Raw genomic sequence first — 56,092 nt, 5'->3', positions numbered from 1 at the left:
GTTCCTGATGGCCCACCTGCAAGCCGCGACGTGGATCGCATTCGTGGTGTGGCTCGCCATCGGCATGGTGATCTACTTCACCTACGCGCGCCGCAACGCGCTGCTGCATAAGCACGGCGACGTGCCTGCGCACCCGCTGCAATAATCGAACGTCATCGGCAGTATTACGCGGCGCCCCCGGTCATAAGGGGCACCGCTGCCCCCTTCCGTCTACCGACAATTCCGCATCCCGCCCTCGCGCGGGAGCGCGTATAGTCCGGCACAGGCCCCTGCTGCACGCTTGATCGTGCAGCGCGGGCCGGCCGCCTTCATGGCGGTTCTGCAAGTCGCTCGCTCGTGAATTCCGTTGCTTGTCTCGCTCACAAAGCACCCACAAAAGGAACAAGAACATGCGTCGCTACGTCCTGCTTGCTGCCGTACCTGCCGCCTTCGCCGCCGGCTTCCTCTCGTCCCATCTGATGCCCAGCGCTGTGGCGCAGGCCACCGCCCTCACCCCGCAAATCATCGACGTCGGCGCCATGACCGACGAACAGATCGGCAAGCTCGTGCCTAACGTCGGCACGCTGCGCTCGCGCACGCTCGTGGCCACGGCCAACGGCACCGTCGCCGTGCAAAGCGGCAACGTGCCGCGCCACACGCATCAGGACGCCGACGAGATTCAGTACGTGATCGCCGGTAGCGGCACGTTCTGGCTCGGCGACCAGCAGCGCGACGTGCACCCGGGCGATCTCATCATCATTCCGCGCGGCACCGTGCACGCCGGGTCGCAAAACACCAGCGGCGAATTCAAAGTGCTGGCGATCAAGCTGCCGCCGCAGGCACCGAACGACATTCAGTTCGTGAAATAACCATCAGGCCTGCGCCGCCCGACGGCGGCGCAACCCGATGAACGTCAGTTCGGCAAACACCAGCACGGTCACGATCTGCACAGCGATGAACGCTGCGCCCAACGCGTTTGGCGCGATCCAGTCCGACGCCAGCAAGATGGCGCAGTCGAGCGCCCAGATCGCATTGATGGCGATCACCGTCCATGCGGCACCCGCCGGCAACGTCGTGCGGCGCACCAGCCACACCAGCGCCGCCCCATAGACGAGCAGCACCAGCCCGGTCACGCGCAGACCGTCGGCAGGCAGATCCAGCAGTGCGGCCAGCGGTGCCGCCGCCAGCACCTGCAACAGGCCGACCGCGCCGCTCACGAGCGCGTCGGCGAGCAACGCGCGGGCAAGAAATAGCGATTTAGCCGACGCCTCCTGCATTGACGGCTGAACCGACGACTGCGCTGAAGATTGAACCGAAGTTTGACGGGATGACATCATGGCGACCTCCATCGAAGTTGGACCGATCCGCACCGCACGCAGACTTCCATCTTGCTGCGGGTGATCAGGACGACGAGACATCGGGTCTCGCTGACTGACATCTTCGTGAGCCCACGACACGCCGTCGATTACCTGCGAGGTAATGGCGGCGCATTCCCCAGCCGCTATCATCCGTTTCATGACAACACCTGCTATCGGAACCCTGTTGCGCGACTGGCGTCAGCGCCGGCGCATGAGCCAACTCGATCTCGCGCTCGAAGCGGAGATCTCGACGCGCCATCTGAGCTTTGTCGAGACGGGCCGCGCGCAGCCGAGCCGCGAGATGCTGCTGCACCTTGCGCAGGCGCTCGACATTCCGTTGCGCGAGCGCAATGCGATGCTGGTAGCGGCCGGCTTCGCACCGCGCTTCGAAGCCCGCGCGTTCGATGCGCCCGACATGGCCGTGGCCCGCGAAGCCGTGCAGCGCGTGCTCGACGGCCACGAGCCGTACCCGGCACTGGCCGTCGATCGCCACTGGACATTGCTGGCGGCAAATCGCGCCGTCATGCCGCTGCTCGCTGGCGTGGACCCGTCATTGTTGAGCGGCGCGGTCAACGTGCTGCGCCTGTCGCTGCATCCCGACGGGCTGGCACCGCGCATCGCGAATCTGCCCGAATGGCGCGCGCATCTGCTGCATCGTCTGCGTCAGCAGATTCATGCGAGCGGCGATGCGACGCTGGGCGAGCTGTATGAGGAGTTGAAGGCGTATCCCGTGTCGTCACGGGAGCCGCCGCCTGCGGTGCCCGCATCAGCGAGCATCTTCGTGCCGATGCAATTGCGCACCGACGCCGGCCTGTTGTCGTTCTTCAGCACGACGACGGTGTTTGGAACGCCGGTGGATGTCACGCTCGCCGAACTGGCGCTCGAAGCGTTCTATCCGGCCGATGAGGCAACCGGCCGGGCCATGCGCGCCATGGTGTTGTGACGACGGAACGTCGTCAGCCGAAATTGCGGTTGAACCACACCACGCCATAGCCGAGGGCGAACATCGTGAGCAGTAGCGGCACGGAGATGCGAAGCACCTGAATGACGAGCGGGCGCGGCGGCACGTCCTCGTCTTCGGGCATGCGGTCGGCCTCGCGCAACGCGCCAGTACACAGCGCCGCCGCGACGGCGCTCACGAACACCCAGAAGGTCTGGTTGTAGAGGAGTGCGACCAGCAGCAACGCCAGAGCGACGTTGCGGCCGTGATAGATCATGTTGACGGTATTGCGAAAGGCTTGCGGCGACATGTCGGTGTAGCGCAGGTATCGACCGCCAAGCGGCCCCCGCGCAAAAGTTCTTGTTATGTGACTTCAACCCCCGCTTGTGCCACGTATCGAACCCGGGCAAAGCGGACCTATCGAAAGCTCAGTGAAGCATATCCACACTTAACGGCCGCTGCTACCTCAGTCTTTAACATCGACGCAATCGGCCGTCATGCGAATGCGGTATTCTCCCTCGCATGACCGAACCCGCTTCCCCCCCAGCCCTCCCCACGGCGGCCGACAGCACGCCCGGGCGCGCCATCTATGTCATCGTGGCGCATCCGCGTTGGCGCGACTCACGCGTGAACCGCCGCCTGCTCGACGCCGCGCGCAGCATTGCCGGTGTCGACGTCAACGACCTGTATTCGACCTACCCCGACTTCAGCATCGACGTGGCTGCCGAGCAGCAGCGCGTGGCGCGTGCCGATCTGATCGTGCTCGTGCATCCGATCTATTGGTACAGCATGCCGCCGCTGCAAAAACTCTGGTTCGACGAAGTGCTTACATGGGGCTGGGCCTACGGACACGACGGCCACGCGCTTGCCGGAAAAGACCTCTGGCTCGTGCCGAGCACGGGCGGCCCGCAGGCCAGCTACTGCGCCGAAGGCTACAACCAGCACGACTTCGCCGACTTTCTGCCGGCATACGAACAGACGGCACGACTGTGCGGCATGCGCTTCCTGCCGCCGCAAGTGTTCTACGGCGCGCGCCGCAGCGGCGACGCCGCACTCGACGCACATGTAAGCGAATTCGCCGGCCGTCTGGCGACGTATCCGCAATGGCCGGAACTGATCTCGATGGACGCCGCACCCGAGTGCAGCGACATCCCCGACAGCGACCGCCCGCGCTGCCCGCCGGACGTCGCGCCGCCTGCGGTAAGCGCACCGGCCACCACTGACGCCACCACTGACACCGCCACCGGCGCCCGTCCCGGGAGGGCCATCTGATGGAACACGTCCCGTCGTGGCTGCTCGCCAGCCTGATCTATCTCGCGGCAGCGGTCATCGTGGTGCCGCTCTCGCGGGCGTTAGGGCTAGGCGCAATCATCGGCTATCTCGCCGCCGGCATCGCCATCGGTCCGTGGGGCCTCGGACTCGTCTCGCGCGTGGAAGACGTGCTGCACTTCGCCGAGTTCGGCGTGGTGCTCATGTTGTTTCTCGTCGGCCTCGAACTGGAGCCGCGCCGTCTGTGGAATTTACGACGGCCGATCTTCGGCTGGGGCTCCGCACAAGTCATCGGCTGCGCCGTGCTGTTGTTCTGCGCCGGCTTCGCACTCGGTGCACCGTGGCGCATTGCACTCGTCGCGGCGCTCGGACTGGCGCTGTCGTCCACGGCGATTGCCTTGCAGGTGATGGCCGAGCGCAATCTGCTCGGCACGCCCAGCGGACAAGCCGGTTTCTCGATTCTGCTGTTTCAGGACGTTGCCGCCATCCCCATTCTTGCGCTGCTGCCGCTGCTCGCTAATTCGGTCGACAGCCATGCCCTGACCGGTACCCAGCGTGCGCTCGAAGCGCTGAAAATCGTCGGCGTGATCGCGGCGATCATTCTCGGTGGCCGGCTCGCGTTGCGGCCGTTGCTGCGCTGGATTGCCAACAGCAAGACGCCGGAAATCTTCACGGCCGCTGCGTTGCTGCTCGTTGTCGCCATTGCCGCGTTGATGCAGTGGGTCGGTTTGTCGATGGCGTTGGGCGCATTCCTCGCCGGTGTGCTGCTGGCAGAAAGCGAATACCGGCGCGAACTCGAAACCGACATCGAGCCATTCAAGGGGCTGCTGCTCGGGTTGTTCTTTATCGCCGTGGGCATGAGCATCGACTTCGGCGTGTTGTTCGCACAGCCGCTGCGCATGCTGGCGGTGGTTGTCGGATTCATGGCCGTGAAGGGACTCGCGATCTACGGCTTGTCGCGACTGATGAAGCTGCCGTATCAGGAGCGGCCGATCTTCACGCTGCTGCTGGCACAGGGTGGTGAATTCGCCTTCGTGGTGTTTCAGTCGGCGGGCCCGCAAGTCTTGCCACCGGCGGTGTCGTCATTCCTGATCGGTGCCGTCGCGCTATCGATGCTGATCTCGCCACTGCTGCTCGTCGCCATCGACAAGTGGCTGCTGCCGCGCTACAGCCTCAAGGGTTCGCCGCGCATGGAAGAGATTGCCGAGCCGCAGACCGCGAGTGTGGTGATCTGCGGGTTTGGCCGCTACGGCCAGATCGTCGGACGGGCGTTGATACCGCAGGGCGTTTCGGTGACGGTGCTCGATCATGACCCGGACACCATCGAGAGCCTGCGGCAGATTGGTTTTCGCGTGTTCTACGGCGATGCCACGCGGCTCGACCTGCTGCGCATCGCCGGTGTCGCCAATGCGCGTGCGGTGGTGGTCGCCGTCGACGATGTCGATCAGTCGCTGGAGATCGTGGATTTGCTGCGCGAGCATTTTCCAGCGGTACCGATCGTCGCGCGGGCGCGCAACGTGGGGCATCTGTTCCAGTTACGCGACCGGGGCGTGAAGCACATCGAGCGGGAAGTGTTCGAGTCGTCGCTTCGCAGCGCACGTTCGGTGCTGGAAGAACTCGGCTGGCCGGCCGCCGAAGCGCGCGAAGCGACCATGGCGTTCCGGCGCGGCAACATCAAGCTGACCGACGAGATGTACCCCTTCTATCAAGACCGCAACAAGATGATTGCGAAGTCCAAGGAAGGCCGCCGTCAGTTCGAGGAGCAGATGACGCGCGAGCGCGAACAGCGCAAGGCGCAGCGGCAGGTCACGTTCGGCTGGGATGGCGACAAAGCGCCGGACATGACGCCCACACCATCCACACCGCCCGAAGCGCAAGAGAAAAGCGCTGGGCAGTAATCGCCACAGCGCAACACAGCGCGCAGCGTAAGTCTGCGCGCTGTGTTTGCTACCCCACCATTCGTCGCATCAAATCGCTTAATCGAACGGCTTGAAATGCCCGTCTGCCGGCACTTTGGCGTCGGTGCGCAGGCGTTCTTCGGCATCGGTGCCGGCCAACCCGCGATAGTAGAGATGCACGGCAATCGCGGCCGAATAGCGGCGAATTTCCACCAGCGTGAGGAAGGCGTGCGCGACCGACGTGAACATCAGGTACGGCGACTCTTCCTCGATCAGGCCGGCGACCTGATGCAAGCCGTGGCGGTGAAGCACTTCGGCGAGTTCGTCGCGGCTGCGGTGCGTGGTGGCATCCGTGGCCGGGTACATCATGCGCAGCAAGACGAGCGGGTGATCGGCGCACGCCAGCGACAGCGCCTGTACGACGGCGTGACTGTCCAGAGCCGTGGCCACGGCTTCACCTTCGGGACGATGCTGCGGAAAGAGTTGCTCAAGGGTCAACGTCATGATGAGTCCAATGCAAAGAAGCTGAAAAACAGCGACAGCGGGCTCACCAGTCTAGTGAGCCCTTGACTCAGGATAAACGCTGCCGGACGATAACGCGCGTTGCGTCAAACGAAACAATTACAGCATATTTCAAACGCCCTTTCGGCACGTGGGCGTCTCACTTCTGCCGAAATTTCGTCTCGCATTCGCGCGCGGCGAACAGACAATTCTGGGCGGCGCGGCCTGAATGCTTGATGGTATGATTTTTGCGAATGCAGACCTGACCGATACCTCATGCGATATCCCGAACAGATGTCCGACACGCAGGCGGTAGCCGTCGCCGAGGCCGACCACGTCATGCGCCATTGGCAATTCGATGTCGATGGCCCCGTGGCGATTGGTTCGGACTCCCACAAGCAGATGTTCTGCCGCATGCTGCTTGAGTCTCATAACCCCTACAAGCCGGCCGTCATCGACTGGCCCGAGCTTCCGCCCGACGCCCTCAAGCGGCTGACCGCGCTGCCCATCTGGGACATCGCCGTGCAGACCGAAGGCCGCGCCTCCATTCGCGTGGCCACCTACGCCGCCACCATGCAGGACCCGCTGCTCCGCAAGGCCCTCGTCATGGACGGCGAGGAGGAAGCACGGCACAAGGTGGTGTTGTCGAAACTGGTGGAAGCCTACGGCATCGAGCTGGCTCCCGAGCCCGCCTATCCGCCGCCCGGCGATCCCGAATGGGCGTGGATGAAAACCGGCTTCAGCGAGTGTATCGATAGCTTCGTCGCGTTCGGGCTGTTCCGTTCCGCCCAGCGCTCGGGTTACTTCCCCGAGGCCCTTGTCGAAACGTTCGAACCGGTGATTCAGGAAGAGGCGCGCCACATCCTGTTCTTCGCGAACTGGGTGGCGTGGCATCGCCGTAACCTGCCGTTCTGGAAACGCCCGTGGTTTTTCGCGCGCATCGCCGCCGTGTGGGTCACGTTGATCTGGGACCGTATGGCGATTGCACGCGGCATCGACACCGACGGCGTGGCCCGCGATGCCAACTTCCCCGCGACCAGCACGGCCGAGATCGGCGAATCGCTCAAACCGCGCGACCTGATTGCGCTGTGTCTCGAGGAAGACGCGCGCCGCATGGACGGCTACGACAAGCGCCTGCTGCGCCCGACCTTCGTGCCGAAACTGGCGCGTCTGGCGCTGCGCTTCATGAAAGCGTGAAGCCATCGCGGCTGCGTCCGCCCCAATGAAAAAAGCCGTCCCCAATGGGACGGCTTTTCACTTGATGCGGCGGGCGATACTGGCAGATCAGCTGCCTTCGCTCACATTCAGTTCGCCAGCAGCGCGGGCGCGGGCGAGTTCTTGCTTGACGTCAGCACGCGAAACGCTCGGGCCTTGCGACACGACGATCGGGTAATCCACGTCGTTTTCTGCCATCAGGCCTTCGGCACGGGCTTGGGCCAGTTCGTTCTTCACTTCGACGCGGCTCTTGGCCGGGCCCGAAGCGACATACACCGGATAGTCGGCGTCGCCTTGCGGGATCAGACCGTTGGCGCGGGCTTGGGCCAGATCGGCCAGCACGGCAGCGCGGGTGAGCGGTGCACCTTGCGAAGCGACGTCAGGGTAGTTGTTGCCGTTTTCAACAGCGTAGCTGGAGGCGGCACCGAACGAAGCGGCGGCGGCGATAAGGGCGATTGCGATGTTCTTGCGGTTCATGTTTGAAAACTCCTGTCAGTTGCGACGGCTTTGTTTTGTTAAAGCGCCGTCGATGGAAGGAAGTCTAGAACTCGCAAATGCAATGAAAAACGCGATATTTGTCCACGAACTATTGCGTGTTTCGATGAGAATCGCCTGCCCGATATTGGTGCAAACCCTGAGAAACCGCGCCCCGTAACGATCCCGGGGCGCGAACGTCTCAGTTGGCCAGCGATGCGCCGAGGGCGTCGAGCAAGAAATGTGTGCCCCGCTCACGCGAACCGGCGTCGTCGTACCCGTCGAGAAACGCGCCTTGCTCCGTCATGACGAGTTGTGTGCCGCCGTCATGCGCGCGCAGTTCGATGGTCGCAAGCGATGCCGAGATCTTGCGGGTATCGAGGTGCATCTCATAGGCATAGACCAGACGCGTATCGGGCACCACATCGAAGTACTGGGCATCGAACGTCGAGACCATGCCGCCGGCCCAGCGGCCTTTCGAGTGCTCACGGCCCCCGGGGCGCACATCCATCGAGCGCTCGAGCTGGGTGAAGCCTGCGCCGCCGGTGAACCACCGGTCCTTGGCTTCGCGCTCGGTCAATGCCCTGAAGACCCGCGCCGGCGTCGCCGCATATTGCCGTTCGATACGGAATGTCGCGTGCACGACCGAACGATGCGAGGGCACGTCCACATCGGAGCGGGTGACTTCGCGGGCGAGTTTGTCGAGCGTTTGCGCCCAGCCTTGGCTGGCACCGGCAGGCATCCACGCAAACGCCGGATCGACCACCGTATAGCGTTGCTCGACTTCGAGCCGCGTGCCGTCGCAGACATTCGCGAAACCTGCCGTTGTTTGCGCACGGAACAAGACATGCCCGGTGGCGTCCGTCACGTCCATCTCGATCACCAGCCGCACGGGCGCGTCGATTTCGGTGAAACGCCCGCGAATCCAGTGCGACTCGCCTTCGGGCGACTGCATCCGCAATTCGAAAACACCGCCGACACGCGCATCGACCTGCGCCTCGGGAACGGTATACCCCGTCGGACAAAACCAGCGTTTGACGGCTTCCGTGGTCGTCCAAGCCCGGAATACGGCGTCGCTCGCGGCCGCATAGGTGCGGCCGATCGTCATCGGTGGCAGGGGCGCCACGCCTTCACTTGCTGTCCTCATGAATCGCTCCTTCGGGCGGCAGGCTGGCCAGATACTCGCCCAATCGGTCGAGATGGCCCTCCCACTCATGTCGGCGCTGGTTGATCCATCGCTCTGCAAGGCTCAGCGCCTGAGGTTCGATCCGGCACGTACGCACACGGCCGGCCTTTTCCGTTCGCACCAGCCCTGCGCTCTCAAGCACGGCAAGATGCTGCATGACCGCCTGTAGCGACATCGCCAGCGGCTGCGCCAACGCGCTCACCGACGCCGGCCCCTGCGCCAGGCGCACGAGCATAGCGCGGCGGGAGGTGTCGGCCAGCGCCTGAAACGTCAGATCGAGAGTGTTGTCATGGTCAAGCATGTGCTTGAGTATAGTCGCGCAAAATAGTAAAGCAAGCACTTTAGTATCAAAGGCTTGCTAAGGGAGGAAAACGGCTCAGGTGATGATGTGGTGCTCGCCGCGCTCGCGCAGCTTCGCGGTGTGCTGGCGATGCAGGATCTCGCGCAGCGATTGCTCGGTGGAATCGGACATCGCGTCGAGCGCGAGGTCATTGGGTTCCAGCCCGAACGGCTCTTCGATCTCGGCGCTCACGGCTTCAAGCGCGAAGAAGGTGTACGAGATGAATGCCACAATGACCGGCGTCATCGGTCCGATCGAGTCGACCAGACCGAACGGCAGCAGCACGCTGTAGAGATACGTCACACGGTGCAGGATCACGCCGTACGTGAACGGGATCGGCGTCGAGGCGATGCGCTCGCAGCCGCCGATGGCTTCGCCAAGCCGGTCAAGGTGCATCTCCATGACCTGCGCGAGCGGCGCGTCGATCTGCCCCTTCAGCCGGCGCTCACGCAACCATTCGCCGGCCATCAGCAGAATCGTGATCGGCTTGAATTGCTTGCGCATCAGGCACTTCACGTCTTCCGGGCTGAGCAGACGCTCGAAGTCCGCCCGCGGGTCCGTGCCGCGCAACTGATGGCGCATGCCGTGCACGAACGCGATCAGGTAGGCCACGAAACGCGGTGAATCAGAAGTGTCCGAGACCAGCGTCATCGACTGGCGTGCGAGGGCACGCGTCTCGTTGAGCACACTGCCCCACAGCACGCGGGCTTCCCAATAGCGGGCGTAGCTCGTGGTGTTACGAAAACCGAGAAAAATCGCGAGCGTGATACCGATGAGCGAGAACGGCACGAAGGTGAGCGGAATCTTCCACTCGAACACGCGGCCGTGCGCCACCGTGACGACAATCGAAATGATCGTCGTGAAAATGAGCTGCGTGGCGATCTTGGGCACGATCGAACCGCGCACGACGAAAAGCATGCGCAGCCAATGCAGATTGGGACGAACGATCATGGCAACAAATGGCGCTCGCAAGCGCTCAGGACAGGCTGTGGGGGGAGCCAATTCGCGGGCATCATACGCCCCTGCCCCGCGTCCGGCAACGATTTCCAGCAATTTCAACGAATCCGGCGGCGACCGTCCGGCGGGCTCGTCCGCCAACGCCGCCGCGCCAGAACGGTGCATGCCGGCACCTGCGTCACATTGCCGCGGCTGAAATGGTTGCAACCGAATGCAACATCGCTACCCGCCGTGTGTGCGCCTCGCCAGAATGCAACTGCGCCGTCTTGGCGTGTACAAGTGCTCAATAACGATCATGAATCCACATCGCACTCAGGGTAAGTCTCGCGGCCTCGCCGCTCTCGCACTGGTCGCCGGCCTTGCCGGCGTGGTTGGCACGTTGTCTGGCTGCGTCGTCGAGCCGCCTCGTCCTGCTCCTGCCGCGCGTGTCGTGGTCGAGCAAGACCCGCATACCGTGGCCGTGCAACGCCGCGAGCAGATCGACCGGCGCATCGGCAACGAATCGCGCGACATCGACAACCATGTGAACCAAGGCTATTACCCGCCGCCGCGCGGCTACGAGCTGCATCGCCGGCTCGATGCCATCGCGCAGGAAGCGCGCGATATGGCGGCCCAGCACGGCGGTGGCTTGTCGGGTGACGAGCAGCGCGCGCTCAATCAGGAACTCGATCAACTGCATCACATGATTGCCGGCTGATCTGCGGGAAACGCCCCGCTTTACCCGTCGAACGCTCGTATGACAAAACGCCCGGTGGCTGCCAAGCCATCGGGCGTTTTATCTTGATAACGCACGAAAGTCGTTACTTCACATCGAGTGCCTGTGCCAGCGTCACCGGGTCTTGGAAGATGCTGGAGAAGTCGAGCGCACCGTGGCCATTAGCGCGATGCACTTCAAAGATGCGTCGTGCCAGATCGCCGAGTGGCGTCGCGACATCGCTGCTCGCTGCGGCCCCGTGCGCAAGGCGCAGGTCCTTGGCCATCAGGTCCGTCGCAAACCCGCCGGTGTAGCCGCGCGACGACGCCGCGTTCTCCATCACGCCCGGACACGGGTTATAAACCTCCAGCGTCCAGTTACGCCCCGAGCTTTGCTGCATCACCGCCGAGAGCACCTTCGGGTCGAGCCCGTTGGCAATGCCCAGCCGCAGCGCCTCACTCGTGCCCGCCATCAGAATGCCGAGCAGCATGTTGTTGCACAGCTTGAGCGTCTGACCGGCACCGAGCGCACCGCCGTGATGAATCGCGCGGCCCATGTTGGCCAGCAGCGGCCGCATGCGTTCGACGAGTGCAGCCTCGCCCCCGACCATGAACGTCAGCGTGCCCGCCGCCGCGCCCGCCGTGCCACCCGACACCGGCGCATCGAGCAAGGCGGTACCAGCGCGCGCGAGCTTCGCCAACTGACGCGGAATTTCCGGCGGCACGGTACTGCTGTCGATCAGCACCGCATCGGCCGGCGCATTGGCCAGCACACCCTCCGGTCCGTCATACGCGGCGAGCACATGCTCGCCTGCGGGCAGCATCGTGATCACCACCTGCGCGTCGCGCACGGCGTCGGCAATCGACTTGGCTGCCTGACCGCCCCCGGCGGCGAGCCGGTCGACGGCCGCCCCCGACAGGTCGAAGCCGCGCACCGTGTGGCCGGCCTTGACCAGATTCGCCGCCATCGGGCCGCCCATATTGCCCAGCCCGATGAACGCGACGCGCCATGTGGGCTGAGAGGTCGTTTCCGTAGCCATCGTCATGTCTCCCGAAAAATAGCCGTGCGTTTTACTTCAGCGTGATCGTCGTGTTCACACCGGAGGGGCCCGTGCCGCGCGCTTGCCAGCGGGCCGTCACGGTCTTGGTCTGCGTCCAGAACAGAATCGCCTGCTTGCCGTTCGGCCCCAGATCGCCGAGCTTCGAGCCGCGCGAGCCCGTGAAGCTGAACCACGCCACCGGCACCGGAATCGGCAGGTTGATACCGACCTGACCGACGTCGATCTCATTCTGGAACTGACGCGCCGCGCCGCCATCCTGTGTGAACAGCGCGACACCGTTACCGTTCGGGTTGGCGTTGACGAAGGCAATCGCTTCGTCGAGCGTATCGACACCGGTCATGCAGAGCACCGGCCCGAAGATTTCGTCACGATAGATCGACATCTCGGCCTTCACGCCGTCGAAGATGGTCGGGCCGACGAAGTTGCCTTCCGGCGCTTCCTTCACGACATGGCCACGGCCGTCGAGCAACAGCTTCGCGCCCTCCTCCACACCGGCACCGATCAACTTCTCGATACGGGCACGCGCCTGCTTCGACACCACCGGACCGAGATCGGCCTTGCGATCGGTGCCCGGGCCCACTTTGAGAGCGCGCGCACGTTCGACCAGCTCGGGCACCCACTCACGGGCCTCGCCCACGAGTACGGCCACCGACGTGGCCATGCAACGCTGACCGGCCGCACCGAATGCTGCGCCCAGCAGGTGATTGATCGCTTGTTCGCGATCGGCGTCCGGCAGGATCACGCAATGATTCTTCGCGCCCATCATCGCCTGACAACGCTTGCCGGCTTCCGACGCGCGACGGTAGATATGCGTGCCGACATGCGTCGAACCGATGAACGAGACCGCCTTGATGTCCGGGTGATCGCAGATCGCATTGGCCGTGTCCGGGCCGCCATGCACGACGTTCAGCACGCCCGGGGGCAGACCGGCTTCGAGCGCCAGCTCGGCCAGACGCAGCGAAGCGCTCGGGTCTTGTTCCGACGGCTTGAGCACGAACGTGTTGCCGGTGGCGACCGCCAGCGGGAACATGAAGCACGGCAGCATCACGGGGAAGTTGAACGCCGTGATACCGGCGCACACCCCCAGCGGTTCGATCAGCGTGTACACATCCACGCCGCCTGCCGCGTTCTGCGCGTATTCGCCCAATTGCAGCGAGGCAATCGAACAGGCGTGCTCGACCACTTCCAGACCACGACCGATTTCGCCTTCGGCATCGGGCAACGTCTTGCCATGCTCACGCGTGATCAGCTCGGCGAGTTCGCCCGTGTGATCGCGCAGCAGTTGTTGGAAACGCAGCATCACGCGCATGCGCGACGCCTGCGACGTGGCACGCCACGTCTTGTAAGCCGCCTTCGACGACGCGACGGCGGCATTGAGTTCTTCAGGGGTGGCAAACGGCACGCGCGCGATCACTTCCTGCGTGGCAGGGTTCACAACGTCGCGCCACTGCGACGTCTTCGACTCAATGCGCTTGCCGTCGATGAGCAGCGGAATAGTAGGCAGGGACATGACACGCTCTCCAGATCGAAACGAATGCAAAGTTCAGGAATGGCGGCCTGCGGGGCGATGCTGAGAAACATCCACGCCGCACAGCGCCGCCGGTAACTCAAAGATAGGCAATCGGCGCGAGGCCGTTGCCCGGCAGTTGAAGCATTTATCGCGCTGCGGCAGTCGTCTTCACGAGCGGGCAGGTCGACTTCGACAACGGTTGGAACGCTTCGGTGGCGGGCACCGTCGCAACCGTGGAGTAGTAATCCCACGGGCCCTTCGACTCGGCGGGCGCCTTCACGCGGAACAGATACATGTCGTGAATTACGCGGCCATCGGGGCGAATCGAGGCGTTATGCATGATCGGATCGCGAATCGGCATTTCACGCATCTTTTGCGCAACCACCTTGGCATCCACGCTCTTCGTCGCTGCCACCGCGCGCAGGTAGTGCAGCACGCTCGAATACACGCCGGCCTGCACCATCGTCGGCTTCAGGTCCTTGTACTTTTTCTGGAAGCGAGCCGACCACGTGCGCGAGGCATCGTCGAAGTCCCAGTAGAAGCCATCCGTGAACATCAGCCCTTGCGCGGTATTCAGACCGAGCGCGTGCACGTCGGAGAGGAACACCAGCAGCGCCGCCAGCTTCTGCCCGCGTTGCACGATGCCGAATTCGCGCGCCTGCTTGAGCGCGTTGACGGTGTCTTGCCCGCCATTGGCGAGCGCCACCACTTCCGCCTTCGAGCTTTGCGCCGACAACAGGAACGAGGCGTAATCCGACGCGTTGAGCGGGTGGCGCGATTGGCCCACCACCGTGCCGCCGAGCGCCTTCACGTTATCCGCTGCGTCTTTCTCGAGCGAGTGCCCGAACGCGTAATCGACGGTGATGAAGTACCACGTCTTGCCCCCGTTCTTGACCATCGCGCGCGCCGTTGCGGCCGACTGCGAATAGGTGTCGAACATCCAGTGGAAGCCCGTGGGCGAGCAGTCTTCGTTGGTGAGGCGTGTGGTCGCGGGGCCCGAGAACAGCGCGATGCGCTGCTTGTCCATCGCGATCTTTTGCACGGCGAGCGCCGCGGCGGAATTGGTCAGGTCAGCCACTGCGTCGACGTTGTCGCGATCGAACCATTCGCGGGCCTTGTTGGCGGCCACGTCCGCCTTGTTCTGGTTGTCGGCCGAGACCAGATCGATCTTCATGCCCTTACATTCGGCGGCCAGACAATCGTCGATCGCCATTTGCGCGGCCACCACCGAGCCCGCGCCGCCCATTGCCGAATACGTGCCCGACATGTCGGTGAGCACCCCCACCTTCACCGGACGGTCCGGCAATTGCGCCATGCTGCCAACCGACGTCATCCCAAAACCCGCGCCCAGTCCCAGCGCGAGCAGCCACGGCTTGATCTTCATCGCTTTGTCTCCTGGTTTTTATCGTGCGTCGCTGTCGTCTATGCGCAGCGCTCATGAATTGTATTTGTGCGAATTTGCTTTACATAGCACATAGCTGCATCTACTTTGTGCATAAATGCACATAGGAGACGGCGCCCATGGCGACCCGCAAGCACGCATCCCCCACCCCCGTCACGGGAGCCGAGCCGCGCCCCGACTGGGACGACCTTCGATACTTTCTGGAAGTGGCGCGCACGCAGCGCGTGAGTGCGGCAGCGTTGCGGCTGGGCGTCGATCACACGACGGTCTCGCGCCGCGTCCGGGCGTTGGAGCAATCGCTCGGCACGTTGCTCTTCGACAAGTCGCGCAACGCGGGCTTTGCCCTCACGCACGAAGGCCAGCAGTTGCTCGTGCATGCCGAGCAGATGGAAACCACCTTGCAGTCGGCCTGCGAGCAGGTAGCCGGCTTAGGGCAGACGCTCTCCGGCCACGTGCGCATCGGCTCGACCGAGGCCTTCGGCACGTATTTCGTCACGCCCGTGCTCTCGCACTTTCAGCGCGAATACCCCGCCATTCAACTAGACGTATTGCCGGTGCCGCGCTTCGTGAGCCTGTCGAAACGCGAGGCCGACATCGCCATCACCATCGAGCGGCCGCAGCGCGGGCCTTATGTGTGCAGCAAGCTATGCGACTACCGGTTGCAGTTGTACGCGACGCCCGGCTATCTCGCGCAATACGGCGGCATGGAAACGTTTGCCGACCTGAGCGGCCGCCGTTTCGTCAGCTATGTCGACGAGTTGTCGTTCAGTAACGAGTTGCGCTATCTGGAAGATGTCGTGCCGGGCTGCGACGTGGTAATGCGCAGCACGAGTGTGATCGCGCAATATCAAGCCGCGTTGCAGGGCGAAGCATTGGCGATTCTGCCGTGCTTCATGGCCGCGCAAGACCCACGGCTCGTGCCGTTGCTGGTCGACGAGGTGGTCGTCACGCGCAGCTTCTGGATCTATTGCCACGAAGAGTTGCGCACGCTCAAGCGCATCACCACGCTGTGGGACTACCTGCGCGACGCGGCCCAGCGTAATGAAGCGCTGTTGCAGGGCAAAGCCGGAAAGCTCGTGCAGGCGTGAGGTTACAAATCGCGAATCTTGCGCTGCTCGCTGTCGATCACCGACGGCACCGCAGCGCGCATCGCTTCGACAAAGCGCAGCAAGCGCGCCGGGTAATGCTTCGCGTAGGGATAGATGATGTACATCGGCAACGCCGTCGAGCGCCAGTCCGGGATGAGTTGAATCAGGCGCCCCTGCGCAACGTCTTCGGCCATCACCCACGCCGAACTCACGCCAACGCCCAGCCCGCGCAATGTGGCGCTGCGCAAGACATACAGGCTGTCGGTACTCATGCGCGGTTCGAATGTCACTCGCGCACTTTCTCGGGTGTCCTTGTGCGTGAGCGTGATGTCATTGCGATAGAACGTCGTCAGCGCCAGCCACGGCATCTGCGCCAGCTCGTGCGGATGCGTGGGCAAGCGCCGGTCTTGCAGCAACTCGGGAGAAGCCACCACGATGCGCGGTACGTCGGTCAACGTGATCGCCACGTTTGACGGGTCGCGTAACTCGCCCACGTGAATGGCGCAGTCGATGCCTTCCGCAATGAAATCGGGTTCTCGATCCTGCAAGAACCAGTGCACCTTGATGCCCGCATAGCGCTCGAGAAAACTCACCAGCGGGCCCACCAGCAACTCTTGCCCGAACGCGTGCGGCGCCAGCACGCGCAACGTGCCTTCCGGCTCTTCGCCGGTGCCGCGCAAATCGGCTTCGAACGCCTCCCAGCTTTCCACCAGCTCTTTCGCGCGGGTAAAGCAACGCTCCCCGTCCTCGGTGAGTTTCATCTGATGGGTGGAGCGTTGCAGCAGCCGCAGCCCCAGCGAGCGCTCCAGCATTTGCAGACGGCGGCTGACCGTGGGCTGCGTGGTGCCCAGCAGCGCCGCTGCCGCCGACAGGCTGCCCGCTTCGACAATGCGCACGAAGGTCTGCATCAGCTCGACGCGGTCGGCCCCGCTGGCCTTGAGGGCTGGGACGCCCGGGGCAATGATTGGCGTTTTTTCCGTCGGGAGGTTAGGTGAATCAGGCGATTCCGGGGCTTTGGTCATACGTCGCACGTATAAAGGTTCTACGGATTATAGGTCTACCGCTGCACTGCACCAAGGGCGACACTACGCCCCGTACTGTGACCTCACTGGAGCAACGCATGAGTTCCGCCCAGCTTTCCAATGCCAGTCCGTCAGACACCCGGCCTCAGCCGGAACTGTCGGCGCGACTGATTCTGCTACTCGCCGCCGGCGCTGGCCTGACGGTGGCCTCGCTGTATTACGCCCAGCCGATGCTGGGCATCATGACCGACGACATTCACGCCGCCAACACGACCGTCGGCTGGGTGCCTACGCTCACGCAACTCGGCTACGCGCTCGGCATCTTGCTGTTAGTACCGCTCGGCGACCGGTTCGACCGCCGCCGTATCGTGCTGATCAAGGGTGCGGCCCTGTCGCTGGCACTGCTGCTCGCCGCCGTGGCGCCGGGTATCGGCACGCTGCTATTTGCGAGCCTCGCCATCGGGCTGACGGCCACCATGGCGCAGGACATCGTGCCGGCCGCCGCTGCACTCGCCCCCGAATCGATTCGCGGACGCGTGGTCGGCACGGTGATGACCGGCTTGCTGCTGGGCATTCTGCTCTCGCGGGTGATTTCGGGATTCGTCGCGCAGAACTTCGGCTGGCGGGCGATGTATGTCGTCGCCGCCATCAGCGTGGCAGGCTTCGGCGTAGTGGCTTGGCGCGGTCTGCCGTCATTCCATCCGACCACGCAGATGACCTATCGCCAATTGCTCGGCTCGGTGATCGGCCTGTGGCGCAAGCACCCGGCACTGCGCCGTGCGGCGCTCGCGCAGGGACTGCTCTCGGTGGCCTTCAGCGCCTTCTGGTCGACGCTGGCGGTGATGCTTCACGAAGCGCCGTTCCATCTGGGCGCGGCAGCCGCCGGGGCATTTGGTCTGGCCGGTGCGGCCGGTGCACTGGGCGCCCCGCTTGCCGGACGCATTGCCGATCGCAAGGGGCCGCAGGTGGTCACGCGTCTCGGTGCTGCACTGGTGGCCGTGTCGTTTGCGGCGATGCTTTTTGCCCCGTTGCTCAGCGCCCATGCCCAGTTGTGGCTGATCGGGCTGGCCGCCATCGGCTTCGATCTGGGGGTGCAGGTAGCGCTGGTCTCGCATCAGACCATCGTGTACGGGATCGAACCGCCTGCTCGCAGCCGCCTGAACGCCGTGCTTTTCGTCGGCGTGTTCATCGGCATGTCGGTCGGTGCCGCACTCGGTGCGCAAGCGTTGTCGCTGTGGGGCTGGACGGGCGTGGCGTCGCTGGCGACGCTCGCCGCACTCGGCGCACTGGCCGTGCGGATGTGGCCGGGGACGGTGGTCGCCGATTAATGACGGATTGATCGCTGCCGCGAGCGTCAGCAAGACAAAGGCCGCGTCCCGTTAGGGCGCGGCCTTTTCGTTGGTGCTTCGGGCAAATCAACCAGCGGCTAGCGCGGCGCCGGCTTGCGCGCGCCGGAACAGATCGTCGATATCGACGTCGGTAACGTTCAGGCCGAAGCGTTCTCGCACCAGTTGTTCGAGCTGAGCCGACGAAGTAATCTCGGTCTCGTTGACCAACTCACCGCGCATCCCGCGCTCCGTCATCCGCGTGTTCAACACGGCGATCCGGCCCTGCGGCAGCGCACGGCACAGCATCAGCGTCTTGCGAAACACCGACTCCGGCGCGGCCGACGTGAACCAGTTGCCCAGCTTGTAATCGACCCACTCCGCCGGACGCGTCACAAAGCGATACACCGGCAGCCACTTGTCGGCCGATTGCACGCTCAAGTGATACTCGCCGTCGTCGGCCACCGCGAAACGATACGTTTCGAGCGGAGTTGCCTGCGGTTCGGTCGAATGCAGACGCAGCGGCGCAGTGAGCGTGACCGAGCCGAAGCCCACGTCGGCCAGCCACGCTTCGCCGTCCAGATCCACGCGCAGCAGCATATGCGTTTGCGACGCTTCGGCATCGAACGTGCGCCCCCACACCACCCGGCCGATCAGCGGCGTGACGGCAAAGCCGAGGTACTGGAGTGCCTTCGCGAAAATCAGGTTCTGCTCGAAGCAGTAGCCGCCGCGACCGCCATCAATCAACTTGCTCACCACTGCCGGTAGATCGATGTGAACAGGACGCTCGCGCAGGGGGTCAAGATTTTCGAACGGAATGGTCAGCGGATGCAGCGCGTGCACGCGACGAAAAACGTCGAGCGTGGCTTCATGCGGACCGGTATAGCCGATGCGCTGAAAATAGCGCGCCGGATCGAAAGCGTCGGACATGTCTGGCGTTCCCGTGACGAGAGATGCCAGTACGTTACCGCATCGCCCGCACGCGCGGGCAAAGCCCGAGTTTCGAAAGGGACATTCCTGCCGTGTATGAGCGATGTGGGCCTTAGCAGCCTGTGACTTTCGGTAGGATTCACCACGCACCGGCTGCCGTATCCTGACGCCTTCGCGCTCACGCGCCTGCCATCGTCTCGGGATTCGTTCGATGACAACAACCACCCACACCCTGTCCGTGACCTGCCAATGCGGTGGCGTCACGATGCAATTGCGCGGCGAGCCTGCCGCTCGCGCCAACTGCCATTGCAACGCCTGCCGCGACTTTTACGGCACACCGGTATTGGCCGCGACGGCGTGGTCGCCGGACCAGCTAAGCATGGCGGGTGCGACAAAGGTTTTTTCCCATCCGGCCCGCAGCCTCACGCGACGCTTCTGCCCGCAATGCGGCGAAACGTTGCACGGCACCAACCGGCTGGATATGTGCGTCGTCCCCAACGCGCTGCTCGCGCGGGCACACGACGGCCAACTGCCCGCCGCCCTGCGCCCGACGATGCATCTGTTCTATCGCCACCGGCTATTCGACGTGCGCGACGACCTGCCGAAGTATCTCGACGGTTGGGACGGCCCCGTGCACGACGAATGACGATGGCGACGACGGAGTCGCGTGCCGATCCGGTCAGCCGTTCGACTCGCAGAAGCGGATGTGGTTATTGAACGGATCGGTGACCGTCATCTGCTTGCCCCAATCGAGTTCTTCGATGCCGGGGTTCATGTTCGGGTAGCGTTTACCGGACAGTTCCTGCTGATAGGCCGTAACGCCATGCATGAACACGAATGTCGTGGCACCCGGGCTGGCGTCGCCGAAGTGGCCCGACAGATGCAGCGTCATGCCTGCACGCGAGACCTGACAGTAGAGCGGCATGCCGTCGGCAAAGCGGTGTTCCCAATCGAGCCGGAAGCCGAGAAAGTCGACATAGAATTCGCGTGCTTTCGCTTCATCGAAAATCCGGTGAATCGGGGCGACGGTGTCGAAGACGATGCCGTCGGCGCCGGAGGCCGAGGCCAGCTTCGCTGCGAGCACGTTCCAGTCCGCAAAGCCGAACTGGGCGGCGACGGACTCGAGTGCCTGCGCGTGGGAGATATCGATGCCCTCGCGCGAAAGACGGTCGCGCAGGGATTTGGCCATGATTTTGGCGTCGAGATAAGTTCGCATGTTTGCCATCCTTGATAGCGTTCTACGGCGACGGGGCTGATCAGTGCTCGCGTTGCTGATGCGTGTCGCCAATGGAACGGGACGGACATGCCAGACATTTGACTTGCGATGCTTTCACCGTGCCCGGGTTGCGGGTGCGAGCGGCAGGCAGCAACGGCCTTGCCGGCGATTCTAGCAGCAATCGCCGCAAAACCGGAAGCACCCCGGCCATGCCGGAATGCGATGACTTCGCCCCGAATTCCCTATTGGCCGACGGCGCGCCGCGCCGGTATAGTGGCGCTCGTTGACACCGCCCCCCGCCACGCTTGGCGGACCGGTCGTTGTATTGCGGAGCCCTATTCTCATGATCGACGCCGCGCGCGTAATGCAAGCGCTGGCCGAGCGCCACGTTGTTCCCGATAGCCGTCAGCGTGATGCTCTCGCGGCCCTCACTGCCCTTGGCACGCCCGCCAGTCCCTTCGACGGTGTGTATTGCTACGGCCAGCCCGGCCGTGGCAAGAGTCTGATGGTCGACACGGCGTTCAGTGTGGCCGCCGGCGAAAAGCGCCGGGTGCACTTCCACGAATTTCTGCGCGACATGCATCGTCAGCTCGTGCGCGAACCCAAGTGCGACGACCGGCTCGCCGCCGTCGCCCATCGCTGGCTCACTGGTGTGACGTTGCTGTGCTTCGATGAATTCCACGTGCACGACATCGCCGACGCGTTTTTGATCGGCCGCTTTCTCGATATCGCGCTCGCCCGTGGCGTGAAGCTCGTGCTGACGTCGAACTACGCGCCGCAGGACTTGTTGCCCGATCCGGAATATCACGCACGTTTCGAGGCGACCATTGCGGTCATCGTTCAGCGCTTCGCCATCGTGCATTTCGACGGCGCCACCGATTACCGGATGGGAGGCGAGCCCGCGTCGCTCTCACGCTGGATTGCGCCGCTCGATGTGGCGAACGACGTGCTGCCGCAGCACTTTGCGCAACTCGAAGGCGCGCCGCCGGGCGCAGCGGCGGAAGTCTCGCTGGCGGGCCGCCCGCTAGCGGCACGCAGTTCGGGCGAACATGTGTTGTGGGCGAATTTCGACGACTTGTGCGTCGCGCATCGTTCGCATCTGGACTATCTGGCGCTGGCGGAACACTGGCAATCGCTGATTGTCGACGCGTTGCATCTCGAGCGACTACGCCGGCCCGACACCTTGCAGCGATTTCTCTGGCTGGTGGATATCTGCTACGACCGGCAGCGCACGTTGATCATCGCCTCGGACGCGGCGTTGATTCCCGCGCTCGATGCCATGCGCGACTGGCGCGATCTCTCGCGCACGATCAGCCGACTCGCCGAGATGGGGTCGCTCGATTACGAGCACCGTACGCTCACTCGCCCTCGCTGAAGATTTGTTCGATCGGCAGACCGAACACGCGGGCAATCGCAAACGCTAACGGCAGACTCGGGTCGTAGCGCTGGTTCTCGATCGCATTGACGGTCTGACGCGAGACGCCCAGCGCCGTGCCCAAATCGCTCTGCGACCAGCCGCGCGCGAGGCGCAATTCCTTGACGTCGTTTTTCATCGTATGTTGTCGCGTACGCGCATCCGATCACCCAATCAGCGATACCGGGCGGCGCACAGTTGCCCCGCCACAATCCACAACGCACACATCAGCGGCCACACCACGAACAGTGAAAGCTTCGGGAACCCGATGCCTTCGAGAAACCCGTAAGCAAAGGTGATCAGGCCCGTCCCCGCGAACGCGATGGCAAACGCCTCAAGCTGAATGCGTTGCTGCAACTCATCCATCCGCCGCAAATTCCGGACGATGGCCCAGCACACGCCTGCGCCCGGCAACACCGGTGTCAGCGCGATCAAGGCGCGCGCGTATTGCGGCAAGTCCGGCAGCGCCTGCAATACTTTGATCGACCCAATCAGCAGCACGGTGTAAGCCACCAACGCCCCGCCCAACTCCTTGACGTAAATTCGCATTGCTCAACCTCATGTAAAGGATGCTTTACACGATAGCGAAATCGCGACGTCATGTAAAGTCTCTTTTACACCCCAATCCGTTGGATCATGCGCACGGATTTGCTGCCCCTACACGGCATTCGCAATGCGCTCCCGCAGCCATTGGTGCGCCGGATCCCGGTGCACGCGCTCGTGCCACAGCATGGAAATCTCAAACCCCGGCACCTCGACGGGGGCGGCCACGATTTGCAGCGCGGGGTCGTCGCGCACCAATCGCTCGGGTGCCATGGCCACAAGATCCGACGTCGCAATCGCAGCGCGCGCAACGAGAAAGTGCGGCACCGATAACACCACGCGACGCGCATGCCCCAGCGCGGCCAGCACCTCGTCCGTCCCTGCCTGAAAACCACCGCTCTGGGACACCATCACGTGCTCCAGCGCGCAGAACTGCTTGAGCGTCGGACGGCGGCGCAGCTTCGGATGGTCGCGACGCCCCACCAGCACATAGCGCTCGGTGAATAGCTTACGGCGGCGCAGCCCATCGGGCGAGCCGTCCGTCGTGTGAAACGCCAGATCGATATCGCCCTGCTCCGCCTGCTTCGCCATCAGCGCGGGCGTCATCTCAATCAGCGCGAGACGCGTGTGCGGCGCTACGGCACGCAAGCCGGGCAGCATCGGCAAGATCACCGTCGACTCGGTGTAGTCGGTCGCGGCAATCCGCCAAGTGTGATCGGCGCGCGCCGGATCGAACGGGTCGGCCGGCGCCACCGCCTTCGACAGCGCCGCCAGCGCGTCACGCAGTGGCTCGCGCAGCGCCTCGGCTCGCACGGTCGGGCGCATGCCACGCGGGCCGGGCAACAACAACGGGTCACCCAGTAGCTCGCGCAACTTCGCCAGATGCACGCTCACCGCCGGCTGCGAGAAGTGCAGCCGTTGCGCCGCGCGCGTCACGTTCTGCTCGTCCAGCAACACGTCGAGCGTGACGAGCAGATTCAGGTCGATGCTTCGTAAATTAACCATGGTTATACCTGCAATATCAGCAATTCATTTCCAATATACCTGCTGCCCACCTAAGCTGCCTTCATTCCCTCAACGCTTTGCTGAGGTTCCCAGTTTGAAATGGAGGTTGGCAATGAATGTCCTGATCGTCTATGCGCACCCGGAGCCGCGCTCGCTGAACGGCGCGCTGCGCGACTTTGCCGTACAACGGCTCGAAGCGGCTGGACACCACGTACAAGTCTCGGATCTGTACGCCATGCAGTGGAAGGCCACTGTCGACACGCACGACTCGCTCGTGCACGAGGCAGACGCACCGTTCAACCCGTCGCTCGACTCGAAGCAGGCTTATGAAAGCGGCCAGCAGAGTCCCGACATTGCACGCGAACAAGAAAAACTGCGCTGGGCCGACACGGTGATCCTGCAATTCCCGCTGTGGTGGTTCTCGATGCCCGCCATCATGAAGGGCTGGATCGATCGCGTGTATGCCTACGGCTTTGCGTACGGCGTTGGCGAGCACTCCGATGCGCGTTGGGGCTTGCGTTACGGCGAAGGGTCGATGGCCGGCAAGCGCGCGATGCTCGTCGTGACGACCGGTGGCTGGGATTCGCATTACAGCCCGCGCGGCATCAACGGCCCGATCGACGACGTGCTGTTCCCGATTCAGCACGGCATGTTGTTCTACCCGGGCTTCGATGTGCTGCCGCCGCATGTGATGTACCGCACGGGCCGCACCGACGCGGCGCGTTTCGACCAGATGACGCGCCAGCTTGGCGAGCGTCTCGACACGCTCGCGACGACGCCACCGATTGCGTTCCGCCGCCAGAACGATGGCCAGTACGAGATCCCTGCGCTCACGCTCAAGGACGCTATCGCCCCCGGCAAGACCGGTTTTGCGGCTCACGTCGACTGACGACGTTCCCCCGGTGAGCGGCCCCGCCAGCCGCTTGCCGACGCGCAGGTTATCTGCAAGACTGGCAGCCGATTCCCCCTTTCGGTGCGTCGTCATGCAACTTTCCACGCTTGCGATTTATGCTACCGCCGCGCTCATCGGCGGCCTGATTCCCGGCCCGACCACGTTGCTGGCGCTGGCCAACGGCATCTCCGGTAACTGGCGGGTCGTGCTGGTCGGGATGTGCGGCGCGGCACTCTCCGACATTGCCATCGTCGCGGCGGTCGGTGCCGGGCTGGGCGCGTTGCTGTCGGCATCGGCCATGCTCTTCGCGACGGTCAAATGGGTCGGCGTGCTCTATCTCGTCTGGCTGGCCGTGCAGTTGTGGCGCAGCCATCCGAAGGATCTGAGTCAGGTGCGCATCAAGGCGGACATGAGCGCGCGCCGGGTATTTCTGCGCAGCTTCGGCGTGACGCTCACCAATCCGAAGATTCTGTTGTTCCTGTCTGCGTTCTTGCCACAGTTCGTCAACACGTCGATGCCGCAAGTGCCGCAGTACGCCGTGCTTGCCGTGGTGTTTGCGCTGGTCGATATCGTCGTGATGACGCTGTACGCGACCGGTGGCGTACAGGCGGCGCGTCTGATGACGGCACGTGGCCTGAAACGCCTGAACCGCGTGTGTGCCGTCGTGATGTTTTCCCTCGCGGGCGGGCTGGCGTTGTACCGAAAATCCGGCAATTGAATTCCCCGATGCCGGCGCCCCCCGCCCGGACGAAGGCTTGCCCTACCCATCGTCCATTTGAAGGATTCCCAAGGATTTTCGTTTCCCTTATTTTCTGACGCGCGTCGGTGGCATCGGGTCACCCGTCACGGCGCGTCGTAGATAGCACGTTTTGAATGACAAGTCCCCGGCGCTGGGCCAACACCGGCGCGCGGCGGGGTAAAAATAATGACGTTGCTGTAACGGCGCCAAGCGCCGCAGGGGAAACGATATGAACCGGTATTCGGCCATCACCGCCGTCAGTGCGGTGGCCATCGCCTTGTTGCCTTCTCTGGGCTGGGCGGCAAGCAATCGCTGTAACTCCGAGGCCTCGCTGCTGAACACGAGTGTCAACGCGTCACAACTCAAGCCTTTGTTCGCACCCGAGAAGAACCTCACCTCGACGTCGACCGTCGGCGAACTCCAGATCAAGCCTGAACAGCTCAACGAGCTGGAAACCACACTCACGACGTATCAGGTCTCCGGCGACGGAAAGTTGGACGTTGTCGTGGGACAAGCCAGCGCCAGCGGCAATGAATTCCTGACGATTTACTCGTTCAAGCAATACCTGTCGGACGGCGGGAAGAAGTACGGAATTTCGATCGAGATGCGCCTTCACTACATCTCAAAGTCCGGTTCGATCTCGCTCTCCAACCTGTTCGGTTTCCTCTCGGCCTCAGGCAATGCCAACAAGTTCGATGGCAGCATCAGCTTGTCGGTGCATGGCATCGGCAACACCAAGACGGCTGCCTTGTTGCCAATGCCGAGCAAGCTCGACGACAGCGCCGCTGCCCTGTATTTCTCGTACATGGGCACGCTCAAGAGTCTGATTACGGATCAAGGGACGCAAATTCTCCCGGTCATCCTCTCGGAATGCCTCTGACGGCAGACAGTGATTGCCCGCTCTCCCGCGATTTCCCGTCAGCACGCTCCGGCCTCTGCGTCGATACGCCGGGGAGTGCCGCCAGTACACAGGAACACAGGAACAGGAAGCCCCATGACGCTTCGCCGCCATATCGCTATCGCTATTGCGTTACTCGCATCGCCATTGATGGCTTACGCGGGCACCGCCCAGCAGGCCGATTTCGACTTTCCGGCGCCCACCGCCAGCGCCACGCCGAAAAAGCTGTGGGCAACGCATTACTACGTCACCACGGTCGCGAGCGTGCCCACGGGTATCCCGTTTCGCGATGCCGCCGGCAATGCACTCTCGGACAATATTTCGCCACGCGACTGGTGTCTGAGCGCGATTGAAGGCACCGTTCAGGTCACGCAAGGCAATACGCGCCACACGCTGAACTACGCGGGCACCGGCACCCAGCAGGTCGACTGTGCTGCGACGCTCAAGATCAGTACCCGCAAGAAGCCGTGGATCAAGACCACGGGAAAGAGCTACTTCGAGGTCGCCAAGGGGCCATTCGGCGACGGCGTGAACGGCTATCAGTTGGTGCCGCTGCGAACGATCGCGGTGGATAGCAGCGTCATTCCCTACGGCACCGTGGTGTACATCGCGGCGGCGCGTGGCGTCATGGTCGACGTCGATGGCGAGAAGATCCGGCATGACGGCTACTTCTTCGCAGGGGACACCGGTGGCGCCGTGAAGGGCAATCACGTCGACGTGTTCTGCGGCGCCACCTCGGCAAACTGTCTGCCGGGCGTGGTCGCCAGCGACGACAAGCACACGTTCGACGCGGTTGTGATCACCGACGCCGATATCACCCGCCGTTTGCGCGCGGCGCATGGGCGTCCGTCTCCCTGAAGCGCCCTGAAGTGCCCTGAAGCACTCTGTATCAACCGGATAGCCAGCAATTCCCCGGCTATCCGGTGTCCGACTTAGTCGCCCGGCTGCCCCTCACTGTCCCGGCAACACCTCACCCCCGGCCCGCCCCATCGCGACGCGGACGGCGCAGCGTGAATCGTTCGAAAGGCGCGATCTGGCCGTCCAGCCCCACCACGTCGAAGTAGGTCACGCGAATTTCCGTCATATCGCCGGGATGGCGTCCCGGGTCGACGTCGAACGACGCAAAACCGTACGCGCGTGCGGCATTGCGCACGGCCGACCACGGGGCATCTTCCTTGACGTAGATCGGCGGGCGCTTGCCGGTTTTCTCGTCGCGCTCGCCCACACCGGTAATGACCCGGCAGCACGGCGGATTGAACAGCAACTGATTGGACGGTGCCGAAGTGCCGCCACCGCCGATCACCATGTGAACGGTGCCCTGCGTGGTGTCGATGACTTCCGTGCCAGTAGCGACCGGAATCGGCGTCAGCGTGCCGTTGGCCTGCTGGCCCCGAATCGGGTGCGAGCGCTCGTAGTGGTGTTCATGGCCGCACACGACCAGATCGACGCCGTACTTGTCAAACAGCGGCAGCCATTCTTCACGGATCCCCAGATCGGCGCCGTTGAATTTGTCGGCGGTGGAAATAGCCACCTGATGCATGCAGACGATCAGCCAGTCGATTGACCGGTCGGCGCGGGCGGCCGTCAGTTCCTTTTCTAGCCATGATTTTTGCGCGCCGTTGGAATAACCGCGCACGTAAGAGTCGCCGGCGTCCTGATAGCACACGTCGTCGTTAGCGATGGCGATCACACGTACGGCACCCGCCGTGAAGGCGTACCAGAGGCCACGCGTTACATCGGACTGGCCTTCGGCGGGGGGCACCGAGAAATACGTCTGGTAAGCCTGATAGCCGATCGGTCCGTTGCCGAGTTCGTTCTCGTGATTGCCCGGTGACGGCATCCACGGGCGATTGCGGGCACTGCGCGTGTTGTTGTTCCAAAAGTCCCACCACGTGCGCACGCGATCCTGCGCGAGATTGGCGTAGCAAAGATCGCCATTGAACAGGTGGAACAGCGGGCGCAAACGCTCGACGCCAAGCACCGTATCGCCGGCCACCGGCGAGCCGAGGTTGTCGTTCACATAGGTGGGCGGCAAGGTGACACCGGCCGGCGGCGTGAAGAGTTTGCCGAGGGTCGGCGTGCCCTGATCGCCGAAACTGGTGAAGCGCAGCGGCTGGCGTCCGCGTGGTGCCGTGCGGAACGTGCCGAATTGCGGCTCTGCGCCGTCGTGCAGCGCGGCGTAGAGATACGCGGAGTCGGAAGCCAGCGCGCCAATCTTCGCGTGATAGGCATATACGGTCTGTTTCGACTTGCCGTCGACATAGTGCACTTCGTCGGCAGCGACCGTTTTCTCTAACCGGCCGTCAGGACGGCCGAGCAGTACGCGAGGACGCTTGACCGGCTGGAGCGTGTGCCACGACACCACGATCTCGCGCGAGGCGTCGGCACCGAACTGAAGATGCAGGCCCGCGACCGGCGGCGTGGCGACGGGGTCGGGCGAGCTGCCTGCCAGTGCCGGGGCCGTCGTTGCTACCGCCGCCTTGCCTGCGGCTTCGGCACCCAGCGGCGCCATCATCCCCACGGCACCGATGCCCGCTGCGGCGAGCAGGCGACGGCGGGCGAGATCGGGCATGACGTCAAGATGCGCGTCGTGATTCACGTCGTAAATTGCGTCGCCATCATCGGGTTGGGTGTCGTGAGCAGTCATCGCAGAGGCCCGGCAGCTTGGTAGGGACCTCCACGTTAGACGGCCAATGTGACAGTGTTCCGATGACCGATGGGCAAACAGCCCATTGCCCGGCTACCGGACAGCCTCCCCGCGCTCGATACGCATTTGCGAGTGCCGTGCCGATGCTCGGGAGTTCCCGAGCACGGTCGCCACGACACTCAGCAAGCCGACCAGCGACACCGCCGTGATGAACAAGCCCGGTGCGGCGCGGTCGTGGGTGGCACTCGTCAGCAACGAGGTGACGAGCGGCGTAAATCCGCCGAGCAGCGCCGCCGCGAGGTTGTAGGCAATGGCTAGTCCGCTGAACCGAAGACTGGTCGGAAACAACTCCGACGCGAGGGCGCCGAACGTTCCCGCAATGAACGACACCGCGACGGCCGCCAGACCGAAGAGCAGAAACGGATGGGCAGCCCCCGTCGCCACGACGACATAGAACGGATAGCTTCCCGCAGCAATCAGCACGGCGCCCAGCATGTAGATCCGGGCCTTGCCGAACGTATCGCTCAAATAGCCGACGATGACAATGCAGACCGACATCGTGGCGATGGCAAACATGACCAGTTCGCTCGCGGTGTTCGCGGGGTAGCTCGCCACTTGCATGAGGTACGGGACCATCGCCACGCTCAGCAGCGCGATGAGCGCCTGATTCAAGCCCACGATGCCGATGGCCGCGACGATCTGGCGCCAGTGGTATTGCACCACCTCGACGGCCGGCAGCCGGGCACGCTTATGCTGTTTGATCGACAGAAAGAGTTCGGTTTCCCGTAACCCGCGACGCATCAGCGCCCCCGCAGCTCCCAGTCCGCCACCGACAAGAAACGCGATGCGCCAGCCGTACGAAAGCATGTCGCCTTCCGTCAGCGTGGCGTGCAACCCGACGCTGACAAGCGTCGCCAGCAGGCTCCCCGAATTCACACAGGCAAACATCACGCCGCACGCGAGGCCGCTGCGTTTCGGGGCGGTCTCCACGACATACGCGATGGCCCCGGGCAACTCGCCGCCAATGCATGCACCTTGCAAGAACCGCAACGCCACAAACGCGATACTGGCCGTCACGCCGATGGATTCGTAGGTCGGCATGAGCGCCATCCCTGCGGTCGTCAACGTCATCACGACGAGCGAAAGCTGGAATGCCACACGACGGCCGAACTTGTCGCCGATATGACTCAGCACCAGCCCGCCGAGCGGTCTGGCGATGTACCCCACGGCGAAGGCGGCGAACGTCGCGATCAATGGCGTGGTGCCGATGCTCGTCGGGAAAAATGACCTCGCGACGTAAGTGGCAAAGATGCCGTAGACGATGAAGTCATAGAATTCCAGCCCGCCACCCACACTCGCCAGAAAAATCGTGCGCCAGTCGATGGGCGCGTCTGGCCCGTTTTCTGGCACGTTTGCTGGCGCGTCTGGCGACGCATGCTCGCCTGTTTCGTTGTTCATGTGCATCGCGTGTCTCCTGTTCGCCGTCTCGCCCGCTCAGAAGAACGGATAGCCACCCGGTTGGGTCACGGTCTCGCCGATCGCCTGCGACGCCGCCAGCACGGCCTTCAACCGATTGCTTTTGCGTTGTGCACTGGCCAGCGTCAGCCGCTCGACCACGGCCGCCGGTGCGACGTCGGGCGTGCCTGCGCGATACGGCGGTTCGGGGTCGTATTCCAGCAACAACTGAATCCCTTGGGCGGCCTCGACGCCGACGATCTCGCCGACCACCTTCAACGCCATGTCGATCCCAGCGGTCACGCCGCCAGACGTGAAAAACCGGCCGTCGATGGTCATGCGCTGACGGCTCGGCACCACGCCGAAGTGCCTGAGGAATTCCACCGCTTGCCAATGGCAGCTGGCGCGGCGCCCGGTAAGGCAGCCCGTCGCCGCAAGCAGCAGCGACCCGGTGCAGATGCCGAACACATACGCGGCGTGGGCCGCCTGATCACGAACGAACGCGACGAGCGAGCGGTTCAGCATCGCCTCGTCCACCCCGGGGCCGCCGGGCACCACGAGCAGGTCGTACTGCGGGGCGTGTGAAAAATCGACCGTCGGCATGAATGCAAATCCTCGCGCGCAACGCACCGGCGACAAGGTCTCGCCGATGAGATCGACGGTCCAGCCGGGCACGGCACTCAAGACTTCCAACGGGCCGGTCATGTCCAACTGGGTCATCCCCGGGAACATCACTACCCCCACACGAAACGCGGCATTCGTCATACCATCGACCCTCACATCAGAAATGAACGAGCCGATTCTAGGAGGTGAGAAATGGAAAAAAACTCAAATTCCCCACCTTTCCTGCCACCTCCACCACGCAACGTCGTCTTTGTCGTATACGACGGGTATCAGCCGCTCGATCTGGCCGGTCCGATGCAGGTTTTCGCGCTGGCGAATCGTGACCTGCCGTCTCCCCCGTATGTACTAACCACCGCAACCGTACGCCCCGGGCGCGTGCGCGCCAGTGCCGGCCCCGACATCGTGGTGGACGCAGGTCTCGACGCCATTGCCGGTGCCGACACCGTGCTGATCCCCGGCGGACCGGGCGTGGACGACGCCTGCGCAGACCCCGACCTTCGACGGGCGATTGCCGACGGGCACGCGTCGGTCCGGCGACTGTGCTCGGTATGCACGGGGGCGTTCCTGCTCGCAGCGGCGGGCGTGCTCGACGGCCGTCGCGCCACGACGCATTGGGGGCGGTGCGATGATTTGCAGGCGGCTTACCCCAAGGTCACCGTGCAGCCGTCGCCAATCTTCGTGAACGACGGCAACGTGTGGACATCGGCCGGTGTTACCGCAGGCATCGATCTCGCACTCGCGCTGGTCGAAGCGGATTGCGGCTACCGCGTAGCGGCGTCGATTGCCCGCAAGCTGGTGGTGTACCTGCGGCGGCCCGGCGGACAAGCGCAGTTCAGCGAGACGTTGCTGATGCAGGAGCGCGCGGGGGCAGCGGAGTTCTCATCGCTGATGGCCAAGGTGGCATCAAACCTTCACAAGACGTGGAGTGTCGATGATCTGGCCGCCGAAATGGGGCAGACGTCACGCACGTTTCAACGGCGCTTCCGGCTCGCCATGGGATGCTCGCCATTCGCCGCCGTGCAGGAAGTGCGGATTTCCCGGGCCCGGGTGATGCTGGAGACGACGACCAGTGGCATTGCCCTCGTCGCCAGTCGCTGTGGATTCGCATCGGAAGAGCAGATGCGGCGCGTTTTTCAGCGCAAGTTCGGGTTGCCGCCCACAGCCTTTCGCAGTTTCTTCGGTCAGGACGCTTAATAGATTAAATATCTTTGAACGGATGCCGTTATCTCTGCGGTGGACTCGCCGGGGATGGCCTGTCGTTCATGTGAGATTTGTGAGATAGCGGAAAAATGAATTTGAGCATTCGATATTGCGTTGCCACTGCACTCCTCTGCGCCCTGCTGACGGGCTGCGAAGACTCGGAAATCGGCACGGTGAAAGCGGCCAGCTACCCGGGCGATCAGACCCACACCTACGGCTCCGCGTTGTCGGATCGTGCGGTCTGCAAGAGCACTAGTTGGAAAACGTTCAAGGACGCGAGCAATCGGTCGGCCGTGGAGTATCGCTGCGAGCTCAACGACGCCGTCGCTGCGCTGAACAAGGTCCGTGACGCCCAGATCGACGACCTCAACGGCTACCTCAAAGCGAGCAACGACAACCTGAGCAAAGCTATCGAGGGCACCGCGGGCGACGCGGATCGCTACGCAAAACTGCTGGAAGAAAAGAAAGCGGTCGTTCAGCAAATCGATGAAAAGGCTCAGGTGCAACTGGCCGGCATGGACGGCCCGTCTGCGCTGAAAGCCAAGCAGGTGTTGGATGCCTCGCGCGCTTACGCCGTCTCGGAAGTCGAGCGTTATCAGGCAGAGCTGGACAAGGCCAAGGCCGGCGGCAATGCGGAGTCGCTGAAAGCCTCGATGCAAAGCTATCAGGACCGGGTGACCACCGACATTGCCAGCCTGCACGCGAAGTACGACGGCGTGAAATCCGTGACGGAAGTCATTCAGTGGGCCGTGAACGACAAGACCGTCGTACCCACGTACTTCGGCTTTGAAATCGACTCGGCAAACGGCAAGCAAACCGTCGACAAGTCGTCGCAGTTCACGGGATATCTCCGACAGATCGTCGCGAACCGTGGTCAGGATTACGTGACGCTCGTGGCGCCGACCTTGCTGGCCGGCGTTGCCAATACGACCGGAAAGTAGCGGGCAAATAACGAGCAAATAACGGTCGACTGTGATTTGTCTCAGTTTCGCCAATTTCCCCTGCCGGGTATCGTTGCATCAACTCGCCGACACAGCGAGACCGATGAAACCCAACACTGGAGGTGTGAAATGCCCTGGATGGCTATCTTGGACGGAATGGTTGCAGTGGGTTCGTGGGCTAGCCGGCTGGCTCCGGTCGCAAAGTTCATATCGGACACCGCAAGCCTCTTCATGTAAGCCCCTGCGGCGGGTGTTGCACCCGCCGCAAGACTTCTCTTACCTGTAGCCCCGTTTTACGCTGCGCCGGCGCGCGCCAGTTCGCGGAAGTTCATCCAGTGCGAACTGACCAGCCAGCCAGCGTCGACGGGCAAGCTGACACCGGTGATGGCGCTCGACTGGTCGCACATTAGGAAGCTCACCGCCGCCGCGATTTCATCTGTACCGACCAGACGTCCCAACGCCGAATGCGCCTCGATGGCCGATGCGCTGCGTTTGCCGGTCGCAAGCTTGTCTTCAAAGATCGGTGTGAGCGTGAAGCCCGGCGCCACCGAATTCACCCGAATGCCCGACGCGCCAAGTTCTCCCGCGGCCAGTTGCGTCAAGGCCCCCAACGCCACCTTCGTGGGCGAATAGGCGTGCAGCGGTAGCGGACGCAGTTCGTTGATCGACGTGATGTTGACCACGGCGCCCGCCCCGGCCTGTGTCATCAGCGGCGCAAACGCGCGCAGGCAATGCTGCGCGCCGAAGTAGTTCACTTCCCAGACACGGCGCTGCATGGCGTCGTCCATGTCGAGCAGGGGCATGGCGTCCTGCAACAAGCCCGCCACATTCACGAGCCCTGCTACGCCGCCGCGTTCACGCAGCGATGCGGCGAGCGCGTCGACGGCGGCATGATCGGTCACGTCGATGGCGGCCAGCGCCATTCCCGGTGTATCGGCACGCTCACCGAAAACGTCGCGCAGTCGCGCCAGATCGAGGTCGGTCGCCACCACGTGCCAACCATCGTCGTAAAGACGGTTGGCGACGGCCAGACCGATGCCGCCGCTCGCACCCGTCACGACGACGGCGTGTCCGCTATCGCGCAACGCGTCCAACGAGATGCGCTTCGCGCGGCCAGAAGAAGTGTTCATACAGGGCGTCTCCGTCAGGTTGTGTCGTTGTTTTAATTTCTAAACTATTCGTTTAGTTTATTCACAACCCGGTTCGACGCGTCAAGCTTTTTTTGCACGCCGTGCAGACTTCACAGCCAAGGCCGGCACCGTGCCATTCGGACCGATCAGGCCCTGCATGACGAGGTTCACGTGCTCACGTACGAACGCGCGGGTCAACGGCTTGTGGCCGACGAGCAGGCGGTAGTAGAGCGGCGCATAGAGAATATCGAGCACGACATCGGGATCGCCCGGCTTGATGAGCCCGCGCGCCACCGCGTCACGCACAATCTCCACGCCCTGCTGGCGGCGGGCCGAGACATAGCCGTCGCGAAATGCCTGCGCGATCTCCGGGTCCGACTGCCCTTCCGCGATCAGCGCGCTGATCATCGTGCCCATCGGTCCGCAAAACTCTTCGGCCATCTTGAGCAGGCGGGCAAAGATGCTGTCGAGCTTCAATTCCTCCGGATACGGCAGCGCCTGCCCGGCTTCGCGCAGAAACGCCGTCATGATCACCGACGCGCGGTTGGGCCACCACTTGTAGATCGTCGCCTTGCTCACACCGGCAGCCGTCGCAATGGCCTCCATCGTCGTGGCGGCCAACCCCTGCTCCAGCAACAACCGATAAGCCGCGTCGAGCACAGCGCGCTCCGCTTCGACACTACGTTTGCGACCGCGCCGGCCTGACGTGGAAGATTCGGGATTCAACTGACTTGACATTCGCTCGGTCCAGACAAATACTAAACTGAACGTTTAGTTTATAAATATCGTCGCCGCTTTGCTAGCGGTACGTCGGTTCGGAGAACGGAATGCAGAAGTCTGACACAGTTTTTTCTTCATTTGACCTGCCTGCCGGCGAAGTGCTCGCCGACACCGGCACGACGCCGGCCGAGCAGCGCGTGCGCGAGGATCTCGCAGCGGCGTATCGACTGTGTGCACTCAATGGCTGGGACGATCTGATCTACACCCATTTGTCGGCACGCGTGCCCGGGCCGCAGCATCACTTTCTGGTGAATCCGCTGGGCTTGTCGTTCGACGAGATCACGGCGTCGAACCTCGTGAAGATCGACCTTGAAGGCCGCGTCATCGGTCACTCGCTCTATCGTCCCAATGCGGCCGGCTTCGTCATTCACGGGTGTATCCACGCCGCACGCGAGGATGCTGCCTGCGTAATGCATCTGCACACCGAGGCCGGCATGGCGCTCTCCGCACTGGAAGACGGCCTGTTGCCGATCACTCAGCACGCGATGCGCTTTGTCGGACGTCTCGGCTATCACGACTACGAAGGCATCGCGCTGACCACCGACGAGCGCGAACGGTTGCTGGTCGACTTGGGCGAGCACACGGCGCTCATCCTGCGCAATCACGGCACGCTCACTGTCGGGCGTTCGGTCGGACATGCGTTTGTGGAAATGTTCTATCTGGAGAAGGCGGCGCGCGCGCAACTGCTCGCGCAGGCGACGGGCGCTGCACTGCGAATTCCGCCGCATGACATTGCCGCCTTGACCGCCGAGCAATGGGTGACGGATCTGCGCGGCTCGGGCGATCGCGAATGGCCGCCGCTGTTGCGCAAGCTGGAACGCCACGGGCATGAATACAAGCTGTGAGGCTGGCGTGAGGGCCACGTCGGTAATGAGTCAGTAAATCGTAGAGAAGTCGTGCAATACCGCAAGTTCGTATCACCCAGCTGGCAGCGACCAGCATTCATAACAGCACCATGACGGAGACACCCCTTGAACCCGACCCCCGCATCTCAGGCGAGTCCACCGGTCGCGAGCGGCGATAACGCTGCCGCGCTCGACTCGCGTCTCGCGCAGGAGACGATCAGTCAGCTACTGCGCCGCATTCTGCCGTTTCTGATTCTCTGCTACATCGTGGCGTTTCTCGACCGTGTGAACGTCGGCTTCGCCGCGTTGCATCTGAACGGCGATCTCGGCTTCACCGCAACCGTCTACGGCTTCGGTGCGGGCATCTTCTCGATTGGCTATTTCGTCTTCGAGGTGCCCAGCAACCTGATCCTTCACCGGGTCGGCGCACGTATCTGGATTGCCCGCATCATGGTCACGTGGGGGATCGTCTCGGCGGGCTTCGCGTTCGTGTCGGGGGAAACGTCGTTCTACGTGATGCGCTTTCTGCTTGGCGTGGCCGAAGCGGGGTTCTTCCCGGGCATCGTGCTCTACCTCAGCCTCTGGTTCCCGGGACGGGCCATGGCGCGCGCGACGGCAATCTTCATTCTGGGTCTGCCGCTCGCGGTGCTGATCGGGGCGCCGTTGTCCACCGCCATCTTGAGCTCGTTCCACGACTTCGCCGGTCTGCGCGGCTGGCAATGGATGTTCCTGCTCGAAGGCGCGCTCGCGGTGGTGGTGGGTGTCATCGCCTATTTCGTACTCGGCAATTCACCGGACAAGGTGACGTGGCTCAGCGCCGCCCAACGCGACTGGCTCGTGCGCACGCTCGCACAGGAACGCGCTGCGAAAGAAAGTGCGCGCCAATACAGCGTGATGCAGACACTACTTTCGGGCAAGGTGCTGCTGCTGGCCTTCGCTATCTTCTGCAACATCACCGCGCTGTTCGGCATCACCTTGTGGATGCCGCAGATCATCAAGGGCATCGGCGGTCTGGACAACACCCGTGCCGGGCTGCTCAGCGCCGTGCCTTATGTGTGCGCCGGCGTCGCGATGGTCATCAACGCGCGGCATTCCGACAAGACCGGTGAACGGCGCTGGCACATTCTCGTGCCGGCAGCGATCGGTGCCGTCGGGCTGGTGATCGCGGGGAATGCAACATCGCCGGTCGTGGGGATCGTCGGGCTCTGCATCGCCGCGTCGGGGATTCTGGCGTCGAACATCCTGTTCTGGCCGCTGGTGCCCATGTTCCTGACGGGGGCTGCGGCGGCAGCCGGTATCGGCCTCGTGAATTCGGTCGGCAACCTTGGCGGTTTCGTTGGCCCGTATCTGACGGGCTGGGCGAAGGACACCTTCGGTGGATACGGCGCGAGCATGAGCACGCTCGGCGTGATGGTGCTGCTCTACGGGCTGCTGCTCTTCGCGTTCCTGACGGTGGCGACGCGACGCGCAAGTGACCCGAGCCGTCACGTTGCGCCGGGTGCCGCACGTACGCCTGCGCATTGATTTGACGACGCGCGACACGAGTCGCGCGCGGCTTTATCGATTCCTCACCTTCTTCCTTACCTTCTTCTGTTCCCGCATCGCCCGTTCATCGGGTGATGCGCGATCGCTTCCTGTCATGAACATTGCCAATACGCTTGCCCGCGCTGCTGCGCGGCACCCCTCGCACATTGCCACCTATCTCGGTGATTCGCCGCAGTTCGACTACGCCACGCTGTCCCGGCGTTGTGCCGGCATTGCCGGCGGCCTGCGCTCGCTCGGTCTGGCGGAAGGCGCTCGCGTCGCGCTCTGGATGCGCAATCGACCGGAGTATCTCGAATGGCTCTATGCGATCTGGTGGGCGGGTCTGGTCGCCGTGCCGATCAACGCGAAGCTGCATCCGCGCGAAGCTGCGTTCATCGTCAACGATGCGCAGGCGGAGGTGATTCTGGCGGAAGCGGAGGATCTCGACGCCATTGCCGAGTTTCTGGAAGTCCCGGCGATTCGCATCGCACCGGAGGATGCGCGCATCGACGATTGGGTGAAAGGCGCTGGCGCACCGGCATTCCAAACCGGTGCAGTTGTCTCCCGCGAGAATGGGGATCTGGCATGGATCTTCTACACCTCCGGAACCACCGGGCGCCCCAAGGGCGTGATGCTGTCGCATCGCAATCTGTGGTCGCTTGCTGCGTGTTACCTCGTCGATGTGGATGCGATCGGGCGCGACGACCGCACGCTCTACGCGGCCCCGATGTCGCATGGCGCCGGGCTGTACAGCGTCGTCTTCATGATGCAAGCCGCGGGACACGTTTTCCCCGCTTCGGGTGGTTTCGATGCCGAGGAAATGTTCGCGCTGGCGGCGTCACTCGGCGGTATCTCCTGCTTCGCGGCGCCGACGATGGTCAATCGATTGGTACGGCACGCACAGGCCTCCGGCGCGCCGTCCGATGGCTTCAAAACGATCGTGTACGGCGGCGGGCCGATGTACACGGCCGATATCGAACAAGCGCTTGCCGTGATGGGTTCACGCTTCGTCCAGATCTACGGTCAGGGCGAGTCGCCGATGACGATCACGGTGTTGCCGCGCGATTGCATTGCCGCGAGTGAGCACCCCGCGTGGGCACAGCGGCTGGCGTCGGTCGGCCACGCACACGCGATGGTGGAAGTCGAAGTGGTGGATGACGACGGAGTGCCCGTGGCCCCGGGCACGCCCGGTGAGGTCGTGGTGCGCGGCGATGTTGTGATGCAGGGGTATTGGAAAAATCCAGAAGCGACCGCAAAGACGCTTCGTAACGGCTGGCTGTGGACGGGCGACATCGGCGTGCTCGACGACGACGGCTTTCTCACGCTGAAAGACCGCTCGAAAGACGTCATCATTTCCGGCGGTACGAACATCTATCCGCGTGAAGTCGAGGAAGTGCTGTTGCGGGCGGATAACGTGGCCGAGGTAGCCGTCATTGGCGAGCCCGATCCGGAATGGGGCGAAGTGATCGTGGCGTACGTGGTGAGCCGCGCCGGCACCCCGCTCGATACCGCCGCGCTGGATGCCCATTGTCTGGCACACATCGCCCGATTCAAACGCCCGAAACGTTATGTGTCGGTGGATGCGCTGCCCAAGAATCACTACGGCAAAGTGTTGAAGACGGCGTTGCGGGCGAGCGCCGGTTAGGCCGCTTGCCGGGGGCCGTCAATCGCGACGCGGTTGCGCCCCGCGTCTTTCGCGTCGTACAGCAAGCGGTCGACACGCATCATCAACGCTTCCATGGACTCGCCGGGTTGCCTCGTCGCCACGCCAAAGCTTGCCGTGACCCGATAGTCGGCGGGCAACCCGGGAAAGTGCGCCGTCGCGATCGTCTCGCGCATGCGCTGCGCGATTTCACATGCGTCCACACTGCCGGTGCCGGGCAATAGCACCAGAAACTCTTCCCCGCCCACTCTTCCCGCCTCATCGCCCGAACGCAAGACGCTGCGCAACAATCGGGCGACATGTCGCAGTACCGCGTCGCCCGCGGTGTGTCCGAAGGTGTCGTTGATTCGCTTGAAGTGATCGACGTCGCACGCGATCAGGCTTGACGGGGTATCGGACACACGGCGCCCGCGGAGCTTCGAGGACTCGTCGAAGCCTCTGCGGTTGAGCAGTCCGGTGAGATGGTCTTCGTTGCGCTCGCGTCGCAAATCGTCGATCTTGTCGGCCGTTGCGGCAAAGATCAGGATGACGGCGAGCGCGACGCCCGACAGCACCAGCCACATCTGCAGGGCGATCCAGAAGCTGGAGGTCCCGAAGGCATGCGTGCTCATGCTACGGCGCACTTGCCCTAGCGTCAGCCAAGTCCGCGGGAAGAAACTCAGTGCAAAAGCGAGGAACGCCCAGAACACCACGCGATCCGTCGGCTTGCTGCGCAGTAGCGAAGTCATCCGCATTGCGGCGGCCAGCAACACGGCGGCACACCCGAAGTTAAGCAAGTAGACCCGCGCGACTAGGTTCCGGTCGCCGTAGTAGAGGTATGCCAGCCCGCCCACGATGCCGATCAGCGCGACGGGCGGAATCACCCTGCCCAGCGTGAGGTTCGTGCGCCGCAGCACGCCCTCCGCGAGCAGGATCACGCAACCGACATACAGCGCCCCCGAGATAACTGCGTTCCCGCCGGCGTCGGCCGGGATGCCGAGAATCTGTCCCGACGCCGCGAGGGCAAACAGTAGAAACGACGCGGCGAGCAATTTGAGATAGCGCGCCGCCTGGTGAAAGCGCGACATCGCCAGAAAGCTCAAGGCAAAGAGTACGGCGATGCCCGGACTGGCAAGCGTCAGGGTTTGGACGGTGGTTAGCTTCATATCTGACATGCCGGATTCCCAAGCAAATGCCGCGTGCCGATCTGATCCTGAGGTTCTTGAGATTCCTGAGATTTGCACTCACGACGATATCCGCAGCCGGGATTATTGCACTTTGGCCCATCCTTTCATTGCATTTCATCAATTCGTCATGACACCGACGAATACTTTGCGACTTCGAACAAGTTCCAAAGAGGACATCGGGGTTTATGAAACCAATTGCCATTCTGGCAGGCGTCATCGCGCTTTTCGCCGAGCAGCACGCCTTCGCCGCCAACTTCGTCATCAACAACGGGCAGACGTCCAACACGGCCCAGACGCTCTCCAGCGGGCAATCCGGCACCATCGCCAGCGGCGGCACCCTGTCGGTGGGCGGCAGCACCGTCGGCATTACCGCGACCGGCAACGCCACCATCGTCAACAACGGCTCGATCAACATGACGGGCACCGGCCGGGCGATCCGCGATAACACCGGGGGCCTGACCCTGACGGTCACTAACGGGGTCGGGGCCAGCATCACCACGTTCGACGCCGACGTGATCCAGATGAACAAGTCGAACAGCAACATCGTGTTCAACAACTACGGCACGCTGACCTCGACCAACAACTCCGCCGGCGGCAGTCAGGCGATCGACTTCAACGCGATCACCACCGGCACCAACGTCCTCAACAACTTCGCCGGCGGCGTCATTCAGGCGAACGAAGCCGATGCCGTGCGGCCCGGCGTCAACGGCGTGGTCAACAACGCGGGCATCATCCGCTCGACCAACAACCCCGGCAGCACGAGCAGCAGCGACGGTATCGATGCCCAGTCCAACAGCGGCATCACGGTCGTCAACGCGGGCACCGGTTTGATTCAGGGCGCGCGCCACGGCATCACCGGCGGCGTCGACACGACCACGGACGGGACCTTCAAGCTCTCCGTCACGAACAACGCCGGTGGCACGATTCAGGGCATGAACGGCTCGGGCATCAACATCGACGGGTTCAACGCCAAGGAGGTCGTCACGATCAACAACAGCGGCACGATCATCGGCAATGGCGTGACGGGCGACGGCGATGGCGTGGACGTCGACGGTATCGTCAACATCACCAATTCGGGCACGATTCGCGGCGCACGCGCGTTCAACGACGTAAGCGAGGGCGTCACGGTCGGTGGCGGCACGATCGTCAACAGCGGCACCATCGTCGGCGAGAACACGCCCGGCGGCATCGGTCGCGGCATTACGCTCGCCGGCGTGGACAAGGACCCGGCCACGGGGCTGGCCATCGCGCCGCAAGGCATCTACGTCAATTCGACCATCGTCAACAGCGGCCTCATTCGCGGGCAAAGCGACTCGGCGATTGCCGTGACCGGCAGCCGCAACGCCATGACGGTGACGATCATCAATCAGGCGGGCGGTGTCCTTGAAGGCGGCGGGGCGACGGCGGCTGCGGTCAATACCGGTGCCAACGACGCCACGGTGATCAACTACGGCACGATCACGGCCGACCAAAGCGGCAAGGCCGTGGATCTGGGGAGCGGCAACAGCAGCCTCCAGATTCTGGGCGGCGCGGCAGTGGTGAACGGCGACGTGTCTGGCGGCACGGGCACCAGCACATTGACCATCACGCCGGGCAGCGGCAACGCGTTCAGCTACAACGGCGCGATCTCGAACTTCTCGGCAGTGGCGCTCGGCGCGGGCACGATCGCTCTCAACGGGGCGAGCACGTACGCCGGCGCGACGGCGATTGCCAGCGGTGCCACCGTCATCGTTGGTGACGCCTCGCACCGCAACGCGACACTGGGGAGCGGCCTGACGACGGTAGCTGCCGGTGCGACGCTGGCTGGTTACGGCGGCACGCTGGGCAGCGTGACGAACGCCGGTATTCTCGCGGTCGGCAGCGCATCGCCGGGGGCCACGGCGGGCAATCTCGGCACGTTCACGATCGCAGGCGACTACGTCGGCAACAACGCGACGGCTCTGATGGGGGCCACCATCGCCGCCGACGGCACGGCGGCGTCGGACAAGCTCGTCATCAACGGCAATGCGAGCGGCACCACGCTGCTCAAGCTGAAGGTCTCGGGCACCGGCACGCCGACCTCGGGCAGCGGCATCCAGCTCGTGCAGGTCAACGGGACGGCCTCCGACGGCGCATTCAAGCTTGATTCGCCGATTCAGGCAGGTGCGTATCAGTACCTGCTTCGCAAGATCGGTCCGGCGGGCGGCGACCCGAGCTGGTTCTTGTCGACGTCGTACGCCTCGGGCCAGACCGCTTACCGCGCGGCAACGGTTGCTTACGCCATGACGCCGCAGTTGAACACCGATTTCGGTTTCACCATGCTGGGCCGCTTGCAGGAGCGCATGGGCAACGCGCGCACCACCGGCACGGCGGGTGACGATACGTCCAATGGCGTGTGGGGCCGCGTGTACGGCAAGTCGATGGACGCCAATATGTCTGGGCGCTTCGATGCGGATGAGCGCATGTTCGCGGCTCAGTTCGGGCGCGAGTGGCGTTTGAACACCGACGCTTCGGGCTGGGGCGGCAGCACGCTGGCGGGGGTGACGGCCACGTTCGGAACGGCCTCGGCGTCGTTCTCCGACAGCGCACGCACGCTCGACCCGACGCTCTCGGCGGCGACCGGTTCGGTCACGATGCAGGCGCAGTCGGTGGGTGCCTACTGGACGAGAATTCTGCCGCAGGGCGCTTATGCCGACGTGACGACGCAGATCACGCACTATCGCAATAAGTACAGCGATGTGACGGGTATTGGGGCCACGCAAAATGGCTTCGGGGCTGCGCTTTCTGGCGAGATCGGCCACCGCTTCGCCATTCTCGGCTCGGGCTTCACCGTCGAGCCGCAGGCGCAGTTGGCGTATCAATACCTGCATCTGAACGGCTTCAGCGACAGCTTGTCGACGGTGTCGGGCAACACGACGAATGCGCTGCGTGGACGTCTGGGTGTCAAGTTCGCTACGCCGGATCTGGCGAACGTCGCAGGGGTTGGGTCGGCGTCTCCGTACCTGAGCGCCGACGTCGTGCACGACTTCCTGTCGCCGGGTGCGACCAACGTGGGGGGCGCGAGCTTCGACAGCAGTCTCGCTAAGACGTGGTATGAAATCGGTGCCGGTCTGGATGCAACCCTCGGGCGCGCGTCGTCGCTTTATGCGAGCGTGAAGTACGCCCGCAACATGGGCGGCGATTACCGTCGGAATGTGTACGGGCAAGTGGGGTATCGGTATCGGTGGTGATGGGTTGACCTGACCCAAGGCGCGGCGTGATATTGCTCTTCCCATGATGTCATGCCGTCGCCTTGAGTGCCCGAGCGCAAGTGGCGTAGAATCCGCACCCTATGCGCTTCTCCGACTTCGACCAACGCCTCGCCGCACTCGGCGCTCAGCCCGTCCATCGCGGCCGGGTGGCGCGCGTCTGGCTGAACGGTCAGGCGCTCGATACCGGCACGCGGCGTCGAAGCTCGGAGCACTTCCTTCCGCTGGCGCTGCGTAACGCCCTTCCCGAGATCACCGCAGAACTGGACGCGCTTGCGCGCGTGCGTTCCGAGCATGCCGGCAACGATGGTTCGCGCCTGCTTGTGGAACTCGCCGACGGGCAGATGGTGGAAAGCGTGTTGCTGCCGCGTGACGGGCTCTGTGTCTCCACACAGGTCGGTTGCGCTGTGGGCTGCCGGTTTTGCATGACCGGCAAGAGCGGTCTGATCCGCCAGATTTCGAGTATGGAAATCTTGGCTCAGGTCGTGCTGGCGCGACGCCTGCGTGCCGTGAAGAAAGTCGTCTTCATGGGCATGGGCGAACCGGCGCACAACCTTGAGAACGTGCTCGAAGCCATCGACCTGCTGGGCACCGAAGGCAATATCGGCCATAAGAATCTCGTGTTCTCCACCGTGGGCGACCCGCGCGTGTTCGAGGCGCTGCCGCGCCAGCGCATCAAGCCTGCGTTAGCGTTATCGCTGCACACCACCAAGGCGGAACTGCGCGCGCATCTGCTGCCGCGCGCGCCGAAAATCGCACCGGACGCGCTGGTCGAACTCGGTGAAAAGTACGCCCGCGACACGGGGTATCCGATCCAATACCAGTGGACGCTGCTCAAAGGCATTAACGATGGCGACGATGAACTCGACGCCGTCGTGCGCCTGCTCAAAGGGAAATATGGCGTGCTCAACGTCATCCCGTTCAATAGTCTCGAAGGTGACGACTACCAGCGCCCCGATCGCGAGCGCATTCGCGAGATCGTCCGCTATCTGCACAGCCGCGGCGTGCTGACCAAAGTGAGAGACAGCGCCGGTCAAGACGTCGACGGCGGTTGCGGGCAGTTGCGCGCGCGTGCCGTTGCCGGTGCCGCTGGCGAGGTGCAGGTGGTCGAATTGCGCCGCTCGCGTGCGGTAAAGCCGGAAGCGGCATAGCTCTCGCACGACTGTTTGCCACGTACCGGCGCCACACGCCGGTAATCCCCCTGCGCTCGGCCATCATCAACATGGATGATGGAGCTTGTGCCTCCCACTGAGTAATCTTCGCTTGCGGAACCCTGCATGGAGGTGTCCATGCTGGCCGCTTCCGTCCTCACGATCCGCTGGATTCGGATCTATACGAGCGTCGGATCAATAGCACTTAGAAAGTGGGGAAGGACCATGAGAAACGCACTGGATTTCACGAAACTCATATTGCTGGGCAGCCTGACCACGCTCGCCGCGTGCGCATCGGCGCCGCGCGCGCCAGCCCTTCCATCGACTTGGACAATGACCACGGAAGGCTGCCAGACGTGGAACCGAACGCCGTCAGCGTCGAGCACGGAAACCGTGACTTGGGACGGCGCGTGTGTAGGCGGCTATGTCGACGGCCCGGGGACTTTGACTTGGTTTCAAGACGGCAGCTATTCGCAACGCTTCGTCGGCACCATGCGTGCTGGCAAGCGTCAGGGCACCGGCGAGTATTACTGGGCGAGCGGCGATCGTTATCAAGGGGCATTCGAGAACGACCTCCGTACCGGCAAAGGCAGCTACACATGGAGCAGCGGCGACACGTATTCCGGTGATTTTATCGACGGCCAGCGCACTGGATACGGCGTTTATACGTATGCCAACGGCAATCGCTTTGAAGGCGATCAAAGCAATGGCAGTTTCATGAACGGAAACCTGACCGCCGCCAATGGTGAAGCCATCGCAAGATACACCGATGGAAAGCGCATTGCGCTGCGCTACGAGCCTGCTCAGGCGTCGAATCAAACGAGCAGCGGCGCGGGATTCGGGGCAGTGCTGGGCGCCATCGCGCAGGGTCTGGCGGCGGCAGGCGGGAAGAATTCCGCACAGCTTCAGGCCGCGGCGTCTGTCATGAACAGTACTGCTGGCGGTGGTGGCAACGCGGCGCGGGCGTACAGCGCGCCGAACACGGCTGCCAGTGGCAATGCGACCAGCGGGATGAACGGTACCGAGACGCAGCCGATGGTCAACAACTGCCTGAGCCTGACGCGCAGTCACAAGTATTCGATGCGGATCAACAATAGCTGCGGGTTTGAAGTGTCGATGATCTATTGCTACACCAGCATCAGCAACGCGGCACGCACCGGCTTCGATGTCACATCGAATGCCTGCACGAATTACCGCACGAGTGCTTCGGCCAATGTCGTTGTCGGCGCGTCATCGTTCATCGAGGTCAACGCGCCCGACAATACGAACCCAGTCGAATTCATCGCGTGTAAATCGGCGAATGACGGTTATCCGGAAAAACTGCGTTTCGACGGCAGCCGGCTCAACGGGCAATGCCATTACAGGCAAACTACGGCGGGTAGCGGGTCGCGTGGTTTTGGGGCGGTTAGGTAGGGATCTGATGGTGACTAGATTGCCAAAAACCCCAAACCGCGCTTAGAATGTCGGTCTTCGCGGGCGTCGTATAATGGTAATACCCTAGCTTCCCAAGCTAGAGCCGTGGGTTCGATTCCCATCGCCCGCTCCAGAGATTCTTCGAAGAAGCCGTCCTCGTGACGGCTTTTTTGTTTCTGCGCGCCGCATCTCCCACAGCCCTCGAACCAATTCCACAACCGATATCAGGTTATTGGAACAGTCGTTAAATAATCGCCTATAGTTTCGTCTATCGGACTGGCGCATTGACGTCGTCCAATGCGCTACCCCGTTTTCGTCCCCCTGACATCGAGGCACATCAACATGAGCGGCAGACCCAGAGAATTCGACGACGCGGCCGTCATCGAGGCCGCCATGGATGCGTTCTGGACGAACGGCTATGAAGGCACGTCGGCGCAGACGCTCGTCGAATGCACGGGGCTCGGGCGTGGCAGTCTTTACAACGCCTTCGGCAACAAGCTGAACCTCTATCACGAAGCCCTCGAGCGCTATCAGACGCTCGGGCTTCAGACGCAAGTCGACATTCTCAACGCGCCCGGCGCGGTCAAGGACCGGCTGCGCGCCCTCATGCAATGGGGGATCGACCAAGACCTCGATCCCCAGACGGGACGTGCCTGCATGGGTCTTTTCGCTGCCCTCGAACGCGGTGGCAAAGACCCCAGAGTGCGCCAGATCAGTCAGGCCTATCTCACCCGTATCGAACAGGTGCTCGTGCACCTGATCGCCATCGGACAACACAGCGGTGAACTCTCCACCGATCGGCCCGCACTCCTCGTCGCCCGTATGTACGTCAGCAGCTATTTCGGATTGCGCGCCCTCGGGCGCACCGTCAGCGATCGCGCATTTCTCGAAGACATCATGGAAGGCACGATCGCCCAGCTCTGACGCTACCGACTCACACAACGCACCCAACACACAAGCCTCACCCGACATTCGCGCGTAAAGCCCTCTGGGCTTTTTCTTCCCCCAAATATTGAATGATCGTTACAGATATGACGCAAAAAACCTCGATGCCACCGGTCGTGTACTTATTAGGACTCACCGTCTTTGCCATGACCACGGCGGAATTCATGGTCGCCGGCATGATGCCCGCGCTCGCCCATGCGATGAACGTCGGCATTGGCGATATCGGCAACCTGATCTCGCTCTACGCACTGGGCATGACCATCGGCGGCCCGGTGCTCACCGCCCTCCTGCTCGCCTTGCGCACGCCGCATAAACAGGCACTCGTCTGGCTGCTCGTCATCAACGTGGCAGGTGGTGTGCTCGCCGCTGTCGCCACGCGCTACGAAGTCATGGCGCTCGCCCGCATCATCATGGGCGTGGCCAGTTCCGCTACGTTCGGCGTCGCGCTCACGCTGTGCGCCGACCTCGTCGCGCCGTCGGTGCGCGGTCGTGCGGCGTCGTTCGTGCTGGGTGGTCTGATGTTCTCGCCCGTCGTGGGTGTGCCGCTCACGGCGTTCATCGAGCAGCACTTCGGCTGGCGTGCCAGCTTCTGGCTGGTCGCGGTACTCGCCGCCCTTTGCACCGTGGCGGTCGCGCTGTGGGCGCCGGCCACCGAGAAGCGCGAAACGGTCAGCCTCGCTGCTGAATTCCGTTCGCTGCTCAATCGTCCGCTGTGGGCCGCCTTCATCACGAGCGGCCTGATCATCGGCGCGACCTTCGCCGCGTTCAGCTACTTCTCACCGATCTTCCTGAACGTGGCCGGGGTTTCCGCCGCCACGATTCCGAATCTGCTCGCGATGTACGGCATCGCCAACATCATCGGCAATGCCGTGACGGGCCGATTCGCCGACCGCCATACGCTCACGGTGCTGATCGTCGGCCTGAGCGTGCTGGCACTCGCCTTGGTCAGCTTCGCACTGTGGGCAGACATCACGCCCGTGGGGATTGCCGCGTTTGCCGCCATCGGTCTGACCGGTGTGTCGCTCAACCCCGCCATGGTCGCCCGCGTGATGCGCGCCGCCGCGCCGGGGCCGCTCGTCAATACGATGCACACGTCGGTGATCACAGCCGGTCTCGCGTTCGGCACTTGGGCAGGCGGCTCCGCAATCGACGCAGGCTACGGCATGCGCGCGCCGCTCTGGATCGGCGCCGCCATGGCCGCCATCGGTCTCGCCAGCCTGCTGCCGTATCTGCGCAGTGGCCTCGCACAAACCGCCGACGCTACCTGCTGAACACGCTCGCTGTCGCGCTTTACGCCGTCTCTGGACTAACCTCGCCCGCCGCCTCCACCTCACGGCGGAGATACGCCCAGAGACGGTTCGCCACCGGCCCATGCGGGCCGTCGGCACGCCGCACCGCAACGATTTCCTCTGTGTGCACGGGCAGATGACGGCCAGCGATGGATTTGAGCGCGCCGCTTCGTAATTCTTCCTCGATCAGATGCGCAGGCAAGTGCCCCCAGCCCAAGCCGTGCACGATCACATCCTTCTTCATCGCCTGATCGGCCACCGTGCACTGATGCGCCCCGTCGATCACAAAGAAGCTTTCGCCGCCCGGCTGCCGGGCCGAATCGCGCATGACACATTGGGTGTAGCCGCGCATGTCCGCCGGACGCACGACGCGCGGTAGTGGTGCGGTAAGCATTTGCGGCGCCACCACCGGCACAAGCCGCACCTTGCACAGATCGATCCACGCAATGCCGGCATCGCGCTTGTCGACGCGGTGCAGGATGAGATCGGCGTCGCCTGCCATCAGCCGCTCCATCGGTCCGCCGACCGTCTCGAAGTGCAGTTGCAGTCGCGTATGAGGACACTCCGCGAAGAAGCGCGCCAGCAACCCCAGCAGCAAACCGCGCGGGCACAGGTCGCCGACGACCACGTTCAACTCACTCTCTTCGCCCATCGCCAACTGCACGGCATGCTGTCGCAAGCCGGTTGCCTCACGCAGCAGCGGCTGCGCACGCCGGTAGAACGATTCACCCGCGTCGCTTAGCTTCACGCGATAGCCGCTGCGGTCGAGCAACGCGAGGCCCGTCTGCCGCTCCAGCCTCGCCACTGCCGCGAACACGGCCGGGTGCGTGCGGTGCAATACCGCCGCTGCCGCCTGAAAACTGCCCTCGCGGATCACGGCATCGAAGCATTGCAGGTCGTGCAGGGTGAATTCCATCATGTCATCTCTTTTGACAAAGATCGTCCGATCTTTGTAATTTAAATCATTTACGGCCTCGCCCAGAATGGACGTCACGAACTGACCTCAACGTCTTTTTCCTGATCTCCCCCGGAGGCTACGATGGACAACCTTTTCTTCTTCGACACCACTGACGGCGCCCGTATCGCTTATCGGCTCGATGGCCCCGATCAAGCGCCCGTGCTGGTGCTCTCGAATTCGATCGGCACCGACCTGCATATGTGGGACGCGCAGATCGCCGACTTCTCGCAACACTTCCGTGTGCTGCGCTATGACGCGCGCGGCCATGGCGCGTCGAGCGTGCCGCCCGGCCCCTATTCGCTGGCGCGTCTTGGCGAAGATGTCGTGGAGTTGCTGGATCATCTGGATATCGCCCGGGCGCACTTTCTCGGGCTGTCGCTCGGGGGCATCGTCGGGCAATGGCTCGGCATTCATGCCGCCGCGCGCATCGATCGATTGATTCTGAGCAACACGGCCGCCTATCTCGGCCCGGCCGACGTCTGGGACGCGCCGATTGCTGCCGTGCTTCAGGCGAGAGACATGCGAGAAACCACACAAACGTTTCTTCGCAACTGGTTCCCGGCGGCCATGCTCGATGGCGACGATCCGGCCGTGGTGCCGTTTCGCGAAACATTGCTCGCGACTAACCGCCACGGGCTGGCCGGCTCGTGGGCGGCCGTGCAGCACACCGACCTCCGGCGCGATATCGCCGCCATCACGCGCCCGACACTCGTGATCTCCGGTGAATACGACACGGTGACTTCCGCCGCGCTCGGAGAAGCTGTCGCGAACACGATTCCCGGCGCACGCCTGCAAGTGTTCCCTGCGGTGCATTTGTCGAACGTGGAATTTCCGGCGCGGTTCTCGACAGCGGTCATCGCGTTTCTCGTGCCATCGAATTGACACGAAACGCGTGCCGCGCCGCGGGCGGCAAACCTCAACCCGGGGGTGCCGGGGGCCGCGCAGTGTAAACTGCAGGGTTTTTGACCCCCCAGTGGAATGGTGCAAGTGCCCCGGCGTCCTGTAATCAGCGCCCCGACACTCATACGCTCGCTGGCCCGTCTGAGCACGTTCACGCCGCCTGAGGCCGCGCCGTCGCTCTCGGACCGCATGAGTGAGTGGCTGGGCTGGACCGACGCCATCGCCCTGTCGTCGGCTCTCAAAGCCTCCTCGCCGGCCGAAACGCCCGGCGGGCGCACGGCCGCCCCGGCTTCGGCCAACGGCAGCCGGGAATTGGCACGTGTACGCACGGACCTCGCCGCCGCCATCGCCCGCGATTGCGGTCTGGCCGCCGCCCCCGGCGGGCAAATTCGGGCAATGAGCGCCGCCGAGCGTCAACGGGCCGCCTCGTTTGCCGAGTTTCCCGCGTACCGGCAGCGCTATGCCACGTCGCAACAGACCATGGACACGGCCATCGGCGCCCTGCGCACCCGCATGCGCGCACAACTGGCGTTGATGTCGCCAGACGCCGCCCGGCTGGCCAGTGTCGATGCCGTCATGGAGCGCGTGCTGGGCGCCCGCGAGCGCACCTTGCTCGCCAGTGTGCCGAACCTGCTCGAAGGCCATTTCGTGAAGTTGCGCGATACCGAGCAGGCCGCGCTGGCCGCACCGCGCGTGCCCGGTGCCCCGCCGCTCGCCCCGGCAGGCACGTGGCTCGACACTTTCCACCGGGACATGCAGAGCATCCTGCTCGCAGAACTCGATATCCGCCTTCAACCGCTTGAAGGGCTGCTCGCCGCCCAGCTCGCGATTGAACCCGGCGAAAACGTTAGTGAACCCGGACAACATGAATCGTTACCTCGTTGATCTCGTCGCCTTTGTCGCCGGACTGGCCGTTGTCGGCTGGATCGCCATCGGCTATGCCGGCACCAACACCCTCGCGCTGGCCGTCACACTGGTCATCGCCGCCGTCTATCTCTTCGGCGCCCTTGAGCTCAAACGCTTTCATCAGTCGTCCAACGCGCTCGCGAAGGCAGTTGGCGAACTGAATACGGCGCCGGCGTCGCTGCCGTCGTGGCTCGACACGCTGCCCGCCGGCCTGCGCACCGCCGTGCGCCTGCGCGTGGAAGGCGAGCGCGTCGGCCTGCCCGGCCCGGCACTCACGCCCTATCTCGTGGGCCTGCTGGTGCTGCTCGGCATGCTCGGCACGTTCCTCGGCATGGCGGCAACGCTGCGCGGCACCGGCATCGCCCTCGAAGGCGCGACCGATCTGCAAGCCATTCGCGCGTCGCTTGCCTCGCCGGTCAAGGGCCTCGGCTTCGCGTTCGGCACCTCGGTCGCCGGTGTTGCCACGTCGGCCATGCTCGGCCTGCTCGCCGCGCTCGCCCGCAAGCAGCGCGCGCAAGTCGTGCAATCGCTCGACGCACGCATTGTCACCACGCTGCGCGGCTTCTCGCAGCAACATCAGCGCGAAACCACGCTGCAACTGCTCCAGCAGCAAGCCGCAGTAATGCCCGCGCTGGTCGACCGTCTGCAAGACATGATGGCCGCCATGGAGCGCCAGAGTCAGGGCCTCGGCGAACGGCTCGTGGCAAATCAAGATGCCTTGCACGCCCGCACGGATGCCTCGTACGCGCAGCTGACAAACGCGATGCAGCAGTATCTGAAAGACAGCGTGACGACCACGGCCAGCGCCGCCGGTGCCGCGATTCGCCCCGAAGTCGAGGCGACCATGGCCAGTCTGGCGCGCGAAACCGCGTCGTGGCACCAGACGGTGTCGTCCGCCATGCAAGACCGTATGGACGGCTTGTCCGACCGCTTCGAAGCGACGACCTCGCGCGTGGCGAATGTCTGGAAAGACTCGCTCGACGCCCAGTTGCGCACTAACGAGTCGCTCGCGGTCGATCTGCGCGGTGCGCTAGGCGAATTCGCGCAGACGTTTGAGACACGCTCGGCACGCCTCGTCGACGACGTTGCCACCCGACTCGAAAGCGCAACCGGTCAGGTCAGCACGGCACACGCCGGTGTGGCGCAAACGTGGGAAGCCTCGCTCGCCGCGCAGCAGCGCACCAGCGATGCGCTCGCGAAGGAACTCGGCGCCACGCTCACACAGTTCGCACAAACGTTCGAAACCCGCTCTGCCGGCTTGCTGGCCGATGTGACCTCGCGACTCGATAACGCCACCGGCAGCATCGCCACCGCGCAGACGACCGTCGCGCAGGCTTGGGAGCAAGCACTCGCGCAGCAGCAAAGCGCGCACAACGCGCTGACGCAAGACCTCGGCGTGGCGCTGGAGCGATTCGCACAAACCTTCGAAGCGCGTTCGACGGCGTTGCTCGGCGACGTGGCGGCCAAGCTCGACGCGACCAGCGGCAACGTGACCGGCGCGCACGAGCGTGTGGCGCAGGTGTGGGATCAGGCACTGACGCAACAACGCCTGTCGCACGACACGATGACGCAGGAACTTGGCGCCGCGCTTGAACGCTTCGCACAAACGTTCGACGCGCGTTCGAATGCGCTGATCAGCGACGTGGCAGTGAAGCTCGATACGACCAGCGGCAATGTGTCCGGTGCGCACGAGCGCGTGGCGCAAGTGTGGGATCAGGCGCTGACGCAACAACGCTTGTCGCACGACACGATGACGCAGGCACTCGGTGCCGCGTTGGAGCGCTTCGCACAAACGTTCGATGCACGGTCGAATGCGCTGATCAGCGACGTGGCCGCAAAGCTCGATACGACCAGCGGTAATGTGTCCGGCGCGCACGAGCGCGTGGCACAAGTGTGGAATGAATCGCTGACGCTGCAAAAGGCCGCCAACGCGTCGCTGGCGGCCGATCTTGGCGCCGCATTGGGCCGTTTCACGGAAACGTTCGAACAACGCTCGACACATCTGGTCGAGGGTGTGAGTACCCGCACGGAAGGCGCGATGCAAAGCGTTGCCGATACGGCGGCGGTGGTTTCCGGCGAGTGGAAGCAGGCCATCGCTGCGCAGCAACAGGCCAACGACTCGCTCACGCAAGACCTCGCTGCCGCACTCACGCGCTTCGCCGACACCTTCGACACGCGCTCGACGCAACTGCTGCAAGGTGTTTCGACGCAGATGGACGCCGCGTCGACTAACGTCGCACAAGCTTGGCGCGACGCCATCGCCGAACACGCTCGCGTGAGCGAACAACTGGCAGGTGGCAATCAGCAACTCGTTGCCGCGACGACGACGGCCTTCACCGAACACAGCGCGTCGCTGCTCGATGCCCTGAACGCCGCCAACGCCGCGCATCACGACGCCACTGCCGAGCGCGAGACGCAACGCCTGTCGGCATGGACCGAAACCCTCGAAGGCACGCTCGCGACACTGCGCGAACAGTGGCAGCAGATGGGTACACAAACGGCCAATCAGCAGCAAACGATCTGCGAGACGCTCAGCCGCACCGCGCTCGAAATGTCGGAACAGTCGCGCAACAATGCGAGCGACACCATCGCCGAGATTTCGCGCCTGATGCAGACCGCCGCCGAAGCCCCGAAGGCCGCCGCCGAAATCATCGCCGAACTGCGCCAGAAGCTCTCGGACAGCATGGTGCGCGACAACGCCATGCTGGAAGAACGCTCGCGCCTGCTCGACACGCTCGGCACGCTGCTCGACACCGTGCGCCATGCCGGCAACGAGCAACGCGCTGCGGTCGACGATCTCGTCACCACGTCGGCACAGTTGCTTGAGCGCGCCGGCGCGAATCTGGGCGATGCCATTGCCGCCCAGACCGAGAAACTCGCCGCCGCGTCGGCGCAGGTCACCGGCAGCGCCGTGGAAGTGGCGAGCCTCGGCGACACGTTCGGCGCCGCCGTGCAGGCCTTCGGCGAATCGAACACGCAACTGCTCGACCATCTGCAACGCATTGAAGCGGCACTCGACAAGTCGATGGCCCGCAGCGACGAACAGCTCGGCTACTACGTCGCGCAAGCGCGCGAAGTGGTGGAGTTGAGCGTGATGTCGCAAAAGCAGATTCTCGAAAACCTGCAACAGCTGGGCGCGGCCCGCACGCAACCGGGTAGCGCGGCAGCATGAGCCACGACTTCGACTCCGAGATGGCCGACGGCGACGTTGGCGCCGCCGCGCCGGCGTGGGCCGTGTTCGGCGATCTGATGTCGGTGATGCTCGGCGCGTTCGTGCTGATCATGCTCGGCGTGATCGGCGTGCAGCTCGAACTGTCGGCCAAGCTGGAGCGCGAGGTGAAGGAGCGTCAGGCCGAAACGCAACGCCGCGAAACGCTGGAGAAAGCGCTCGCCGGGCCACTGGCGGGCGGGCGTGTCACGATCGTGAACGGCCGCATCGGTATCAGCGGCAACGTGCTCTTCGCGCTGAATTCGGATCAGTTGCAGCCGCAGGGCCGCGAAGTGCTGCGCAGTCTCGCCGCGCCGCTCGCCGCCTACCTGAAGGTGAGCGACGAGATTCTGATGGTCAGCGGCTTCACCGACGATCAGCAAGTGCGTGAGACCAACCGTCGCTTTGCCGATAACTGGGAGTTGTCCGCACAACGCGCGCTCACCGTCACGCGCGAACTGATTGCGGCGGGTATCCCCCCGTCGTCGGTGTTCTCGGCGGCGTTCGGGGCGGAACAGCCTGTGACGTCGAATGGCGACGAGGCCGGCCGCGCCAAGAACCGGCGCGTGGAAATTGCGCCGATGCCGCGCAGTAGTGCGGGGAATGGGGGGAATGGGGGCAATGCAGCAGGCAAGGCTGGGAAGTCAAATGGCTGACGCTGATACCACCGGTTCCGCTGATACCGCCAACGCCGCCGATCAGTCGGTCTGGCAGACGCAGCTCGACCTCTGGCGAACGCAACAGGCCGACAAGCGCGACCCGGTTCGCTTTCACCTTATCGAAGCGCTGGCGCGGCGAGCAACGAGCTATACGGGCGAAGCAAGGCGCGTGCTGGATGCGCGCCTGCAAACGCTCGTCGACGCGTTCTCGAAGGCGTTGACGGACGTTGCAGCCCCGGACGCCCCTGACAGCGTGCCCACGACGCAGGAAGGCGGGGTTGCCGCCATCTCACCGTCCCAGTCGTCCCAGTCGGCCGTGTCGCCCCTGTCAGCCCTGATCACCGACATGACGCAACGCGTCGGCGAGCGGCCCGCACGGTCGGTAGCGTCCATCAAGCGACCCGCGAGCCCGGCACCTGCGGCGCGCCCGGTCAACGCGGCGTCATCCGGTATGACGGCAGGCGCTTCGTCCGCCGCGTCATCTGCCGCTTCATCGGTCTCCCCTGCGATCGCACCGCCTGCGCCGCCGACGGTCATCGCGACCGACGACAGTTTCGAAGACATGGACGTGCTGGAGTATTTCCGCGAAACGTGGTCGAAACTCAGCACCGACGGCAATCTGCGACAGTCGCTGGCGCAGGTGCCGGAGAACGCCGGGCCGCTGAATTCCAGCCATCTCGTGCATCGCGCGCTCTCGCTCATGCACGACGTGTCGCCCGACTATCTGCGCCACTTTCTGCGCCATGCCGACGCCCTCTCGTGGCTCGAAGACATGGATGGCGCCGGTGCAATGCGCAACAAGAGCGCGGCGCGTGTCGCGGCGTCGGCCAAGCCCTCGCGGGCAAAGGCGCGTTGAGCGGTACCGGGGCCCAACTTGCCAGTCAAGACCGTTCCGGGCGATAATCGCGCTCGTTCCCGCTGCCAAAGCGCGGGAAAATCCTTTGAAAAATCATCGTGTTGGGCGCCAACGCAGGCTTCACTGCCAAGCGCGCCGCCCGCCGCAGCACTTCCTCGACAAGCCGTCGCCCCCGACGGCTTTCTGCTTCCATGACGAACCACGGACAACCGCCGGCTGACGACGCGCAACCGGCCCACGACGACGACGCCGACCTCGACGCGCCGAATACCTCTGACGCGCAAGACGACGACGCACAGGTCGGCCCGGACGGCGTTGCGCACCCGCGCCGCATCCGCAGCTTCGTGCGCCGTGCCGGTCGCAGCTCGGAAGCGCAAAAGCGCGCGTTCGATACGCTTGGCCCGAAGTTTCTCGTGCCCTACGCGCCCGAAACGCTCGACTGGCCAGCCGCCTTCGAGCGCCCGAACGCCCCGCGCATTCTCGAAATCGGTTTCGGCATGGGTGACGGCACCGCGCATATCGCCAAGGTGCGTCCTGACGACGACTTCCTCGGCGTGGAAGTGCACGAACCGGGCGTGGGCGCTTTGCTCAAGCTCATCGGGACTACGCCGCTGTCGAACGTGCGCATCATCCAGCACGACGCGGTGGAAGTGGTTCAGCACATGCTGCCGGAAGCGTCGCTCGACGGCGTTCACGTGTTCTTCCCGGACCCGTGGCACAAGAAGCGTCACCACAAGCGCCGCCTGCTCC

At 63.7% G+C, this 56,092-nt stretch carries 54 protein-coding genes and 1 tRNA gene (2 of these 55 running past the window's edge); 32 read left to right on the top strand and 23 right to left on the bottom strand.

The window, feature by feature from the left end:
• Both bcaP and PIN31009_RS23730 read left to right on the top strand, forming a co-directional pair.
• A protein-coding gene (gene bcaP / locus PIN31009_RS23735; protein WP_150791746.1) for a branched-chain amino acid transporter BcaP crosses the window boundary here: on the top strand, positions 1-145 show its final stretch. Its footprint begins 1,274 nt before the window's first position; only the last 145 of its 1,419 coding nucleotides appear in the window; its start codon lies beyond the left edge, outside the window; the stop codon is at positions 143-145.
• A gap of 244 nt (positions 146-389) precedes the next feature.
• Entirely contained in the window at positions 390-848 is a 459-nt protein-coding gene (locus PIN31009_RS23730) for a cupin domain-containing protein (protein ID WP_150686307.1), read from the top strand.
• A gap of 3 nt (positions 849-851) precedes the next feature.
• Here the strand turns inward: PIN31009_RS23730 and PIN31009_RS23725 are convergent, their stop codons facing one another.
• On the bottom strand, positions 852-1,316 hold the full coding sequence (locus PIN31009_RS23725; RefSeq protein ID WP_217426833.1) for a hypothetical protein: 465 nt from the start codon (positions 1,314-1,316) through the stop codon (positions 852-854).
• A gap of 178 nt (positions 1,317-1,494) precedes the next feature.
• Between PIN31009_RS23725 and PIN31009_RS23720 the strand changes: the two genes are divergently transcribed.
• The gene (locus tag PIN31009_RS23720) at positions 1,495-2,280 is read left to right on the top strand and encodes a helix-turn-helix domain-containing protein (protein ID WP_150686306.1); all 786 of its coding nucleotides are present in this window, start codon (positions 1,495-1,497) and stop codon (positions 2,278-2,280) included.
• Between the two features lie 13 nt (positions 2,281-2,293).
• On the opposite strand, the gene PIN31009_RS23715 is transcribed toward PIN31009_RS23720, so the two are convergent.
• Positions 2,294-2,587: a hypothetical protein gene (locus PIN31009_RS23715; protein WP_150791745.1), complete on the bottom strand. Its 294-nt coding sequence runs from the start codon at positions 2,585-2,587 to the stop codon at positions 2,294-2,296.
• A 212-nt stretch (positions 2,588-2,799) separates the two neighbouring features.
• Here PIN31009_RS23715 and kefF point away from each other — a divergent pair, with 212 nt between their 5' ends.
• Entirely contained in the window at positions 2,800-3,549 is a 750-nt protein-coding gene (kefF, locus tag PIN31009_RS23710) for a glutathione-regulated potassium-efflux system oxidoreductase KefF (protein ID WP_150791744.1), read from the top strand.
• Positions 3,549-5,444 carry a glutathione-regulated potassium-efflux system protein KefC gene (gene kefC, locus PIN31009_RS23705; protein ID WP_150791743.1) on the top strand — a complete coding sequence of 632 codons (1,896 nt, stop codon included), beginning with the start codon at positions 3,549-3,551 and terminating at the stop codon, positions 5,442-5,444. Before kefF ends, kefC begins: the two co-directional genes overlap by 1 nt.
• Positions 5,445-5,522: 78 nt before the next feature.
• Here kefC and PIN31009_RS23700 read toward each other — a convergent pair whose 3' ends face one another.
• Positions 5,523-5,948: a hypothetical protein gene (locus PIN31009_RS23700; RefSeq protein ID WP_150686302.1), complete on the bottom strand. Its 426-nt coding sequence runs from the start codon at positions 5,946-5,948 to the stop codon at positions 5,523-5,525.
• Positions 5,949-6,239: 291 nt separating this feature from the next.
• Here PIN31009_RS23700 and PIN31009_RS23695 point away from each other — a divergent pair, with 291 nt between their 5' ends.
• A complete protein-coding gene (locus tag PIN31009_RS23695; protein WP_150791758.1) occupies positions 6,240-7,142 on the top strand; it encodes a ferritin-like domain-containing protein in 903 nt (300 codons plus the stop codon).
• An 87-nt stretch (positions 7,143-7,229) separates the two neighbouring features.
• On the opposite strand, the gene PIN31009_RS23690 is transcribed toward PIN31009_RS23695, so the two are convergent.
• The 4 genes from PIN31009_RS23690 to PIN31009_RS23675 form a co-directional block, all read right to left on the bottom strand.
• Positions 7,230-7,637, bottom strand: a complete 408-nt coding sequence (locus PIN31009_RS23690) for a DUF4148 domain-containing protein (RefSeq protein ID WP_150686301.1) — start codon at positions 7,635-7,637, stop codon at positions 7,230-7,232.
• Positions 7,638-7,836: 199 nt separating this feature from the next.
• Positions 7,837-8,781, bottom strand: a complete 945-nt coding sequence (locus tag PIN31009_RS23685) for an SRPBCC family protein (protein WP_150791742.1) — start codon at positions 8,779-8,781, stop codon at positions 7,837-7,839.
• On the bottom strand, positions 8,765-9,121 hold the full coding sequence (locus PIN31009_RS23680; RefSeq protein ID WP_150686299.1) for an ArsR/SmtB family transcription factor: 357 nt from the start codon (positions 9,119-9,121) through the stop codon (positions 8,765-8,767). The genes PIN31009_RS23685 and PIN31009_RS23680 overlap by 17 nt, the downstream gene beginning before the upstream one ends.
• A 75-nt stretch (positions 9,122-9,196) precedes the next feature.
• Positions 9,197-10,111 (bottom strand): bestrophin family protein, encoded by a 915-nt coding sequence (locus tag PIN31009_RS23675; RefSeq protein ID WP_150686298.1) that lies wholly within the window; start codon positions 10,109-10,111, stop codon positions 9,197-9,199.
• Between the two features lie 301 nt (positions 10,112-10,412).
• Between PIN31009_RS23675 and PIN31009_RS23670 the strand changes: the two genes are divergently transcribed.
• Positions 10,413-10,814, top strand: a complete 402-nt coding sequence (locus PIN31009_RS23670; RefSeq protein ID WP_058379893.1) for a hypothetical protein — start codon at positions 10,413-10,415, stop codon at positions 10,812-10,814.
• A gap of 103 nt (positions 10,815-10,917) precedes the next feature.
• On the opposite strand, the gene mmsB is transcribed toward PIN31009_RS23670, so the two are convergent.
• The 3 genes from mmsB to PIN31009_RS23655 all read right to left on the bottom strand — a co-directional run bounded on the left by mmsB (position 10,918) and on the right by PIN31009_RS23655 (position 14,714).
• Complete coding sequence (gene mmsB, locus PIN31009_RS23665) at positions 10,918-11,850, bottom strand: 3-hydroxyisobutyrate dehydrogenase (RefSeq protein WP_150686297.1); 933 nt, start codon at positions 11,848-11,850, stop codon at positions 10,918-10,920.
• A gap of 31 nt (positions 11,851-11,881) precedes the next feature.
• Positions 11,882-13,381, bottom strand: a complete 1,500-nt coding sequence (locus PIN31009_RS23660; protein ID WP_150791741.1) for a CoA-acylating methylmalonate-semialdehyde dehydrogenase — start codon at positions 13,379-13,381, stop codon at positions 11,882-11,884.
• 145 nt (positions 13,382-13,526) lie between these two features.
• The gene (locus PIN31009_RS23655) at positions 13,527-14,714 is read right to left on the bottom strand and encodes an ABC transporter substrate-binding protein (protein WP_087686540.1); all 1,188 of its coding nucleotides are present in this window, start codon (positions 14,712-14,714) and stop codon (positions 13,527-13,529) included.
• Positions 14,715-14,902: 188 nt separating this feature from the next.
• On the opposite strand from PIN31009_RS23655, the gene PIN31009_RS23650 reads away from it, so the two are divergent.
• Positions 14,903-15,871, top strand: coding sequence for a LysR family transcriptional regulator (locus PIN31009_RS23650; protein WP_150791740.1), 969 nt, complete (start codon positions 14,903-14,905; stop codon positions 15,869-15,871).
• Between the two features lie 2 nt (positions 15,872-15,873).
• On the opposite strand, the gene PIN31009_RS23645 is transcribed toward PIN31009_RS23650, so the two are convergent.
• A complete protein-coding gene (locus tag PIN31009_RS23645) occupies positions 15,874-16,893 on the bottom strand; it encodes a LysR family transcriptional regulator (protein ID WP_425495510.1) in 1,020 nt (339 codons plus the stop codon).
• Positions 16,894-16,991: 98 nt separating this feature from the next.
• On the opposite strand from PIN31009_RS23645, the gene PIN31009_RS23640 reads away from it, so the two are divergent.
• Positions 16,992-18,221 carry an MFS transporter gene (locus PIN31009_RS23640; RefSeq protein ID WP_150791739.1) on the top strand — a complete coding sequence of 410 codons (1,230 nt, stop codon included), beginning with the start codon at positions 16,992-16,994 and terminating at the stop codon, positions 18,219-18,221.
• An 87-nt stretch (positions 18,222-18,308) separates the two neighbouring features.
• Here the strand turns inward: PIN31009_RS23640 and PIN31009_RS23635 are convergent, their stop codons facing one another.
• Entirely contained in the window at positions 18,309-19,148 is an 840-nt protein-coding gene (locus PIN31009_RS23635; RefSeq protein WP_150791738.1) for an arylamine N-acetyltransferase family protein, read from the bottom strand.
• A gap of 211 nt (positions 19,149-19,359) precedes the next feature.
• On the opposite strand from PIN31009_RS23635, the gene PIN31009_RS23630 reads away from it, so the two are divergent.
• Entirely contained in the window at positions 19,360-19,794 is a 435-nt protein-coding gene (locus tag PIN31009_RS23630) for a GFA family protein (protein WP_150686294.1), read from the top strand.
• Between the two features lie 33 nt (positions 19,795-19,827).
• Here the strand turns inward: PIN31009_RS23630 and PIN31009_RS23625 are convergent, their stop codons facing one another.
• Complete coding sequence (locus PIN31009_RS23625; protein WP_150686293.1) at positions 19,828-20,364, bottom strand: glyoxalase superfamily protein; 537 nt, start codon at positions 20,362-20,364, stop codon at positions 19,828-19,830.
• 343 nt (positions 20,365-20,707) lie between these two features.
• Between PIN31009_RS23625 and zapE the strand changes: the two genes are divergently transcribed.
• On the top strand, positions 20,708-21,739 hold the full coding sequence (gene zapE / locus PIN31009_RS23620; protein ID WP_150791737.1) for a cell division protein ZapE: 1,032 nt from the start codon (positions 20,708-20,710) through the stop codon (positions 21,737-21,739).
• Here the strand turns inward: zapE and PIN31009_RS23615 are convergent.
• The 3 genes from PIN31009_RS23615 to PIN31009_RS23605 form a co-directional block, all read right to left on the bottom strand.
• Entirely contained in the window at positions 21,723-21,917 is a 195-nt protein-coding gene (locus PIN31009_RS23615) for a helix-turn-helix transcriptional regulator (RefSeq protein ID WP_058376017.1), read from the bottom strand. The genes zapE and PIN31009_RS23615 overlap by 17 nt on opposite strands.
• Before the next feature lie 35 nt (positions 21,918-21,952).
• Complete coding sequence (locus PIN31009_RS23610; protein WP_150791736.1) at positions 21,953-22,327, bottom strand: hypothetical protein; 375 nt, start codon at positions 22,325-22,327, stop codon at positions 21,953-21,955.
• A 108-nt stretch (positions 22,328-22,435) separates the two neighbouring features.
• The gene (locus PIN31009_RS23605) at positions 22,436-23,326 is read right to left on the bottom strand and encodes a LysR family transcriptional regulator (RefSeq protein WP_150791735.1); all 891 of its coding nucleotides are present in this window, start codon (positions 23,324-23,326) and stop codon (positions 22,436-22,438) included.
• 112 nt (positions 23,327-23,438) lie between these two features.
• Between PIN31009_RS23605 and PIN31009_RS23600 the strand changes: the two genes are divergently transcribed.
• The 4 genes from PIN31009_RS23600 (at position 23,439) to PIN31009_RS23585 (ending at position 26,713) form a co-directional block, all read left to right on the top strand.
• Positions 23,439-24,215: an NAD(P)H-dependent oxidoreductase gene (locus PIN31009_RS23600; RefSeq protein WP_150791734.1), complete on the top strand. Its 777-nt coding sequence runs from the start codon at positions 23,439-23,441 to the stop codon at positions 24,213-24,215.
• Between the two features lie 94 nt (positions 24,216-24,309).
• A complete protein-coding gene (locus PIN31009_RS23595; RefSeq protein ID WP_087722674.1) occupies positions 24,310-24,936 on the top strand; it encodes a LysE family translocator in 627 nt (208 codons plus the stop codon).
• A gap of 250 nt (positions 24,937-25,186) precedes the next feature.
• Complete coding sequence (locus PIN31009_RS23590) at positions 25,187-25,837, top strand: hypothetical protein (protein ID WP_150686287.1); 651 nt, start codon at positions 25,187-25,189, stop codon at positions 25,835-25,837.
• Between the two features lie 114 nt (positions 25,838-25,951).
• Positions 25,952-26,713 (top strand): 3D domain-containing protein, encoded by a 762-nt coding sequence (locus tag PIN31009_RS23585; protein ID WP_150791733.1) that lies wholly within the window; start codon positions 25,952-25,954, stop codon positions 26,711-26,713.
• A 112-nt stretch (positions 26,714-26,825) separates the two neighbouring features.
• Here the strand turns inward: PIN31009_RS23585 and PIN31009_RS23580 are convergent, their stop codons facing one another.
• The 3 genes from PIN31009_RS23580 to PIN31009_RS23570 form a co-directional block, all read right to left on the bottom strand.
• Positions 26,826-28,502, bottom strand: coding sequence for a metallophosphoesterase (locus PIN31009_RS23580; protein WP_217426831.1), 1,677 nt, complete (start codon positions 28,500-28,502; stop codon positions 26,826-26,828).
• A gap of 93 nt (positions 28,503-28,595) precedes the next feature.
• Positions 28,596-29,960 carry an MFS transporter gene (locus tag PIN31009_RS23575; protein ID WP_174997363.1) on the bottom strand — a complete coding sequence of 455 codons (1,365 nt, stop codon included), beginning with the start codon at positions 29,958-29,960 and terminating at the stop codon, positions 28,596-28,598.
• Positions 29,961-29,996: 36 nt separating this feature from the next.
• Entirely contained in the window at positions 29,997-30,722 is a 726-nt protein-coding gene (locus PIN31009_RS23570; RefSeq protein WP_150791731.1) for a DJ-1/PfpI family protein, read from the bottom strand.
• Between the two features lie 51 nt (positions 30,723-30,773).
• Between PIN31009_RS23570 and PIN31009_RS23565 the strand changes: the two genes are divergently transcribed.
• Together PIN31009_RS23565 and PIN31009_RS23560 are read left to right on the top strand one after the other, a co-directional pair.
• Complete coding sequence (locus tag PIN31009_RS23565; protein ID WP_150791730.1) at positions 30,774-31,775, top strand: GlxA family transcriptional regulator; 1,002 nt, start codon at positions 30,774-30,776, stop codon at positions 31,773-31,775.
• 101 nt (positions 31,776-31,876) lie between these two features.
• Positions 31,877-32,722, top strand: a complete 846-nt coding sequence (locus PIN31009_RS23560; protein ID WP_150791729.1) for a hypothetical protein — start codon at positions 31,877-31,879, stop codon at positions 32,720-32,722.
• 293 nt (positions 32,723-33,015) lie between these two features.
• On the opposite strand, the gene PIN31009_RS23555 is transcribed toward PIN31009_RS23560, so the two are convergent.
• Together PIN31009_RS23555 and PIN31009_RS23550 are read right to left on the bottom strand one after the other, a co-directional pair.
• A complete protein-coding gene (locus PIN31009_RS23555) occupies positions 33,016-33,852 on the bottom strand; it encodes an SDR family NAD(P)-dependent oxidoreductase (protein WP_150791728.1) in 837 nt (278 codons plus the stop codon).
• Between the two features lie 81 nt (positions 33,853-33,933).
• Complete coding sequence (locus PIN31009_RS23550; RefSeq protein WP_150686280.1) at positions 33,934-34,590, bottom strand: TetR/AcrR family transcriptional regulator; 657 nt, start codon at positions 34,588-34,590, stop codon at positions 33,934-33,936.
• An 89-nt stretch (positions 34,591-34,679) separates the two neighbouring features.
• Here PIN31009_RS23550 and PIN31009_RS23545 point away from each other — a divergent pair, with 89 nt between their 5' ends.
• From PIN31009_RS23545 to PIN31009_RS23535, 3 genes are all read left to right on the top strand, one after another.
• Positions 34,680-35,477, top strand: coding sequence for a class II aldolase/adducin family protein (locus PIN31009_RS23545; RefSeq protein ID WP_150686279.1), 798 nt, complete (start codon positions 34,680-34,682; stop codon positions 35,475-35,477).
• A 126-nt stretch (positions 35,478-35,603) separates the two neighbouring features.
• Positions 35,604-37,001 (top strand): MFS transporter, encoded by a 1,398-nt coding sequence (locus PIN31009_RS23540; RefSeq protein WP_150791727.1) that lies wholly within the window; start codon positions 35,604-35,606, stop codon positions 36,999-37,001.
• A 115-nt stretch (positions 37,002-37,116) separates the two neighbouring features.
• Positions 37,117-38,646, top strand: a complete 1,530-nt coding sequence (locus PIN31009_RS23535; protein ID WP_150791726.1) for a class I adenylate-forming enzyme family protein — start codon at positions 37,117-37,119, stop codon at positions 38,644-38,646.
• Here the strand turns inward: PIN31009_RS23535 and PIN31009_RS23530 are convergent.
• Positions 38,643-39,887: a GGDEF domain-containing protein gene (locus tag PIN31009_RS23530; RefSeq protein ID WP_150791725.1), complete on the bottom strand. Its 1,245-nt coding sequence runs from the start codon at positions 39,885-39,887 to the stop codon at positions 38,643-38,645. The genes PIN31009_RS23535 and PIN31009_RS23530 overlap by 4 nt on opposite strands.
• Before the next feature lie 128 nt (positions 39,888-40,015).
• On the opposite strand from PIN31009_RS23530, the gene PIN31009_RS23525 reads away from it, so the two are divergent.
• The 6 genes from PIN31009_RS23525 (at position 40,016) to PIN31009_RS23500 (ending at position 47,837) form a co-directional block, all read left to right on the top strand.
• Positions 40,016-43,039, top strand: a complete 3,024-nt coding sequence (locus tag PIN31009_RS23525) for an autotransporter family protein (RefSeq protein WP_150791724.1) — start codon at positions 40,016-40,018, stop codon at positions 43,037-43,039.
• Positions 43,040-43,140: 101 nt separating this feature from the next.
• Entirely contained in the window at positions 43,141-44,208 is a 1,068-nt protein-coding gene (locus PIN31009_RS23520) for an RNA methyltransferase (protein WP_150791723.1), read from the top strand.
• Between the two features lie 138 nt (positions 44,209-44,346).
• Entirely contained in the window at positions 44,347-45,621 is a 1,275-nt protein-coding gene (locus PIN31009_RS23515; protein ID WP_174997361.1) for an MORN repeat-containing protein, read from the top strand.
• A 59-nt stretch (positions 45,622-45,680) separates the two neighbouring features.
• A tRNA-Gly gene (locus tag PIN31009_RS23510) sits at positions 45,681-45,754 on the top strand.
• Between the two features lie 209 nt (positions 45,755-45,963).
• A complete protein-coding gene (locus PIN31009_RS23505; protein WP_150791721.1) occupies positions 45,964-46,545 on the top strand; it encodes a TetR/AcrR family transcriptional regulator in 582 nt (193 codons plus the stop codon).
• A 107-nt stretch (positions 46,546-46,652) separates the two neighbouring features.
• Positions 46,653-47,837, top strand: a complete 1,185-nt coding sequence (locus tag PIN31009_RS23500; protein WP_246185822.1) for an MFS transporter — start codon at positions 46,653-46,655, stop codon at positions 47,835-47,837.
• A 19-nt stretch (positions 47,838-47,856) separates the two neighbouring features.
• On the opposite strand, the gene PIN31009_RS23495 is transcribed toward PIN31009_RS23500, so the two are convergent.
• Positions 47,857-48,774, bottom strand: a complete 918-nt coding sequence (locus PIN31009_RS23495; protein WP_150791720.1) for a LysR family transcriptional regulator — start codon at positions 48,772-48,774, stop codon at positions 47,857-47,859.
• Between the two features lie 120 nt (positions 48,775-48,894).
• Between PIN31009_RS23495 and PIN31009_RS23490 the strand changes: the two genes are divergently transcribed.
• The 6 genes from PIN31009_RS23490 to trmB all read left to right on the top strand — a co-directional run.
• Positions 48,895-49,695: an alpha/beta fold hydrolase gene (locus tag PIN31009_RS23490; protein ID WP_150791719.1), complete on the top strand. Its 801-nt coding sequence runs from the start codon at positions 48,895-48,897 to the stop codon at positions 49,693-49,695.
• 96 nt (positions 49,696-49,791) lie between these two features.
• Entirely contained in the window at positions 49,792-50,598 is an 807-nt protein-coding gene (locus PIN31009_RS23485) for a DUF3348 domain-containing protein (RefSeq protein ID WP_150791718.1), read from the top strand.
• The gene (locus PIN31009_RS23480) at positions 50,579-53,791 is read left to right on the top strand and encodes a DUF802 domain-containing protein (RefSeq protein WP_150791717.1); all 3,213 of its coding nucleotides are present in this window, start codon (positions 50,579-50,581) and stop codon (positions 53,789-53,791) included. Before PIN31009_RS23485 ends, PIN31009_RS23480 begins: the two co-directional genes overlap by 20 nt.
• Positions 53,788-54,483 (top strand): OmpA family protein, encoded by a 696-nt coding sequence (locus PIN31009_RS23475; protein ID WP_174997359.1) that lies wholly within the window; start codon positions 53,788-53,790, stop codon positions 54,481-54,483. Before PIN31009_RS23480 ends, PIN31009_RS23475 begins: the two co-directional genes overlap by 4 nt.
• Entirely contained in the window at positions 54,476-55,342 is an 867-nt protein-coding gene (locus tag PIN31009_RS23470; protein WP_174997357.1) for a DUF2894 domain-containing protein, read from the top strand. Before PIN31009_RS23475 ends, PIN31009_RS23470 begins: the two co-directional genes overlap by 8 nt.
• A gap of 191 nt (positions 55,343-55,533) precedes the next feature.
• On the top strand, positions 55,534-56,092 hold the 5' portion of the coding sequence (trmB, locus tag PIN31009_RS23465) for a tRNA (guanosine(46)-N7)-methyltransferase TrmB (RefSeq protein ID WP_150791715.1). 242 nt of this gene lie beyond the right edge of the window; 559 of the gene's 801 nt are visible here — the first part of the coding sequence; it begins with the start codon at positions 55,534-55,536; the stop codon falls past the right edge of the window.

Origin of the sequence: Pandoraea iniqua (assembly GCF_902459685.1) — a bacterium.
GTDB classification, from domain to species: domain Bacteria; phylum Pseudomonadota; class Gammaproteobacteria; order Burkholderiales; family Burkholderiaceae; genus Pandoraea; species Pandoraea iniqua.
Note: the sequence above shows the minus strand (reverse complement) of the source record. Positions and strands in the feature narration are given on the sequence as shown.

Bases quoted from the DNA above. Each gene is read 5' to 3' on its own strand.
- PIN31009_RS23730 (WP_150686307.1), top strand. From the start codon at position 390: ATGCGTCGCTACGTCCTGCTTGCTGCCGTACCTGCCGCCTTCGCCGCC.
- PIN31009_RS23725 (WP_217426833.1), bottom strand. From the start codon at position 1,316: ATGATGTCATCCCGTCAAACTTCGGTTCAATCTTCAGCGCAGTCGTCG.
- PIN31009_RS23720 (WP_150686306.1), top strand. From the start codon at position 1,495: ATGACAACACCTGCTATCGGAACCCTGTTGCGCGACTGGCGTCAGCGC.
- PIN31009_RS23715 (WP_150791745.1), bottom strand. From the start codon at position 2,587: ATGTCGCCGCAAGCCTTTCGCAATACCGTCAACATGATCTATCACGGC.
- kefF (WP_150791744.1), top strand. From the start codon at position 2,800: ATGACCGAACCCGCTTCCCCCCCAGCCCTCCCCACGGCGGCCGACAGC.
- kefC (WP_150791743.1), top strand. From the start codon at position 3,549: ATGGAACACGTCCCGTCGTGGCTGCTCGCCAGCCTGATCTATCTCGCG.
- PIN31009_RS23700 (WP_150686302.1), bottom strand. From the start codon at position 5,948: ATGACGTTGACCCTTGAGCAACTCTTTCCGCAGCATCGTCCCGAAGGT.
- PIN31009_RS23695 (WP_150791758.1), top strand. From the start codon at position 6,240: ATGTCCGACACGCAGGCGGTAGCCGTCGCCGAGGCCGACCACGTCATG.
- PIN31009_RS23690 (WP_150686301.1), bottom strand. From the start codon at position 7,637: ATGAACCGCAAGAACATCGCAATCGCCCTTATCGCCGCCGCCGCTTCG.
- PIN31009_RS23685 (WP_150791742.1), bottom strand. From the start codon at position 8,781: ATGAGGACAGCAAGTGAAGGCGTGGCGCCCCTGCCACCGATGACGATC.
- PIN31009_RS23680 (WP_150686299.1), bottom strand. From the start codon at position 9,121: ATGCTTGACCATGACAACACTCTCGATCTGACGTTTCAGGCGCTGGCC.
- PIN31009_RS23675 (WP_150686298.1), bottom strand. From the start codon at position 10,111: ATGATCGTTCGTCCCAATCTGCATTGGCTGCGCATGCTTTTCGTCGTG.
- PIN31009_RS23670 (WP_058379893.1), top strand. From the start codon at position 10,413: ATGAATCCACATCGCACTCAGGGTAAGTCTCGCGGCCTCGCCGCTCTC.
- mmsB (WP_150686297.1), bottom strand. From the start codon at position 11,850: ATGGCTACGGAAACGACCTCTCAGCCCACATGGCGCGTCGCGTTCATC.
- PIN31009_RS23660 (WP_150791741.1), bottom strand. From the start codon at position 13,381: ATGTCCCTGCCTACTATTCCGCTGCTCATCGACGGCAAGCGCATTGAG.
- PIN31009_RS23655 (WP_087686540.1), bottom strand. From the start codon at position 14,714: ATGACGTCGGTTGGCAGCATGGCGCAATTGCCGGACCGTCCGGTGAAG.
- PIN31009_RS23650 (WP_150791740.1), top strand. From the start codon at position 14,903: ATGGCGACCCGCAAGCACGCATCCCCCACCCCCGTCACGGGAGCCGAG.
- PIN31009_RS23645 (WP_425495510.1), bottom strand. From the start codon at position 16,893: ATGACCAAAGCCCCGGAATCGCCTGATTCACCTAACCTCCCGACGGAA.
- PIN31009_RS23640 (WP_150791739.1), top strand. From the start codon at position 16,992: ATGAGTTCCGCCCAGCTTTCCAATGCCAGTCCGTCAGACACCCGGCCT.
- PIN31009_RS23635 (WP_150791738.1), bottom strand. From the start codon at position 19,148: ATGTCCGACGCTTTCGATCCGGCGCGCTATTTTCAGCGCATCGGCTAT.
- PIN31009_RS23630 (WP_150686294.1), top strand. From the start codon at position 19,360: ATGACAACAACCACCCACACCCTGTCCGTGACCTGCCAATGCGGTGGC.
- PIN31009_RS23625 (WP_150686293.1), bottom strand. From the start codon at position 20,364: ATGCGAACTTATCTCGACGCCAAAATCATGGCCAAATCCCTGCGCGAC.
- zapE (WP_150791737.1), top strand. From the start codon at position 20,708: ATGATCGACGCCGCGCGCGTAATGCAAGCGCTGGCCGAGCGCCACGTT.
- PIN31009_RS23615 (WP_058376017.1), bottom strand. From the start codon at position 21,917: ATGAAAAACGACGTCAAGGAATTGCGCCTCGCGCGCGGCTGGTCGCAG.
- PIN31009_RS23610 (WP_150791736.1), bottom strand. From the start codon at position 22,327: ATGCGAATTTACGTCAAGGAGTTGGGCGGGGCGTTGGTGGCTTACACC.
- PIN31009_RS23605 (WP_150791735.1), bottom strand. From the start codon at position 23,326: ATGGTTAATTTACGAAGCATCGACCTGAATCTGCTCGTCACGCTCGAC.
- PIN31009_RS23600 (WP_150791734.1), top strand. From the start codon at position 23,439: ATGAATGTCCTGATCGTCTATGCGCACCCGGAGCCGCGCTCGCTGAAC.
- PIN31009_RS23595 (WP_087722674.1), top strand. From the start codon at position 24,310: ATGCAACTTTCCACGCTTGCGATTTATGCTACCGCCGCGCTCATCGGC.
- PIN31009_RS23590 (WP_150686287.1), top strand. From the start codon at position 25,187: ATGAACCGGTATTCGGCCATCACCGCCGTCAGTGCGGTGGCCATCGCC.
- PIN31009_RS23585 (WP_150791733.1), top strand. From the start codon at position 25,952: ATGACGCTTCGCCGCCATATCGCTATCGCTATTGCGTTACTCGCATCG.
- PIN31009_RS23580 (WP_217426831.1), bottom strand. From the start codon at position 28,502: ATGACTGCTCACGACACCCAACCCGATGATGGCGACGCAATTTACGAC.
- PIN31009_RS23575 (WP_174997363.1), bottom strand. From the start codon at position 29,960: ATGAACAACGAAACAGGCGAGCATGCGTCGCCAGACGCGCCAGCAAAC.
- PIN31009_RS23570 (WP_150791731.1), bottom strand. From the start codon at position 30,722: ATGACGAATGCCGCGTTTCGTGTGGGGGTAGTGATGTTCCCGGGGATG.
- PIN31009_RS23565 (WP_150791730.1), top strand. From the start codon at position 30,774: ATGGAAAAAAACTCAAATTCCCCACCTTTCCTGCCACCTCCACCACGC.
- PIN31009_RS23555 (WP_150791728.1), bottom strand. From the start codon at position 33,852: ATGAACACTTCTTCTGGCCGCGCGAAGCGCATCTCGTTGGACGCGTTG.
- PIN31009_RS23550 (WP_150686280.1), bottom strand. From the start codon at position 34,590: ATGTCAAGTCAGTTGAATCCCGAATCTTCCACGTCAGGCCGGCGCGGT.
- PIN31009_RS23545 (WP_150686279.1), top strand. From the start codon at position 34,680: ATGCAGAAGTCTGACACAGTTTTTTCTTCATTTGACCTGCCTGCCGGC.
- PIN31009_RS23535 (WP_150791726.1), top strand. From the start codon at position 37,117: ATGAACATTGCCAATACGCTTGCCCGCGCTGCTGCGCGGCACCCCTCG.
- PIN31009_RS23525 (WP_150791724.1), top strand. From the start codon at position 40,016: ATGAAACCAATTGCCATTCTGGCAGGCGTCATCGCGCTTTTCGCCGAG.
- PIN31009_RS23520 (WP_150791723.1), top strand. From the start codon at position 43,141: ATGCGCTTCTCCGACTTCGACCAACGCCTCGCCGCACTCGGCGCTCAG.
- PIN31009_RS23515 (WP_174997361.1), top strand. From the start codon at position 44,347: ATGCTGGCCGCTTCCGTCCTCACGATCCGCTGGATTCGGATCTATACG.
- PIN31009_RS23505 (WP_150791721.1), top strand. From the start codon at position 45,964: ATGAGCGGCAGACCCAGAGAATTCGACGACGCGGCCGTCATCGAGGCC.
- PIN31009_RS23500 (WP_246185822.1), top strand. From the start codon at position 46,653: ATGACGCAAAAAACCTCGATGCCACCGGTCGTGTACTTATTAGGACTC.
- PIN31009_RS23495 (WP_150791720.1), bottom strand. From the start codon at position 48,774: ATGATGGAATTCACCCTGCACGACCTGCAATGCTTCGATGCCGTGATC.
- PIN31009_RS23490 (WP_150791719.1), top strand. From the start codon at position 48,895: ATGGACAACCTTTTCTTCTTCGACACCACTGACGGCGCCCGTATCGCT.
- PIN31009_RS23485 (WP_150791718.1), top strand. From the start codon at position 49,792: ATGGTGCAAGTGCCCCGGCGTCCTGTAATCAGCGCCCCGACACTCATA.
- PIN31009_RS23480 (WP_150791717.1), top strand. From the start codon at position 50,579: ATGAATCGTTACCTCGTTGATCTCGTCGCCTTTGTCGCCGGACTGGCC.
- PIN31009_RS23475 (WP_174997359.1), top strand. From the start codon at position 53,788: ATGAGCCACGACTTCGACTCCGAGATGGCCGACGGCGACGTTGGCGCC.
- PIN31009_RS23470 (WP_174997357.1), top strand. From the start codon at position 54,476: ATGGCTGACGCTGATACCACCGGTTCCGCTGATACCGCCAACGCCGCC.